The following is a 56,649-nucleotide window of genomic DNA, read 5'->3' on the forward strand; positions in this document are numbered from 1 at the left end:
GCGGCGCCGTACCAGCACGCCGCGATGCCGCCGCCGCCCTGCCAGAAACCGGGCCGCGACAGGTACTGCCCCGGCGAGCCGATGGCCACCGCCGGGGAACGGTCGAATTCCAGCAGCACGCTGGTGGTGGTGGCCATGCCCACCGCCTGCCAACCCTCGGCGATGATCCGCTGGCTCGGGTGCGACAACTCGATGGCCACCAGTTGCGGCTGCTCGTCGGCATCCCAGGCGGTGACCAGGGCGTTGTCGATTTGCAGGGCGCCGGAGCACCAGGCCTTGCGACCTTCGAGGATCACCCGCTCGCCGTCGCGTTCGACAATGCGCGTGCGCGCGTCTGGCGGCTCGGCGGCCCACACGCCCCAGATGCCCGGTCCGACCCGGTGGCTGGCGCCGCACTCGGCGAGGATCGCCAAGGCGTCGGTGTGGCCCTCATAGAGCTTGGCCAGGGCCAGGTCGCAGCCGGCGACCCGCGCCAGGGTCTGCCAGCGTTGCAGGGTGTGGCCCTGGCCGGGCAAGGGCAGCAGGTCGAGGTGGTCCCGTTGCAGCGATTGCATCACCAGCGGCAACTGGGTATCCAGGTGCAGCGCCTGTGGTCGCTCGGTGAAGCTGCGCAGCAGGGTGTCGAGGCTGCCCAGATCGAAATCCTGAATGATGCTCATGAGGTTGACTCCTTGGCACGTGCGGTGTCGGGCGTGTCGTTCTTGCGCAGGCCGCGCAGGTTCATGGCGAACAGGCACGCCTGCAGCACGATCAACGCCCAGGCCTGGGTGTGCCAGCCCCACACGGCCCAGAGCAGGTTGCTGGCGATAAAACAGAAGAAGCCGATGCGCCGCCGGCCGGGTCGCTGCGAGGCGATCCACCAGGCCGCCAGCACCGTGGCCAGCATTGCCGGCCATTGCAGCAGATCGATCCAGTCCATTATTTGCCACCCATTCGCTTGCGCATGCTGGCGCTGATGGATTGGCGGATGCCGGCGTAGTCCTGCCACGGGTCATTGCCCTCGGCGAGGCGTTCGTCGATGTTGGCGAGGTTCCACTGGTTGGCGCCTTTGATCTCGCCCAGTTCCTCGCGCCAGATCGGCACCGAGACCGGCATGCCTTCCCGCGCTCGCAGCGACCAGGCGCAGGCGGTGGTGGCGCCTTTGCCGTTGCGCAGGTAGTCGATGAAGATCCGTCCGACCCGGTTCTTCGGCCCCGACACCGCTGACAGGCGCTCGGGAAACAGCCCGGCCAGGTGATTGACGAGGGCGTGGCTGAAGTCCTTCACCTCGTCCCAGCCGGCCCGTCGCACCAACGGCACGACCACGTGAATGCCCTTGCCGCCGCTGGTCTTGAGAAAGGCGCGCAGGCCCAGTTCATCCAGCAGGGTGAGGGTCAGGGTGGTGGCTTCGACCATGGCTTTCCACGGCAGCGCCGGATCCGGGTCGAGGTCGAGAATGAAGCGGTCGGGCCGCTCGAACTGGCTGTCGGTGGCGTTCCAGGTGTGCAGTTCGAGCATGTTCATCTGCACGGCGCCGAGCAGGGTGTCCTGGCGATTGATGACCATCGCCGCCTGGCCGGCCTGGTCCTTGTCGTAGCTTTTGACCCCTGGCAGATCAAGGTGGGCGACGTGCTTCTGGAAGAACAGCTCGCCGCTCAGGCCGTCCGGCGCCCGCACCAGCGCGACCGGGCGGTCCTTGAGGTGCGGGAGGATCAGTTCCGAGACCTGCGCGTAATACTCCGCCACCTTGAGTTTGGTAGTGCCGCTGCTGGCGTCGATGATGCGCTCGGGGTGGGTCAGGTGCAGGCTGGCGCTTTTTTTCGCGGGCATGGCGCGCTCCAGGTTGATGCCGTTGGCCGGTTTGTCGTCGCGCAGGCCGTGGAACACGGCGTGGCGGACGATGCCGTCGCGGGTCATCTGGGCAAAACTGACTTCCGCCAGCAGCTTCGGTTTCAGCCAGTGCACGCCGCGCACATCGGCGCCGGTGGGTGGTTTTGCCAGCGGCGGGCGCTCGACTTCCAGCGGGCTCAGGCGTTGCAGCAGGCTGTTCAGGGTCGCGGTGCTGAAGCCGGTGCCGACCTTGCCCGCGTAGCGCAATTCGCCGTCGTCGTGCAGGCCGAGCAACAAGGCGCCGAAGGCACTGCGGCTGCCTTTCGGATCGGTGTAGCCGAGCACCACGAATTCCTGGCGCTTCTTGCATTTGAGCTTGATCCAGTCGCTGCTGCGGCGCTCGACGTAGAGGCTGTCCAGGCGCTTGCCGATCAGCCCTTCGAGGTTCAACTGGCAGGCGCTTTCCAGCAGCGAATCCACCGGCTCGGCGAACGCCGCCGAGTAGCGCAGGGCGTCGGGCGCCTTGGCCAGCAGTTTCTCCAGCGCCGCGCGGCGCTCTTGCAGCGGGGATTGGCGCAGGTCGCGGCCGTCGAGAAACAGCAGGTCGAACAGGTAGTAGGTGATGGGCTCGTCGCGCTCGGTATCGAAGGCGTTTTGCAGGGCCTGGAAATCCGCCACGCCGTTTTCGTCGGCGACGACCATCTCGCCGTCGAGCCAGGCCGAGCGGACCTTGAGCTTCTTCAGTGCCGCCACCTGGCGGGGCATTTTCGCCGTCCAGTCATGGCCGTTACGGGTGAACAGGCGCACCTCGCCGGCGTCGATGCGGGCGAGGATGCGGTAGCCGTCGAACTTGATTTCGTAGAGCCAGTCGCCGTCCGGCGCGGCGTCCACCAGGGTCGCCAGTTGTGGCTTGATCTGCGCGGGGAGGGCGCTTTGCGCGGCGGCTTTTTTAGCGGGGCGGGCGGTCTTTTTCGGTGGTACAGCTTTTGCCGTCGCGGGCAGGCTGCGGTCGCTGATGACGCTGTCCGGCTCGGCATCGAGGATGTCGTAGTCGCTGGCGTCGCGGGCCAGCTTGTCGGCGGATTTCACCAGCAGCCACTGTTCTTTCTTGCCCGCGAGGTGGGTACGAAACAACGCCCAGCGACCGCCGAGTTTTTCGCCCTGCAATTCGAAATGCAGGCGGCCGCGGGCGTAGTCCTGCCGCGGGTCGCCTTCGGGAATCCAGACGCCGCGGTCCCAGACGATGACGTCGCCGGCGCCGTAATGGCCCTCGGGGATATGCCCCTCGAAACTGGCGTAGTCCAGCGGGTGGTCTTCGACGTGCACGGCGAGGCGTTTCACGCTCGGGTCGAGCGACGGGCCCTTGGGAATCGCCCAGCTTTTCAGGGTGCCATCCAGCTCCAGGCGGAAGTCGTAGTGCAGGTGGCTGGCATCGTGTTTCTGGATGCAGAACTGCAACGCCTGCGCCGGTTTGCCACGGGCCTGCTTGCCGGCCGGCTCGGGGCTGGCGGCGAAGTCGCGCTTGCGCTGGTACTCCTGCAAGGGCTTGGGCTTGGCCATGGCGGGCTCCGATTGATGGCGAGAGGAATCTGCGTCCTTTCAAGTGGGAGCGGGCGCTGGCGACAGGAGTTCAATCCGCCTGCCGCCGACCGGATGGCGGAAAGTCTGAATCATTGGCGCGGTGGGGGAGTCGACTCCATGAGAGCCCACCTGACACCGAGGCAGTCATGATCGAGAAGAGCGATAAACCCGCAGAAGCCACACCGCATCAGGCCCAGGAAATCGACGATATCCAGGACCGCATGGGTGAAATGCGCGAACTGGACTTCAGCGACCGCAACGACGAGCGCCAGGGCCGTGCCGGGGATGCCCGTCCGGGCCGCGAGGTGGACGAGGAATTTCCCCGTGAGCGCGTCGAGCGCAGCGGCATGAGCGGCGGAGAGACCCTCACCGAAAGCCAGCACGAAGACAACGTCAACTACGACGACTTGAGCCCCGACACGCTGTATGACCAGACCGGCGCCCGTGATGCGTTCGAGCGCGGTGGCGATGGCCCTGCGGACCAGGAATTGCGTCGCGTCGATGGCGCGGAGATTGGCGGTGGTCTTGGCCTTGATGAGGCCGAACTGGCCCGCTCGGCGCCGCTCGACGGCAAGCCCTGGACCGACCGCGTTTCGCCTGCCGAAGGCGATGACGAAGAACAATGAGCGAGGAGGAAATGACCATGTCCGATCATCACTGCGCCTGTCCTGGCTGCACCTGTGAAGTAGGCGCCAATGCCGTAGTTCGTGACGGCCAGTCCTATTGCTGCGAGGCCTGCGCCGGCGGCCATGCCCACGAAGAGCCGTGCAGCATGGGCGAATGCCATTGTGGCGACGGCAAGCCGGAACAGCCGAACGAATCCAATGTGGATAACGCACTGGAAGAGACATTCCCGGCGAGCGACCCGATTTCGCCTTGAGCCGCCCCTGCGATCGAGCGCCGCTCCTACAGTACCGTCACCACGACACCGACCCCTGTAGGAGCGAGCTTGCTCGCGATGAGGCCCGCACGCCGCCCCTCTCTCAAACCTCCCAGACTTCCCCCGGCACCGTCTCCAGCCCACCCGCAAGCTTCAGCCGCTCCAGCAGGTCGCGGGCATCAAACGGCGCACGGACCTTCAGGTCGTTATCGAAATAACAATAAATATCCTTGGCACCCTTCACCGCGTCCCCGCGTGCGCCGGCCAGTTGGGCATCAGCGGGCTGCTGGCCGCGGCTCCAGGTACGGATGCGCTGAGCCCAGCGTTCCAGCGCGGATTCGGTGTAGCCACTGGCGTACAGCTCGGCATCGCCATGCAGGCGCAGATACAGGAAATCGGCGGTCAAGTCTTCCAGGTACGGCCACTTGCCGGCGGTGTCGGCCACCACCAAGGCAACGCCGTGCTTGCGCAGCAGGTCGATGAACTCGGCGTTGCGAAAGCTCTCGTTGCGGATCTCCACCGCATGCCGCAGCGGACCGTCGCCATGGCTGTCGAACGCGCCGTCCTTGTTCATGCGCGCGCTGCACTGCCGGGCGCAGTGCGTGGCGGCATGGCGGTCATGGGGCAGGCGATCGAGGAAATCGGCGAAGCGCTGCGGGTCGAATTTCATGCTCGGCGGAAACTGCCAGAGGATCGGCCCGAGTTTGTCGCCAAGCTGCAGCGGGCCGGAGGCGAAGAAATTGGCCAGCGGTTCGGCGATCTCTTTCAGCCGCCGCACATGGGTGATGTAGCGCGGCGCCTTGACCGCGAACACGAAGCCGTCCGGCGTGTCGTCGCGCCATTCGGCGTAGCGCTGCGGGGTTTGCAAGGCGTAGAACGAGCCATTGATCTCGATACTGCTGACCGCACGCGAGGCGAATGCCAACTCCTTGGCCTGGATCAGACCCTCGGGATAGAACTGCTTGCGCCAAGGGGCGTAGCGCCAGCCGGAAATACCAATATGGATCTCGCTCACCGGGGTGTCCTTTGCGAGGGATCTTATGGCGTGCGACCGGAAGTTTTGGCGATGCGTTCAGGGCGATGGACGAGTGGCGCCGGCAGGTGAGATTGACTGAACTTTGCCCTCGCCAGCCTCTCCACCGAATGTCGAACGGTGTTGTGAGGAGCATCCACATGAAGTTCTCGCGTTTCGCGCAGAAGCTGGCCAACTGGACGGGCCGGCCGATGACGTTTGGTATCGCCTTCGGGCTGGTGGTGGTCTGGGGGCTCAGTGGGCCGTTGTTTCATTTCAGTGATACGTGGCAATTGGTGATCAATACCTCGACCACCATAGTCACCTTCCTGATGGTGTTCCTGATCCAGAACACGCAAAACCGCGACACCGATGAGCTGCACATCAAGATCGACGAACTGCTGCGCACGACCAAGCGCGCGCACAATGCCTTGCTCGGGCTCGACGATCTGGACGAAAAGCAGTTGCACGAGCTGCGCCAGCGCTACCAGCATCTGGGTGAGCTGGCCGAGCACAAGGCACCCGGCAAAAAGGACGCGAAGGCCGACGACGCCTGATCCACGGAAGACGCCGAGGCGCCGTCAGGTCCTCGGCAACCGACCTGATACGAGGTGAGCATGACCAGTCATATCATTCACTTCACCGGACCGATCAATTCCTCCACCTGCGGCAACCTGATCACGACCTGCTCGCGCGCGTTGCAACAAGGCGCCGAACGCCTGCAGTTGAACATCGCCACGATGGGCGGGGAGTGCAGCTACGGTTTCAGCCTGTACAACTTCCTGCGCTCGCTGCCGATCCGGGTGGACACCCACAACCTCGGCACCGTCGAGTCCATGGGCAATATCCTGTTCCTGGCCGGCGAGCACCGCACCGCCTGCGCCTTGAGCAAATTCCTGTTTCATCCCTTCCACTGGAACCTGCACGGCTCGGTGGACCACGCGCGCATGGCGGAATACGCGATGAGTCTGGATTACGACCTGCTGCTCTATGCGCAGATCGTCGCCGAACGCACCGAGGGCGCGGAGCAGGTGCTGGATATTCCGCGCTACCTGATGTCGCACCCGCGCATCGTCACCCCCGATGAGGCCATCCTGTGCGGGCTGATTCAGGCGATCGACGATTCTCCGATGGGTGCGGATGTCACCCAGTGGAGCGTCCACGCCTGAGATTGCCGCTTCCTGGTGCACCGATCACAGTCGGCGTGATCGCGACCCGTCCATAACCCCGGCCGTCAGCCTCGCTTCCCGGCGTAGAGCGGCTTTTGTAATAACGTTATGATGTTTCCGAATATTACAAATAGGCCGGGGGGAACATGCCGCTCAAGGATCTGCTGTTGGCGCTGGTGGTGATCGTCGCCTGGGGCCTGAATTTCGTGGTGATCAAGGTTGGGCTGGATGGCTTGCCGCCGATGCTGCTGGGCGGCCTGCGCTTTGCGCTGGTGGCGATCCCGGCGGTGTTTTTCATTCGCCGGCCGCAGTTGCCATGGCGCTGGCTGCTGGCTTACGGGCTGACCATTTCGTTTGGTCAATTCGCCTTTCTGTTCGAAGCCATGGGCAACGGCATGCCGCCGGGGCTGGCGTCGCTGGTGCTGCAATCGCAGGCGTTTTTCACGATGATTTTCGCCGCGGTCTTTCTCGGCGAGCGGCTACGGGCGGCCAGGGTGCTGGGGTTGCTGGTGGCGGCGGGGGGGCTTGCGCTGATTGGCAGCGAGAATGGCGGCCATGTGCCGTTGCTGGCGCTGGTCCTCACCCTTGGCGGCGGTGCCTGCTGGGCGATGGGCAATATCATTACGCGGCGCTTCGGCAATATCGATTTGATGGCGCTGGTGATCTGGGGCGCGCTGGTGCCGCCGCTGCCGTTCTTCGCCATGTCGTGGTACCTCGAAGGCCCGGCGCTGATCGAGACGTCGCTGCGCAATATCGGCATGAGCTCGATCCTGTCGCTGGTCTACCTGGCGCTGATCGCGACAATGCTTGGCTACGGCTTGTGGAGTCGGCTGCTGTCGCGTTACCCGGCCGGCAAAGTGGCACCGTTTTCGCTTCTGGTTCCGGTGGTGGGGCTGAGTTCGTCGGCGCTGCTGCTGGATGAGCGGTTGAGCGCGATCCAGTGTTGGGGTGGTTTGCTGGTGATGGTCGGGCTGTTGATCAATGTGTTCGGGCCGCGCCTGAAAGCGCGGTTCCTGCCAGCGCGAGCCTGAGATTCGGCAAGGGGCGCGGGCGGAATGATTGCACTGCGCCATTTGTCGGTCTTTTTGCTTTGTGACTGAGCAGTCCGCAAATGTCCGGCTAGTCTCTGAAACATCCAGGTCGATATTTTCAGGTCTCTCGCTGGGGGATCGGTATCGACCGAATTCAGAGGGGAGCCGGTAAATGAAGGATCAATTTCTCGAAGACCTCGGTGACGAATTTCCCGTCAATAGCGTGGTGCGTTGCGGCCAGGCGGCGTTCCGCCTCGGTTTCGCCAACATGACCCTGGACGATGCCCAGGTCACCTGGAAATCCAGGACGCCCTCGCGCATCGAAAGCCGCAGGTTCCTGCCCGCCGCATTGCCAAAACGCTGAAACCCGTGCCCTTCGGGGCATGTTCGGCTTGTGCGCCACGTCTTTTTGATTTTGGTAAGGCACTGCCCGAAAGCGCGGACTGGTACGCGAAATCTGCCAATTCATGCCGCTTTGCTTGATCTTGCTCATTGCGCCGCCCGGCGGCGCTGGAGAGGGAGGGTTATCTGTGCCTTACTAGCGCGGTAAATCCAGTGGAGGACTGTAATGCGCATCAGGGAAGAGAAGTATTGGGAATGGGCGGATGCCCGGTTGCACAGCCGCAGTCATGACGAGGTGTTCAGCGATGGCACCAGTATCGATGTCCAGGTAAGACTTTCGCGTACCGGGGCAACACAACTTTTTCTCGGTGTTTATGCCCGGCAGGGCAAGGCCTTGCTGGAAGAGTATTACCCGTCCCGCCCCGGTGAGAGCATGAGCCGGGCGCTGGTCTGGGGTGTCGATCGGGCCCGGGCGATGGTCGCCGGGCTGCAACCTGAAGAGCCGGTGGCGTTGCTTCGCCAGGCGTGAATGAAACTATTGAAAAAGCCGGCAGGGTTGCCGGCTTTTTTTTGGTTTTTCACGGGGGGGCTTTGGCTTTGGGTTTGGGTGCTCTGGGCTGATCCATTCCGTGTGGCGAGGCTGCCGGCCCCTTCCGCCTCTACGGCGGGTCCATTTTGTCTTGGCAAAATAGACGAAAACCGCTCGCTCCTACATCCGGCCCTACGCTTCGCTCCGGGTCCCCTCCCTCCGGTGTCTTGCGGGGCCACGCGGCCTACGACTTGCTTCGCAAGTCTACATCTCGCGTCTTCGGCTTACGCCGAAGGATGCTGCGCATCTGCCCCTTCAGACACCTCCACTCGGCCTCCTGACGTCGCAATTTGTGTCGTCTGAACTTGCGTGCATGAAGAGCAGAAGCAAGATCAAGAAAAAAAGAGCCAATCGGTGGTTTCACCAGACTCTGATTTCGAAGATCCGTCATCACATACGCCGCCCGTAACTTCGCGACTTCAGGAGGCCGAGCGGAGGTGCCTGTAGGGGCAGGTGCGCAGCACCCTTCGGCGTAAGCCGAAGACGCGAGATGTAGACTTGCTTGCAAGTCGTAGGCCGCGTGGCCCCGAAAGGCGCCGTAGCGAGGGGACCCGGAGCGCAGCGTAGGGCCGTATGTGGGAGCGAGCGGTTTTGCCTACTTTTGCCAAGACAAAAGTCGGCCGCCGTAAAGGCGGAAGGCGCCGGCAGCCTCGCCGCATCGAACGGATAAGTTCGCAAAGCCAAACACTTACAAACAAGGAAGGCATCCCTTCAATGCCCGTGCCGCGCACGGCTGGCCTGGACGATGCGCCCGGCCGGAACCCTCAATTGGGTCAGCAGGTATTCGGCGAACTCCGCTGAGTAGTCCTGGCGAGCGATAGCCTGCTCCATGCAATCCAGCCAGATCCGGGCGTGACCCTCGTCCATCGGCCACTGAGCATGAAAGGACGGAAGGCCGATCGGCCCGTAGCGTTCGGCGAACAGGCGCGGACCACCGAGCCACCCACTGAGAAAACACGTCAGCTTGTCGCGGGACAGGCTCAGGTCGTCGGCATGCATATGCCTGACGGTCTGCGCCGTCGGGTCCTGGTCCATGATGTCGTAGAAGTCATCCACCAGGCGGCGCAGGCCGTCGAAGCCGCCGGCTGCCTGGTAGGACGCGTCCGCGGTGCCGAAAGCGGGGCTGGTCATGCGGGTACTCCGGGGAAAAGCCGCATTTTAGCCAGAATCACGCGATGAACTTTGATGCCGGGCATGAAAAAGCCCGGCCATTGCGGGCCGGGCTCAATTGACGCGGGTGAATCAGCAGAGGCGGTCGATAATCTGCACGCCCTGGGTTTCACGCAGCGTTGGCCACTCTTGTTCCAGGGTCTGCAACACGCGACCGACGTACTGGGTGTCGGCGGCGGCCTTCTTGCCGACGTAGCCCTGGCCGCGGCGGTACATCTTCAGCCGGGCGCGCATGTTCGGCTTGCGCTCTTCGAATTCGTCTTCGGCGGTGTAAGGCGACAGGCTGTCGATATGCACCTCGCCGGCATCGCAAACCCAGAGAATGTGGCTGTCGAGGCTGTCTTTACGCGCTGCGAACAGTTTGGCCAATTCTTCGATGGTCGGTTTTTCGTTCAAGTTCATCATTAAAGCCCCCATTAACCCGTCAGTGGTTTTTGTCTATCTGGCGCTACTCATGTAGCGCACTACCAAGGCTGCTACCGCAGCATTGCAACAGGGGCTTTCTTCACTCTGCCTTTTGGACAGTCCCTCTCCACGGACGACCCGAAAACTGCTCAGACCGTCTGGAACACCCTTGCCAGCACTCCCGATCGGGGAGATGGGCTCATCATGCAGAGGGCGACGAATGGCGTCAACAGGTTTTGTAGTGATTTTTTCTTAGCACTACAAAATACTTTTCCTACGTATGGGGTGTTTATGTAGTGCCCTGTTGGATTGCCCTACAAAACCCGTTGCAGACACCTGCGGCAATGTCGGGCGGGTTTGATCCGGGTCAGTTTTTTTCGGGCAGGTGGAGAGGATCATCAGAATCAGGGGTAAGCGCCGTGCTAGAGCGCTTGCCGGGTTTTCTGCAGTCAGCGAGGCGTTCATGAGCCAGACAAGCACTTCTCCTTCAACCACCGGCGCCAGGCTGGGGCTGCCCGTCGGCTTGCTGGTCGGCATCGTCGCGCTGGTGGCCGTGCTGTTCTTGCCGTTGCCGGCCGACTTGCCGGTAGCGGGGCAGCGGGTGTTGGCGATCCTGGCGTTTGCCGTGGTGATCTGGATCACCGAGGCGGTGTCCTACGAAGCCAGTGCGATCATGATCACCTCGCTGCTGGCGTTTCTCCTCGGCACCGCGCCGACCTTGGCTGACCCCACCGTAACCTACGGCTCGTCGGCGGCGGTGAGCATGGCCCTGACCGGCTTTTCCAATCCGGCGCTGGCACTGGTGGTGGGCGCGCTGTTCCTGGCGGCGGCGATGACCCACACCGGGCTGGACCGGCGCATTGCGTTGGTGACCCTTGACCGCATCGGCGTCAGTACCCGGCGCATTCTGCTTGGTGCCGTGGTGGTGACCATTCTGCTCAGCCTGGTCGTGCCCAGCGCCACCGCGCGCAGTGCCTGTGTGGTGCCGATCATGATGGGGGTGATCGCCGCGTTCGGCGTGGACAAGCGTTCCAACATTGCCGCCGGGATCATGATCATCGTCGCCCAGGGCACCAGCATCTGGAACATCGGCATCCAGACCGCCGCTGCACAGAACCTGCTGACCGTCGGCTTCATGGACAAGATGCTCGGCGCCCGGGTGTCGTGGATCGACTGGCTTATCGCAGGCGCGCCGTGGGCTGTGCTGATGTCGGCCCTGCTGATTGTGCTGGTGCTGAAAATGCTGCCTCCGGAGACCGACAGCATCCCTGGCGGTAAGGCTGCGGTCGCCGAGCAACTGGCGGCGTTGGGGCCGATGAGCGGGGCGCAGAAGCGTCTGCTCGGCGTTTCGCTGGCCCTGCTGCTGGCGTGGGCCACCGAGGGCAAACTGCACGCGTTCGACACCACGTCCACCACCTATGCCGGCCTGGTGCTGCTGTTACTGCCGCGTTTCGGCGTGATGACCTGGAAGGACGTGCAGGCGCGGATTCCATGGGGCACGGTGATCGTCTTCGGCGTGGGCATCAGCCTCGGCACCACCTTGCTCAGCACCCATGCCGGCCAATGGCTGGGCGCGCAGGTGGTCGCCCATACCGGGCTGGATCAACTGGGTACGCTGGGCGTGTTTGCGATTCTCGGGGCGTTCCTGATCGTGATCCACCTGGGCTTCGCCAGCGCCACGGCGTTGACCTCGGCGCTGTTGCCGATCCTGATCGCAGTGCTGCAGACCTTGCCGGGTGATTTCAGTCGGTTGGGCATGACCATGGCCCTGGGCTTCGTGGTCAGCTACGGCTTTATCCTGCCGATCAATGCGCCGCAGAACATGGTGTGCCTTGGCACCGAAACCTTCAACGCACGGCAGTTCGCCCGGGTCGGGTTGGTGGTGACCGTGGCCGGTTATCTGCTGATGCTGGTGTTTGCTGCCACCTGGTGGCACTGGCTGGGCTGGATGTGAACCTGCGGCGGTATCGCGAGAGGCCTCGCGATACCGCCGTGGCGGATCAGAAGTTCGCCGGGGTGTTGGCGCTGATGATCTCGGCCTCATCCTGGCCGATGTTCTTGAAGCTGTGGGGCAGGGTGGTCGGGAAGTAATAACCGTCGCCGGTGTTGAGGATGCTCACCTGACCGTCGACCCGCAGTTCAATGGTGCCCCGGGTGACCAGGCCGCATTCCTCGCCTTCGGCGTGGACGATCAGCTCTTCACCGGAGTCGGCGCCTGGGGCGTACAGCTCGCGCAACATGCGCATCTGCCGGCCTTCGACGCTGGCGCCAACCAGCAGCAGGCGCAGGCCGGAACTGCCCAGGTCGGGCTGTTCGGTGGCGCGGAAGACGAAGCGCTCTTGCCGCGGCGGCTCGTCGAAGCTGAAGAACTCCGCCAGGGACATGGGGATGCCTTCGAGCAGCTTCTTCAGGGAACTGACAGAGGGGCTGACGCGATTCTGTTCGATCTGTGAAATGGTCGAGTTGGTCAGGCCGCTGCGCCGGGCCAGTTCGCGTTGGGAGAGCTTGTTGCGTTCACGCACCAGTCTGAGTCGTGTCCCCGTGTCCATAGCCGCCTTGGTGTCAAAAATAATGGGCGACGCATTAAAGCACACTCGGGCAGCCTGTGCCCGAGCGGCGAACGGCGGATCGTGCGGGTTTCAGACGTGTGCCGGGGCACGTGAGGTCGACCACAGCCCCACCAGCAGCAACAGCACGGCGGCGACCAGGTACGGCAGGCGCGGATCGAGGCTGTAGATCAAGGTTCCGGCCAGCGGACCGATCACCACGCCGAAGCCCTGTACGGCGCCGACGGAGCCGGCGGTGGCGCCTTGTTCAGAGGCGTCCACGGCGTTCGCTGCCAGCGCCGCGAAGGCCGGGAACACCCACCCCATGCCCGCCGCGCTGACGAAGAAACCGAGCGCCAGCACCAGGCTGCTTGTGGCGAAGGCGCTGGCGATAAAGCCCAGGGCCGAGATGCTGGCGCCGACGCGAATCATCCGCAGCGGCGGCCATTGCAGCTTGCGCACCAGCAATTGCGAGCAGATCAGCGCTGCGCCGACCATGGTCAAGGCAATACCGGCGGCCTGTGCGGCGTCGCCCGGTTCCAGGCCCAGGCAATCGAGGGCGAAGAAACCGACGGTGATCTGCGCCAGGGACACGCAGAGCATGGCGACGAAGGCCACCACCAGCGGCCGGCGCAGGCGCGGGTCGGTCATCCGCACGCTGCGCGGGGCCTGGGCCAGGTGCAACTCCTGGCGCTTGAGCTTGAACCGCAGCACCAGCAGGGCCAGCAGCGGCAGGATCGCCATGGCGTACATCGGCAGGCTCAGGCTGTGGCGGGCGAGCAAGGCGGCGAGGGCCGGGCCGAGCACCAGGCCGACGGCGTTGGCGGCGCCGAGGGACGCCATGGCTTTGGCGCGGTTCTGCGGCGCGACGTTATCGGCGATCAGCGCGTTGCTGCCTACCGGCAGGGCGGCGTAGAACGCACCGATGGCGCCACGGCCGATGACCATGCCGGCGAACGCGATCGAGGCGGGCGGCAGCCAGCGCAGGGCGCCGTCGATGAACAGGCATAGCGCCCAGTAGGAGAGGGTGAAACCGCCGGCACCCAGCAGCAGGATCCGGCGGCGGCCATAGCGGTCGCTGGCGCGGCCCCAAGGGCGGGCGAGGAGCATCCAGATCACCCCGGACACCGTCATCGCCGCGCCTGCCTGCCAGGGGGCGAGGTCGAGCACGCGAGCGATCGGGCCGATCAGCGAGACGAAGGCCATCATGGCGATAGTGCAGGCCATGTGGGCGAAGAGCAGGGGACGGATATCGAAGGCGGTGTGCTGCGCAGGAGGGACCTGGGCGGTGGTCATAAGCAGTCCGGGGCTGGTTTCGTGGTGGCACATTGTGCCCCGGCCTGCTGTACATCTTGAAGATAAAACCCGTATTTACGCTTTTTCTTCCCTCACCACAGCGCCACGGTGTAACCGAGGATCAACCGGTTTTCATCGATATCGCTGGTCAATCCGCCGCTGGAACGGAAGGTCGCATTGCGCAGGCGCACGCTGAAATTCTTCAGCGGACCGTCCTGTACCACGTAGGCGATATCGGTGTCGCGTTCCCATTCCTTGCCGCCGCTGACCGTCGCCGTCTCGATGTTCTTGCCGTTGACGTAGCGGGTCATGAAGCTCAGGCCGGGCAGGCCGAAGGCGGCGAAGTTGTAGTCGTAGCGCGCTTGCCAGGCGTCGGTCTCGGCCTTGGTGAAGACGTTCACCGTGACCAGGTTGACCGAGTACGGGTCCAGTCCCGGGTAGGCGAAATCGCCGTCGCCGGAGAGGTTCTGGTAACCCAGGCCGAATTTGTGTGCGCCCACGCCGAGGGTCAGCATGCCGTTGAAGAAGCGGTTGTCGATCTTGCCACCATCGACCCGGGCCGCCGAGCGCAGAGCGTCATGGCCGGTTTCGCGGGTGTCGAAGTAGCGCAGGTCGCTGCGCAGGTTGATGCCGTCGGCCAATGGTAGGTCGTGCACCAGACCGGCGTAGTGCTGGCGGTAGATGTCCTGCATCTGCGCGTAGTAGTAGCTCACCGCCAGGCGCGGGGTCAGGGCGTAGGTGCCGCCGGCCAGGTCCAGGTGGCTGCTCTCGACGCCGGCGTAGCTCATCTCGTCGTTGCTGGAGGAGTCGCGCAGGTTCTGCTTTTCCAGGCGGCCGATGTTGAAGGTCAGGCCGTCGATGTCCTGGGAGGTGACCAAGCCGCCGGTGTAGGTCGAGGGCAGCAGGCGCACGTCGTTGATCGCCGCGACCGGCAGCATCGGTTGCAGGGTGCCGAGCTTGAGGGTGGTCTTGCTGATGCGCGCTTTGGCGGTCAGGCCCAGTTCGCTGAAGTCGTCCACCGGCTCCTGGCTGGCGCCGTAGGGCAGCAGGCCGGTGCCACGGCGGTCACGGCTGGAGTCGAGCTTCACGCCCAGCTCGCCGAGGGCGTCGAGGCCAAAGCCGACAGTGCCTTCGGTAAAGCCTGACTCCATACGCAGAATGAAGCCCTGGGCCCATTCCCGGGCCTGGCTTTGCGGCGCGTTGCTCTGGCGGAAATCGCGGCTGAAATAGAAATTGCGTGCTTCCAGGCTGCCTTTGCTGTCCTTGATGAAATCGGCGTGGGCGAGGTACGGGACGAGCGTGGCGCACAGGCCAGCGCTGGCCGCGGTGAGGCGACGGGGGAGGGACATGGACTTCATACCTTTTGTTTTTGTTTTGGTGCGTTCGTTATGGCGTTGTAAGGCCGGGCCCTGGGTCGCGGGCTTGGCTTATAGTTAACATATTATCTTTCTACCGATAAAGTCCTTTTGCTGCGCTTGCGAATAAAATTAAGATATTAACGTTATACCGCTTCCTTCCCTGATTTCGGAGTCCCGATGACCCACACTGCCAATCCGGCCCGGCTGATCGTCCTGCTCGCCGCGCTGGTGGCGTTCGCGCCGCTGTCCATCGACACCTACCTGCCCAGCCTGCCGATGATCGCCAGCGACCTGGGCGCCGATGCCGCCAGCGTGCAACTGACCATCAGCCTGTTCCTCGCCGGCCTGTGCCTGGGCATGCTGGTTTACGGACCGCTGTCGGACCGCTACGGCCGGCGGCCGCTGCTGCTGGGCGGCATGGTGTTGTACCTGGTGGCGACGGTGGGCTGCATGTTCGCCAGCTCCGTGGAGCAACTGGTGGTCTGGCGCTTTTTCCAGGCCCTCGGCGGCGCGGCGGCCTCGGTGCTGGCGCGGGCCATCGTGCGTGACCTGTTCGCCCTCAGCGAGGCGGCGCGGGTGTTGTCGCTGATGCACCTGGTGACCATGCTTGCCACGCTGGTGGCGCCGTTGCTGGGCAGCCTGCTGATGGAACTCAACGGCTGGCGCACGGTGTTTTTCGGCCTGCTGGTGTTCGGCGCCCTGTGCTTGCTGGCCTCGGCCTGGAAGATCGGCGAAACCCACGCCCCGGACCAACGCGGCGAATCGCTGGCGAAGGTGTTCGCCGCTTACTGGCAGATCGCCCGGCAGCCGGTGGCGCTGGCCTACATCCTCTGCATGGGCCTGGCGTTTGGCGGGATGTTCGCGTTCATCACCGCGTCGCCCTTCGTGTACATGGAGTATTTCGGCGTGTCGCCCAGCGGCTACGCCTGGCTGTTTGGCCTGAACGTGGTGGGGATCATCGTCGTCACCCTGATCAACGCGCGGATGGTCAGCCGCGTCGGGCCGTTGCGGATGCTGTCGGTAGGGGCGGCGCTGGGCGGTGTCGCGGCGCTATGGTTGCTGGCGATCGGCCTCAGCGGCTGGGGCGGGCTGACGGCGATCGTGGCGGGGGTGATCGTCTACGTGAGCATCACCGGTTTGATGGGCGCCAATTGCGTCGCCAGCCTGCTGGCGCTGTACCCGCGTCAGGCCGGCGCGGCGGCGGGGCTGGCGGTGGCTTGCCAGTTCGCCCTCGGCGCGGCGTTCAGTGCCGTGGTCAGTGCCCTGGCTGACGGCACCCCGGCACCGATGTGCCTGGCGCTGGCGGCTGCGGGCTTCGGTTGCCTGGCGTGTTTTGCCGCCATTGCCGTGCGAAGCAAGGCGCAAGCCTTGAAGCAGGCGGCCTGATGGCAGTGTGAAGAAGCCGTGCCCTGTCGTCGGATGCGTCCATACTCAGTGAAGCCGGGCCGTTTGCTACAAGCCCGGCCACCTGTTACAAACAGGTGCGAGACCCGCGCGTGCGGCGTTCACAACAGCGGTGCCACAGTCGTTCGCAGGCACCGAACAGCATGGAATTCAGCATGGCCCAAAGACAGGTAATCAATGCTTCGGTCGCCCCGAAAGGGAGTCTGGAGACGCTTTCCCAACGTGAAGTCCAACAATTGAGCCAGGCCGGCTCGGGCAGTATCTACACCCTTTTCCGCCAGTGCGCCCTGGCCATCCTCAATACCGGCGCCCATGTCGACAATGCCAAGACCATCCTCGATGCCTACAAGGACTTCGAGGTCCGTATTCATCAGCAGGACCGCGGCGTCCGCCTGGAACTGCTCAACGCCCCGGCGGATGCTTTCGTCGATGGCGAAATGATTGCCAGCACCCGCGAGATGCTCTTCTGCGCCCTGCGCGACATCGTCTACACCGAGAGCGAGCTGGACCGCCTGAAGATCGACCTGGAAAACTCCCAGGGCATCACCGACTACGTGTTCCAGTTGCTGCGCAACGCGCGCACCCTGCGTTCGGGCGTCGAGCCCAAGCTGGTGGTGTGCTGGGGTGGTCACTCGATCAGCAGCGAGGAATACCAGTACACCAAGAAGGTCGGCCACGAGCTGGGCCTGCGCAAACTGGACATCTGCACCGGCTGCGGCCCTGGCGTGATGAAGGGGCCGATGAAAGGCGCCACCATCGCCCATGCCAAGCAGCGCATGAGCAGCGGCCGCTACCTGGGCCTGACCGAGCCTGGGATCATCGCCGCCGAGGCGCCGAACCCGATCGTCAATGAGCTGGTGATCCTGCCGGACATCGAGAAACGCCTGGAAGCCTTCGTCCGGGTCGGCCACGGCATCATCATCTTCCCTGGCGGCGCCGGCACAGCCGAGGAATTCCTCTATCTGCTGGGCATCCTGATGCACCCGGACAACCGCGAACTGCCGTTCCCGGTCATCCTCACCGGGCCGCGCAGCGCCGAGCCGTACCTGCAACAGTTGAACGACTTCGTCGGCGCCACCCTCGGCGAAGCGGCGCAGGGGCTGTACCAGATCATCATCGACGACCCGGCGCAGGTCGCCCGGCAGATGACCGAGAGCCTCAAGGCGGTCAAGCTGTTCCGCCGCGAGCGCAACGACGCGTTCCACTTCAACTGGCTGTTGAAAATCGAGGAGGGCTTCCAGCGTCCGTTCGACCCGACCCACGCCAACATGGCCAGCCTGCAACTGCGCCTCGACTTGCCGCCGCATGAGCTGGCGGCCAACCTGCGTCGGGCGTTCTCCGGCATCGTCGCCGGCAACGTCAAGGACAAGGGCATCCGCCTGATCGAAGAGCATGGGCCGTACGAGATTCACGGCGATGCGGCGATCATGCAGCCGCTGGATCGGCTATTGCAGGCGTTTGTCGAGCAGCATCGGATGAAGCTGCCGGGCGGCGCGGCGTATGTGCCGTGTTATCGGGTTGTAGCCTGATCTGCTGAAACCTCATCGCTGGCGGCGTTGCGCCTGCCAGCGATGGCGTTTTTCAAGGATTCAGATGAAGTCCCCGTCAGCCAGCAACAGCAGGCTGCCATCTTCCTGTTCCTTCACCAGCCCGCTGGCCAGCAACAGTGGCTTCAGGCGGACCTGCAGGCGCGCTTCGACGAAGGTCTTGAGGTTCTCGAGATCGAGGCTGCCGCCAGGCAACTCTTCCTTGTGGTACGACAGCCAGGCTTTTTTCAGCACACCCAGCACGTCGGCCGCGGTGGTCGTGGCAAAACGCCGATGCAGCGGAATACCGTTGAACTCGAAGCTGTGGGCGAAGGCGTAGGCGCTTTCGTCGTTCGCGCTTTCCTTGCAGCGGGCGCAGGTGCATTTGCCGTCGCCGAAGGCGTTGTTCAGGTAGGTGTTGAAGTCCACCACGGGCTTCAGGCTCAGGCGTTTGTCGACGTCGAACAGGTCACCGGTCAATTTGGCTTCGGCACTCAAGGTCATCTCCTTACGGCATGCAGTCATTCAGCCCGGCACGATACCAGCGCGGGCAGCGGCGTGCTCGGTTTCGTGATGGCTGGCGATACCGGGGGACCGGCCCGCACGTCGGGATACGGGCTTTTGCGGCCATCCTGGCTTATCCTGTGCGGCCGTTTATTCCGCTCACGGAGCACTTTCAGCATGAAGAAATACACCGCCACCGTAACCATCAGCGCCGAACAGCGCGATGACGTCGAGGCTGTCGAGAACGCCGGCGTGCAAATCTCCCTGGAGGCGGTGACGGAAACGCTGAAGAAGGTGCATTTCAATGGCGCCCTGGCTGCTCCCGAGACCCCGACCCATATCTGCGTGACCCTCGACAACGGCCTGACCTACTACGGCGAGATCGTCAACGGCCACGCCGAGCTGGAATACGGCTGGATCGCCTTCGAGTCGGACATGCTGACCCCCGAGGAATTGGGCCTGTAAGCACGGTCCAGGCGTCACCCGGATAATCGCGGACAGGTTCCGCGATTATTTTTTCATCCGCGTGCATCCAATTGGCGTCCTGCCAGGTAGTTCAGACAGCAGCCTCATGCTGCCTGACCGATCATCCTGACTGGAGTCACGCCTTATGAACCGCCAATCCCGCTTCGCACTGGCCGCCGCCGCTCTCGCCGCGTCCAGCCTCCTGCTTGGTTCCGCCGCTCATGCCACCAGCGCGCTGCCCGACAGCATCAAGGTGCCGGACGGCCACAAGGTCGCGCTGGAAACCGTCGGCGTCGGCGAAATCACCTACGAATGCCGCGACAAGGCCGACAAGCCCGGGCAGACCGAATGGACCTTCGTCGGTCCCAAGGCCGTGCTCAATGACCGCAGCGGCAAGGCGGTTGGCGACTACTTCGGCCCGCCCGCCACCTGGCAGGCGAAGGATGGTTCGAAAGTCACCGGCACCCAGTTGGCGGTGGCACCTTCCAGCCCGGGCAACCTGCCGTACCAACTGGTCAAGGCCAACCCGGCTGAAGGCGCCGGCGCCATGAACGGCGTGACCTATATCCAGCGCGTCGCACTCAAGGGCGGCGTGGCGCCAGGCAGCGCCTGCACCACGGCTGACAAGGGCAAGCAGGAGAAGGTGAATTATCAGGCGGACTATATTTTCTGGACCGCCCGATAAGCCACGGTTGCCCGTTCGACGGTGGTCTACGCTGCTAGCGGTAACCACTCGTCGACGGCAAGCCCTGTGACCTTACCCCTGTCCTCGTTCGACCATGAAGCCCACCTGGCGGCCTGCGCACGCGGCGACCGCCAGGCGCTGCAGCGCTTGTACGAAGAGGAGGGCGCGCGGCTGTTGGGCGTTGCCCGGCGCCTGCTCAAGGACACCGCCCTGGCCGAAGACGTGGTGCACGACGCCTTTATCCGCATCTGGACCCGCGCCGCCACCTTCGATCCGGCACGTGGCAGTGCCCGTGGCTGGATGTTCAGCATCACCCGGCATCTGGCGCTGGACTTTCTGCGTCGCCGGGAGCGCGATGTGCCATTGGGCGATGAGGCCGAGCCGGGCGACAGCGCCGCCGAGGGGGACGGTCCGTTGCGCAGCGGGCGCATGACCACCTGCCTGGAGCAATTGGAACCTGTACGCCGGGCCTGCCTGGTCCACGCGTATGTCGATGGCTTTTCCCACGCCGAGATCGCCCGCACGTTCGGGACGCCGCTGGGCACAGTGAAGGCCTGGATCAAACGCAGCCTGGCTGCCTTGCGCGAGTGCATGGGATGACGACCGGCGACCTCGACGACAGCCGCGAAACAAGCCCCGACGACAGTGATGCGCTGGCCGCTGAATATGTCCTCGGCACGCTGCCGTTCGACCAGCGTCAGGCCGTCGCCCGGCGCCTTGAACACGATGTGTCGCTGCGGGAAGCGGTCGATGCCTGGGAGCACCGTTTGCAGGGGTTGCAGGTGCAGGCGCCGGCGCAGACGCCGTCCGCGTACCTGTGGCAACGCATCGAGCGCAGCGTGGGCGATCTTTCGCCGTCGCTGTCTGCCGCTCGTCCCGAACGCTGGTGGCAGCGTCCGACACCCTGGCGTTGGGCGTCGGTGGCGGGCCTGGCGGCCAGTCTGTTACTGGCGGTGTTGCTGGTGCGCGAACCACCTGCAGCGACGCCGACCTACCTGGTGGTGCTGGTCGCGCCGCAGGATAAATCGCCCGGCTGGGTCGTGCAGGCGAGCAATCACCGCACCGTGCAGTTGATTCCGCTGGGCATGGCCGAAGTGCCCGCGGACAAGGCGCTGGAATTCTGGACCAAGGCTGATGGCTGGAGCGGGCCGGTGTCGCTGGGCCTGATCGCGCCGGGGCAGGCCGTGGAAGTGCCGCTGGATGCCTTGCCGCCGCTGCAGGACAACCAGCTATTCGAGTTGACCCTGGAGAGCCCGACCGGCTCGGCCAGCGGCAAGCCCAGCGGGCCGGTGCAGTTCATCGGTCGTGCGGTCAAAGTGCTGTGAGAAAACGCACTGTTTTGTGACGCTGCAAAAAAAATGCACTGAAACAGCACTTTTTTGAATTTGAGCTGGCGGTCAGATTTCCTCAGACTGCCGGGCAATCTTTCCATCTCCAGGGAAGGAGCCCTTTGCGTATTGCCCCCTCGCGATACAAAGTCCGTCCGCTGTTGGGCGGGCTTCTTTTCTTCAAACAGGTGCCTGGTCCGTCACATGTCTAGCCGTGGTCTCAGTAACTGGTTCGATCGCTTCATTCCAGCCGCTTTGCATATTCCCCCTCAAGAATGGTTCCGCGCCGCGATCGGTGCGCTTCTGGCGCTGGCCGTTGCGGGTAGCGTCTGTAGCTACCTGTTCGGCAGCGCGGCGACACTGCACCTGATGGCGCCATTGGCGGCCTCGACGGTGTTGCTGTTTGCCGTGCATTCCGGCGCGCTGTCGCAGCCCTGGCCGTTTCTCGGCAGTTACGTCTGCGCGGCGGCGGTGGGGATCAGCCTGCATCACTGGATCGGTCCGGGCCTGATGGTGGCGAGCGCGGCGCTGCTGCTGGTGATTCTGCTGATGTGTCTGCTGCGCTGCCTGCACCCGCCGGGTGCGGCGCTGGCGGTGAGTCTGGCGCTGGCCGATCCGTCGCTGGCGGCGATGGGCGTCAAGGTGATCGAGCCGGTGATGCTCAATGCCCTGATCGTGCTGGCGATGGCGGTGCTGTACAACCGCCTGACCGGCGTGCGCTACCCGAAAATCAACGCGCCGCGCAAAGCCACTCATGCCACCGCTGACCAGCCGGCCAGCGAGCGCGTCGGGGTCAGCCCGAGCGATCTGGACCAGGCGCTGGAAGACATTGGCGAGTTCGTCGACGTGACCCGCAACGACCTCGAACGGATCATCCTCGCCACCCAGCGCCACGCGGTGCAGCGCAGTCTCGGCGGGATTACTGCGGCGCAGGTGATGTCCCGCGACGTGCAGTTCGCCACGCCCGACACCACGCTGGAACAGGCTTGGAAACAACTCGCCAGCCATCATCTGAAAAACCTGCCGGTGCTGGATGACAGCGGGAAACTGGCGGGCATCATCAGCCTCAGCGATCTGGTCGCGCCGGCCATGGCCGCGACCCGTTTCAGTTGGCGGGCGCTGTTTGGCAGGCAGAAGCCGGTGCGTCTGGCGCAGATCATGAGCGAGCCGGTGATTACCGTGGACAGCGAGCGTCAGGCCGTCGAACTGATCCCGCTGCTCTGCGACCAGGGCCTGCATTGCCTGCCCGTGCTGGAGAACGGCAAGGTGGTTGGCGTGGTCACCCAGACCGACCTGATCGCCGCGCTGAGCCAGCACCTGCTGGCGCAGGAGCGGCTGGCCGAGGCGGCTTGAGTCAGATCAGCGGATCCCAGCGCTGCGACCAGTCGCTATCACCTGCCACCACCTGGCGCAGCAGTTCGAACGCCTGCTGCAGCGCTTGCGAATCCCGCTCCCGTGGATAGACCAGCCAGGTGGGGTAGGGGAATTCCGGCGCCTGCGGCACCCGTTCCAGTACCCCGCGGTCCAGGTAACTCTGCACCACCCGCGTGCGGAAATAGCCGCTGCCGCCGTGTTCCAGAATGAACTGCAAGGCCAGCGGGCCGAGGTTGAAGCTCAGGGCCGGGCGGGTCAGTTCTGGAAGGGCTTCGTCATGCAGGCGGCGGAAGGTATCGCCCCAGTCGATGTAGACGTAGGGCTCCGGCTTTCTTCGCAGTTGAATGCGGATCAGTTTTTCTTCCAGCAATTGTTCGACTTGCAGGCCGGGGCTGTAGATCGGCTGGTAGAGCAGCGCCGCGTCGAGCGTGCCCATCTCCAGTTTGCGCAGCAGGGCGGCGCTTTCGCCGACTTCGCTGCGGATGGCGTGGCTGGGTAGCTGTTCGTGCAGCACCCGCACCCAGTCAAGCACCAGCGGGTTGCACAGGCTGACTTCCCCACCGATGCGCAGCACCTCGCGGCAACCGTCCGGCAGCGGCAGATCGCGGCGGGCCGATTCCCAGGTTTGCAGCAGTTGATTGGCATAGGGCACGAAGGCCTCGCCATTGCTGGTCAGGCTGGCGCCGTTGCGGCTGCGGATGAAGAGCTGGCAGTCGAGCTGCTGTTCGAGTTTCTGCACTCGCGCGCTGATGGCGGTCTGGGTGACGTGCAGGTGTTCGGCGGCAGCGACGAGGCTGCCGCTGCGCACGATTTCGAGGAAGGTTCGGGCCAGCTCGATGTCCATGGGGCACCAGATTGGGGGCGAGCTGGCCATTCTAGAGCGTGTGCGGCGCAATCAGTAGCGAATCATCACCGACTTCAGCTCGGTGTAATCCTCGATGAACGCCCCACCGAATTCACGGCCGACACCCGAGGCCTTGATCCCGCCAAACGGCACCGCCGGGTCCAGCAGGGTGTGCATGTTTACCCACAAGGTGCCGGCCTGGACCCTTGGAATCAGGCGCATCGCCTTGCCCAGGTCGTTGGTCCAGAGGCTGGCACTGAGGCCGTAGGGGCTGTCGTTCATCAGCGCGACCAACTCCTCTTCGTCGTCGTAGGCGAGGAAGGTCGCCACCGGGCCGAAGGTTTCCTCGGTCATCAGGCTGTCCTTCGCCGAGTTGGCGAGGATCACGGTCGGCTCGACATAGCAGCCCGGGCCGTCGATCAGCTTGCCGCCATGCAGAATGGTGCTGCCTTCGGCGCGGGCCTTGGCGAACAGCTGGCCGAGCTTGGCCTGGTGCTGCTTGTTGGTCACCGGGCCGAACTCGCTGGCTTCATCCAGCGGCGAGCCGATCTTCAACTGGCTCAGGCGCTCGCTCAGGCGGCGGGTGACCGCGTCGATCTGCGAGCGGTGCACGTAGAAGCGCTCGGCGGCGGCGCAGATCTGCCCGGAGTGCAGGAAGCCCGCTTCGATGATGCCGTTGACCGCGGTTTCCACATCCACATCCGGCAGGAAGCCCGCTGCGTTCTTGCCGCCCAGTTCCAGGGTGGCGCGGGTCAGGTTGGCGGCCATGGCGGTCTGGCCCACGGCGAGGCCGGTGGGTACCGAGCCGGTAAAGGAGACTTTGTCGGTGTGCGGGTGCTCGATCAGCGCCTTGCCGACACCGCCGGCACCGGTCACCACGTTGAGCACGCCTGCCGGCAGGCCGGCGTCGATCGCCAGTTCAGCGATGCGCAGGATGGTCAGCGGGGTGAATTCGCTGGGCTTGATGATCACGCTGCAGCCGGTGACCAGCGCCGAGGCCAGTTTCCAGATGGCGATCATGGTGGAGAAGTTCCACGGCACGATGCCCACCACCACGCCGATCGGCTCGCGCAGGGTGAAGGCGGTGTAGCGCTCGCCGTTGAACGAAGGCAACGACGGGGTGATGGTCTGGCCGCTGATCTTGGTCGCCCAGCCAGCGTAGTAGCGCAGGAAGTGCGCAGCCTGGGCGACTTCGAAGTGGCGCGAAATCTGGATCAGTTTGCCGGACTGGCAGGTTTCGATCTGGGCCAGCTCTTCGGCGTTCTGTTCGATCAGGTCGGCCAGTTTCAGCAGCACGCTGCCGCGCACTGCCGGTGCGGCCTGCGACCACTGGGCGAAGCCCGCGCGGGAGGAGGCCACGGCGCTGTCGATGTCGTGCTGGTTGGCTTCGCTGACGCGGCTGATGACTTCGCCGCTGGCCGGGTCGATCACGTCCAGGTGACGACCGCTGCCGGAGGCCTGCGCGCGGCCGTCGATGAACAGGCCGTGGTCACGCTGGAAGAACGCCTGGACGGCAGGCAGGAGAGAAATGGTCATGAGGTGTACCTGTGCAAATAGGCAAAGCCGGCACCCTAGCGCAGGCCCGCGCGGGTGACTTGACTGAGCCTGCCAGCCCTACATGACCGGGTCTGCCAGCGCGTTCGGCGGTTGTCCGACGGCGGGGCGGGGTTGGCCATGGAAAGTACAATTTTGTCTCTGGAAGGTGCATTTTCAGCGTGGCGGACGCCTCCCATACTGGCCCCGAATCCGCAGCGGCCTGTGTAGTCACCAGGCCCGATGGACATCCAATAATAAGCAGGGCCACTCATGAAAAAGCCAAACCCGCTGCTCGAAGACCTCAAGTCGGTACTGCCGACCATAGCCGCCAATGCCGCCCGTGCCGAAAAAGAACGCATGGTTCCCGCCGAGAACATCGCCCTGCTCAAGGGGATCGGCCTGCACCGCGCCTTCCTGCCCAAGCCTTATGGCGGCATGGAAATCTCCCTGCCGGAGTTCACCGATTGCATCGCGCTGCTGGCCGGCGCATGCGCCAGCACCGCCTGGGCCATGAGCCTGCTGTGCACCCATAACCACCAACTGGCGATGTTCCCGGCCAAGTTGCAGGAAGAAATCTGGGGCGTGAACCCGGACCACACCGCCAGCAGCAGCATCGCGCCGTTCGGTCGTGTCGAAGAGGTTGAAGGCGGCCTGCTGTTCAGCGGCGAAATGGGCTGGAGCAGCGGTTGCGATCACGCCGAGTGGGCCATCGTCGGCTGCCGTCGCGCTAACGCCGAAGGCACCCAGGACTACTGCTTCGCCGTGCTGCCGCGCAGCGACTACGAAATCCGTGACGACTGGTTCGCCGCCGGCATGAAAGGCAGCGGCACCAAGACCCTGATCATCGACAAGGCCTTCGTCCCCGAGCACCGTATCCAGAAAGCCAAGGACATGATGGAAGGCAAGTCCGCGGGCTTTGGTCTGTATCCGGACAGCAAGATTTTCTACTCCCCGTACCGTCCGTACTTTGCCGTGGGCTTCGCCACCATCAGCCTGGGCATCGCCGAGCGCATGCTCGAAGCCTTCCGCGAGAAGACCAAGAACCGCGTGCGCGCCTACACCGGTGCCAGCGTCGGTGCCGCGACCCCGGCGCTGATGCGCCTGGCCGAATCGACCCACCAGGTCGCCGCCGCCCGTGCCTTCCTCGAAAAGACCTGGCAGGACCACGCCGACCACGGCGCCCGCAAGGAATACCCGGACCGCGAGACCCTGGCGTTCTGGCGTACCAATCAGGCTTACGCGGTGAAGATGTGCATCCAGGCCGTGGACCGTCTGTACGAAGCTGCCGGCGGCACCTCGTGGTTCGAGAGCAACGAGCTGCAGCGCCTGTGGCGTGACTCGCACATGACCGGTGCGCATGCCTACACCGACTACGACGTCTGCGCGCAGATTCTGGGTCGCGAGTTGATGGGCCTCGAGCCTGATCCGAGCATGGTCTGACGCTCGATCTTCTCTCTCTCACATAAAAACAAATCACGGTTGCCCGTTGCGGGCAGCCGGGGAGTCTTGCATGTCCAATGAAACCGTTGCGGCCTTCGACAGCCGTGCCTTCCGCCGCGCCCTGGGCAACTTCGCCACCGGCGTTACCGTGGTCACCGCCGATGATGGCGCAGGCAACAAGGTCGGCGTTACTGCCAACAGCTTCAACTCGGTGTCCCTCGATCCGGCGCTGATCCTCTGGAGCCTCGACAAGCGCTCCACGAGCCTTGCGACCTTCGAGGCGGCCAGCCATTTCGCGGTGAATATTCTCGCCGCCGACCAGATCGACCTGTCCAACAACTTCGCCAAGCCGCGGGATGACCGTTTCGCCGGCATTGCGCACGAAGCGGGTGCGGGCGGGGCGCCGATCCTGCTGGACTGCTCGGCCAACTTCCAGTGCGAGAAGTACCAGATCCTCGACGGTGGTGATCACTGGATCATGATCGGCAAGGTGGTGGCGTTCGAAGACTGCGGGCGGTCGCCGTTGCTGTATCACCAGGGCGCGTATTCCATGGTCCTGCCGCACACCCGCATGACCCGCCGCGAAGAAGGTCAGCCACCGAGCAGCAACTTCCAGGGGCGCCTGAGCCACAACCTGTATTACCTGATGACCCAGGCCCTGCGGGCTTATCAAACCAGCTACCAGCCGCGGCAACTGTCCAGTGGCCTGCGCACCAGCGAAGCGCGGATGCTAATGGTGCTGGAGAACGATGCCGGGTTGAGCCTCACCGACCTGCAACGCGAAGTGGCAATGCCCGCGCGGGAAATCGATGAAGCCGTGGCCAACCTGACCCGCAAGGGCCTGGTCAGCGGTAGCGAGGAGGGCGGCAATGTGCGCCTCACCGTAGGTGGCATCGACCAGACCGAAGCGCTGTGGACCATCGCTCGTGAGCAGCAGGACACGGTGTTTGGCGAGTTCAGCGAAGAGCAGATCGAGACGTTCAAGACGGTACTCAAGGCTGTGATTCGCGGTTGAATCTTGAGGGTCTTATCGCTGTTTTCCCCAGCGATAAGACCCTCAAGTGAGTTACTGAAACCCAATCCCCCACAAACCCGATGGTGTCATTCTGCTCCTGAATTGTTATGTTATTACATCAAAAATTCAGGAGCCCCCATGAACTACCCCACTGGAAGGTTGTACCTCGGCCTGTCTGCCGGCCTGCTGAGCCTGCCCGCGACGGCGCAGGACACGGTGTTGCTCGATGCCGTCAGCGTCACCGAGCGCCGTATCGAAGAGCGCGCCGATGGTCCGGTGCAGGGCTATCGCGCTACCCGCTCTGCTACCGCGACCAAAACCGACACCGATATCCGCGACACCCCGCAAGCCATCAGCGTGGTGCCGGCGCAGGTACTCGAAGACCTCAACAGCACCCGCATCGACCGCGCCCTGGATTTTGCCGGCGGCGTGTCGCGGCAGAACAACTTCGGCGGCCTGACCTTCCTCAACTACAGCGTGCGCGGCTTCACCACGGGCGAGTTGTACAAGAACGGCTTCGCCATCAACCGCGGCAGCTACAGCGCGCCAGACACCTCGACCATCGAGCGCATCGAAGTGCTCAAGGGCCCGGCCGCCAGTCTCTACGGCCGTGGCGATCCGGGCGGGCTGGTGAATATCGTCAGCAAGAAACCCCAGGTCGATGCGTTCACCACGTTCAAGGCCAGCGCCGGCAGTTGGGATCGCTACCGCAGCAGTCTAGACGTGAACACCCCGCTGAGCGACGACGGCAGCCTGCTGTCGCGGGTCAACCTGGCGGTCGAAGACAACAGCAGCTTCCGTGACCACGTGGACGGTCGCCGCAAGATCGTCAGCCCGTCGCTGAGCTGGCAACTGAGCCCCGACACCCTGTTGTCCCTCGACAGCGAATTCTCCCGCACCGAATCGGTGTTCGACCGTGGCATTCCGGCGGTGAACAACGAGTTGGGCCCGGTCGCCCGTTCCACCTTCATCGGCGAACCCAACGACGGCCGCATCCGCAACGACAACCAGACCCTCGACCTGGCGCTGGAACATCACCTCAACGACAGTTGGAAACTGCGTCTGGCCAACCACTACACCCAGGGCACGCTGCGCGGAAACAGCTCGGAGCCGTCGCGGGTGGTGGGCAGCCAGATCAGCCGCTTCTACCGCGAACGCAATTTCGAGTGGAACGACAACATCACCCAGGCCGAGCTTCACGGCCAGTTCGACCTGGCCGGCTGGCAGCACCAGAGCCTGATCGGCCTGGAGTACGAGAACTACCGCAACAGCCAGAAATACCCGCAGAGCGTCACCGGCTTCGGCTACGGCCTGGATATTTTCAATCCTGTCTACGGCCAGCCGAAGCCGGCACTGGTCAACCCCAACGACTTCTTCGAACGCACTGAAAGCTACGCGTTGAACCTGCAAGACCAGATCACCTTCACCGAACGCCTGCGCGGGCTGGTGGGCGTGCGTCTGGAGCGGATCGAGCAGACCGCGCAGAACCGCGCCACCGGGGTCAGCAATAGCCAGGAAAAGGATGTTGCCACGCCGCGCCTGGGCCTGCTCTACCAACTCACGCCCGAGGTCGGCGTATTCGCCAACGCCTCCACTTCGTTCAAGCCCAACAGCATGGGCACTCGGGGCCAGGTCTACAAACCGGAGAAGGGCATCGGCTACGAGACCGGGCTCAAGCTGGATCTGTTCGACAGCCGGCTCGGCGCCACGCTGGCGCTGTTCCATATCGATAAGGAAAACGTCATCACCACCGACGCTTTCGGCGACAGCATCGCCGCCGGCAAGGCCCGCAGCCAAGGTGTGGATCTGCAGTTCAGCGGCCAGCTCAGCGACGCCGTGCGGGTGATCGGCGCCTACGCCTACATCGATGCCGAAGTGACCAAGGGTGACGCGGCCCTGCCCAAGGGCAGCGACCTGCTCGGCATTCCTCAGCACAGCGGCAGCCTGATGGCGGTGTATGAGTTCCAGGACGGGGCGCTGCGGGGTTCGAACTTTGGCGCTTCGGCCAACTATGTCGGCGAACGTTCAGGACAGGCCGGCAGCAGCTTCCGTTTACCGGCCTATAGCACGGTTGATCTGTTGGCCCACTACAAGGCGAGCGAGCAGCTCACCCTGGGCCTGAACCTGAACAACCTGTTTGACCGCAAGTATTACGAGCGGGGGTATAACGCGGCGTGGAACATGCCCGGGGATCCGCGGAACCTCAGCCTGAGCCTGGCGCTCAGTCTTTGAGGTGAGGCTGAGGGCCTGATCGCCGCGGTTCGGCGCCCCGACAAGCCGGCTCCTACAGGTTCTGCGTCATGCCTGTGACCTGTGAGATGTGTAAATGCCTACGCAGCGATAGGGCCCGCGCAGTCACCCCACCGGCGTACACAACTCCACCAGAATCCCCGCCGGACAACGCACCCAGGACACAGTCTGGCCCCACGGCTTGGTCTGCGGTGCCTTCAACTCCACGGCCCCGGCAGCCAACGCCCTGGCGTGCGCCGCCGCCACCTCATCGGTCACCAGGCCGATCTCCATGCCCAGTGGCCGCTGGCTTTCGCTGGCGGCGAGCACGCCGCCTTCGAAATTCGCCTCGCCCAGTTCCAGCGACGCAAACGCCAGGGTGGTCGCCCCGGTGTCCAGTTCGCCGTAGTCACCGCCTTCATGCAGAAAGCGCCGGGTCAGGCCGAAGGCGTTTTCGAAGAAGGCCAGCGAGGCCGGGACGTCCGCGACGTAGGCGATGGTGTAGCCGAGTTTCATGAGGATCTTCCTTGAGTCGGTAAGAGAGGATCAGGCCTTTTTCGCCCGAGGTTTTCGTGGCCGCTTGGTCGTTGCGGCAGTGCTGCTGCTCTTGCGCTTCTTCTTCCACGGCGAACCGCCACGCCCCGCCGGCGTCGCCGGGCCGGAGATGGTCAGGCTCATGCCGGCACAACGTTCCACCTGCTTGCTCATCCACGCCGACTGTTTGGCGACGAAGGTTTCCAGGGTCATTTCACCGCTCTGCACCATGTCCAGCGCCTGTTCCCAGATTGCCGTGGTGCCGGGGTCGGCGATGGCCCGGGGCACCGCGTCGATCAGGCTGAAGGCGGCCGGCGTGGCGTTCAGTGCCTTGCCGTTTTTCACCATATAGCCACGGTCCAGCAGGCCCTGGATGATCCCGGCACGGGTGGCTTCGGTGCCGATGCCGGTGGTGTCCTTGAGTTTCTGCTTGAGCCGCGGATCGTCCACCAGCTTGGCGACGTTCTTCATCGCCTTGATCAGGTCGCCTTCGGTGAAGGGCTTGGGCGGTTGGGTCCAGAGGTCTTTCAGGTTGACCTCGCGCACCTCGCACCATTGCCCCTTGTTCAACGTCGGCAACACCTGCGGCGCTGGCGCCTCGCGGCCTTTGGGCGGGGTCAGGGCTTCAGGCAGGGCACGACGCCAGCCCGGCTCGACGATCTGCTTGCCCACCGCCCGCAGGGCCTGGCCGCCACAATCGAAGTCGGCCTGGGTGCGGTCGTATTCATGGTTGGGCAGGAACTGCGCCAGGTAGCGGGCGCGGATCAATGTATAGACCGCCTTGTGTTTGCCCGGCAGACGGTTCGGATCGATGGCCGCAGCGGTGGGGATGATGCCGTGGTGGGCGCTGACTTTCGCGTCGTTCCAGGCCCGGGAACGGCGTTGCGGCTCCAGGTACGGCTGCAGCGGCGCCAGCGATGAATCGGCGCGAGTCAGGGCGGCGAGGATTGCCGGAGCTTCGCTGTGCTGACTCAGGGGCAGGTAGCCGCAATCGCTGCGCGGGTAGGTGATGACCTTGTGGGTTTCATAAAGCGCCTGGGCGATGTCCAGGGTTTCCTGGGCGCCGAGGCCGAGTTTCTTCGAGCAGACTTCCTGCAGGGTGCCAAGGTCGAAGGCCAGCGGCGCAGCTTCGCGCACGCGCTCGGTTTTGATTGCCACCACCTGCGCCGAACCCGCGCCATTGATTGCGGCGGCGGCCTGTTGCGCGAGTTCCTGCTTAAGACAGCGACCCTGGTCGTCGCAGGCATCGTCCGGTGCGCGCCACTGCGCGGTGAAGACGGTACCGGCGCTGTCCAGTTGCACATCGATGGCCCAGAACGGCACCGGCACGAAGTCGGCGATGCTGCGATCGCGGTCCACCACCAGGCGCAGGGTCGGGGTCTGCACCCGGCCCACAGGCAATACGCCTTGGTAGCCGGACTGGCGGCCGAGCAGGGTGAACAGCCGGCTCATGTTCATGCCGATCAGCCAGTCGGCGCGCGAGCGACCGAGGGCTGAGTGGTACAGGCTGAAGGTTTCGGCGCCGGGCTTGAGGCTGGCCAGAGCCTTGCGGATCGAGGCGTCGTCCAGCGCCGACAGCCACAAGCGGCGGATTGGTCCGCGGTAGCGGCAGTGTTCCACCAGTTCGCGGGCGATCATCTCGCCTTCACGGTCGGCGTCGGTGGCGATCACCAGTTCCGCGGCCTCGCCCAGCAGGCGCTTGACTGCCTTGTACTGGCTGGCGGTCTTGGGTTTGACCTGCATTTTCCACTGGCTCGGGACGATCGGCAGGTCTGCCAGCACCCAGCGTTTGTAGCGGGCGTCGTAGGCGTCGGGCGGGGCGGTTTCCAGGAGGTGGCCGATGCACCAGGTCACGGTCACGCCGGTGCCGACCCAGCAGCCATCGCCGCGGCGGTTGGCGCCGAGGACCTTGGCAATATCCTTGGCCTGGGAAGGCTTTTCGCAGAGGAACAGGCGCATGTGCCGGGGCGGAGTCCTGGGGGAAAGAAGGCCCTAGGATGCTCAGGAAGTGCGGTTGAGGCAAGTTTTATCTGTATGGATGTACAGCCATCGCTGGCAGCCCAGCTCCCACAGGGGAGCTGGGTTTGCGGACGATAATGCTTCAGGGCGCCGCGCTCACCGTCGCATTGCGCCACGCATTTTGCAGTTTCTGCTCCAGCTCGGCGCTGACGGTCTTGCCCTTCTGCGCCTGCAAGGCCAGCTTCAGCCCGTTCAGCGAACGCCCGCTCAAGCGGTTTTCACTGAGGTCTTCGGTGAACACTTTTTCCGCGTTCGCCGCCTGGCCTTGAGCCAGATACGCATAGCCGAGGGATTCGCGCACGGTGTAGTACCAGTCCGGCGGCTCGTTGTACCAAAGCCCGTCCTGCACTTCGACCGCCTTTTTCCAGGCCGTGATGATCGCGGCCTTGCTGTCGTCTTCCAGCGTGGCGAAGTCGTCGGCCAGCAGTTTGCCGTTTTTGCCGACGGCCTTGGCGCTCGCGTCCCGGACGTCCTTGAGCACCAGCTTGCCAGCGGTACTTTCCTGGGCCTTGGTAAACAGGATCAGGTTGGCCAGGCGCAGCAACTGGATGGCGTCGTTGTTGCCGTACTTGAGCGTGGCGTTGTCCTGCAGAACGCTGCCCGCTGTGCTCCAGAAGCCGTTCATGGCCTCGACGGCCTTGCCGCTGTCGAGCGTGTCGCCGAGCTTCTGGTACGCCGTCGCATAGCTTTCCATGATCCGTGTGTACGGCATGGTCAGCGCCACCCAGTTCTGATCGGCCTTGGCGCAGGTCTCGTTGATCTTCGCCAGGCCGCTGCTGATGTTCGGCTTGATCCGCTCCAGCGCATCCCAGTCCTGGAAACGCACGGCGTAGTAGTAGGGCACCGCGTAGAAGTAGTCGGACTTGGTTTTCAGCTCCTGCGGGTACTGCTTGCAGAGGAATTCCGACGAGGCATTCAGCGTGGTGTTGTCCACCAGTTCGCTGGCCATGTTCATGGCTTCGTTCTTGCGCCCTTCGATGGACAGGGTCCAGGTCAGGAAGTGGATGTTGTGCCCCAGGTAGTGCAGCAGGTACGGGCTCTGCGGCTGAACCTGGTTGGCGTAGGCCCGGTCCACCGACACCGCCGCGTAGTTGGTGGCGCTGGACAGCGCGTTGTTGCCGGTGCGCTGGTAGATGTGCGAGGCCATGTGGATCAGGTGACCCACCGCCGGGTTGAGCGTGCGGAAGCGATCGGCCATGGGCAGGCCGCTGTCGGGGAACGGCGATTCCTCGATGGCGTGGATGTAGAAGTGGTTGGCGCCGGAGTGGTTTTCGTCCGCCACGAGGATGCGGTTCAGCACTTGCAGCGCCTCGTAGGCTTCGTTGGTCGGGTCGACCTTGTCGGAGGTCGCCTCGACGCCTTTCCACCATTTCCACGGGGCGATGTTGAGCAGGGCGTCGGCGTACAGGGCGGCGGCATCGAGGTCGTCGAAGTATTTCTCGGACAACGCTTTCATCTTCGCCGCGTAGCGCTTCTTGCCGTCGAGGGACAGGCCGATCTGGTCACCTTTCTCGTCGTACTGGCTGAGGAACGCTTCGGCATAGGCCACTTCGCGATCCAATTGCGCGGTGCTGAATCCGGCGGGCGGTTTGGCCTGGCGGTTTTGCGCGTTCTGCAATGCCAGCCGGGCGGTCAGGTTGGCCAGTTGGTCGCAGCCCTGGGTGGCGTCGGTGTTGATGTTGGAACTGGCCGACAGCGCCACGCCCCACAGCGGCATCGCCGAGCCGTTATCGAGTTGGTAGGCCTGGTAGAAGGCGCGGATGGCTTCGCCGAAGTTGAAGCCGTATTGCAAGGCCATGCCCTGGCTGTAGAAGGCTTGCACCTGTTCGGCGTCCTTCACGGCGACCAGGTCATAACGGGCGCCGCCGAGGCCGGAGAGCAGATGGTCCTTGTCGGTGTCCGCGGCGCTGACGCATTGCTGCAGGGCTTGCTTGAGGTCGGTGTCGATGGGCAGTTTGCGGAAGAACACTTCTTCTGCCTCGGACTGGCTGTCGTTGCCGTGCATGCCGTGACCCTGGGCATTGAGCGGCAACGCAGCCAGCAGTGCGCAGGCGATCGCCGTGCGCACGCTGGTGTTTCGATCCATGAAACGAACTCCTTACTTGCTCGGTTTTTTTGGCGGCCTTGCCAGCCGGTCGATCTGGATGGCGAGGTCTTTCTCGCTGATTTTCACTTCCACGAGGGCCGGGCGGTCCTTCAGCGCCAGCAGGTGCGGCAGCAACTCCTGCAACTGGGCGACGGTCTCGATGCGGTAACCCAGCGCGCCATAGCCTTCGGCCAGCGCCGGGTAGTTCAGGCTCGGCAGGGTATCGAACGGGGCGAACTGGCCCTCCGGGTCGAACGCGTCGATATCGACGAAGGCCTGCTCGATGGCATATACCTGGTTGCTCATGACGAACACCAGCGCGTTGACCTTGTTGCGCGCCAGCGCCGCCAGCGACTGGGTGACCATCATGAAGCCGCCGTCGCCGGCCACTACGATCGGCCGCCGTCCGCTGCCCAGCGCCACGCCCAGCGCGCAGCCGGTTTCATGGCCGAGGGAGCCCCAGATGGCGTCGGAGAGGAAGCTGTCGCGGGGCATGCCCTGGATGTTGCTGGACACGTACAGCGACGAGCTTTCACCGAGGATCAGCGTGCTGCTTTCCCAGACGCGGTGTTCCTGGGCGAATTCCACCAAGGTGTCGAAGAAGTTCGCGTAGCTCAGCGCGGCGTCAGCATCGGCATTGCTGGCGCGCAACAGCGCTTGCGGGGCGCCCAGGGGAACATCGTGGCGCGGGAAGCGCCCGTCCAGGTCCAGCGCCTTGAGCAGCGCGTCGACGTAGTCCGGCAGGCGCACGTTGGGGTAGTAGTCCGGGCCGGTGCGGGCCAGGTCGCAGTTGACCTGGATGATGCTGTCGAAGCGGGTGTTGAGCAGGTCGAGGTAGTCGTCGGTGAAGATCACCCCGATCGCCAGGATGCAGTCGCACTCGTCCACCGCCTTCGAGGTTTCCAGGCGCGAGGCCGGGCCGGCGAAGGTGCCGATGAAGGCGTGCTGGCTTTCGTCGAGCACGGTCTTGGCGTCCAGGGTGCTGCTGAACGGCAGGCCGAGGCCGTCGATCAGCCATTGCACCTGGCCTTGCAGGTCATAGCGCATGACTTCCACGCCCAGCAGCACCAACGGCTTTTTCGCCTGGCCCAGGCGCTGCACGGTGTTGGCCACCAATGCCTGCAAGGCGTCGTGGTTGGAGGGCCGCGGTTCCGGGCTCAGTTGGCCGTGGGGACGGGCGCATTCCAGGCTCCAGACGTCCTGCCAGGCTTCCAGGTAGACCGGCTGGCGATGGGTGATGGCGGCGATCAGCGCGCTGTCGATCTGCCAGGGCGCCTGGCGGGCGTCGGAGAGGATCTCGCAGGCCACGGTGACCTGTTCCAGCACATTGCGGTCGGCTTCGAAGTTGCCGGTGGAGTGGTGGAACAGCACGTTCTGGGTTTTCGCCTGTTCGCGGTTTTTGGTCGACGGGCTGGCGGAAATCACCACCACCGGGTTGCGCTCGACGAAGGCACCGGCGATGGCGTTGACCGCGCTGAAGGTGCCCACGCCGTATTGCAGCGACACCGCGCCGAGGCCGTGAACCCGCGCGTAGCCATCGGCGGCATAGCCGGCGCCCATTTCGAAGACCTCGCCCACCGCATCGATGCCGTCGAAGGCTTCGAGGGCATCCATGAAGCCGGACACGTAGTCACCCGGCACCTGAAACACCTTGGTCAGGCCCAGTTCCTTGAGCCGGGTCAGCAGGTAGTCGGCAACGCTGAACTCGACGCTCATGGTTTGATCCCCGTGTAGGCGAACTCGGTGACGGCTTCCAGGGTGCTCGCGCAGTCTTTGCATGGCAGCGCCGCCGGGTCGACGATATCGGTCGGGCCGGGTTCCGGCAGCAGTTGATAAGCCGCTGGCAGCCAGCTTGGCCGGGCCAGGCCGAAGAAGTCCTGCAGGGTCGATTCGGCGGTGGTCAGCGCGCCTTCGACCCAGCCCTGGCCGTAGGAATAGGCTTCACCGACGATGTACACCGCCTGCTCCTGCACCGGATGGCGCATGTTCTGGATGATCAGGTCGAGGCGGAAGTTGGCTTTCCACTCGTGCCAGCCGCCGCCGTACGGATCGGTGTCCCAGGCGTGGTAGACGGCGGAGTAAGGCGCCGGCAGCTCGACCTGATCGTGCAGCGAGGTGACCTGGCGCTGGGCGATACGGACCATCTCGTCGCTGACCTGGTTCTGGGTTTTCGGCACGATCTCGTTGGCATCGACGCGGCCCAGCAGGCTCTTGGGCTGGTAGCCCTCGAACGGCAGGCCGCCTTCGAGGCCCTTCCAGAACGGCACGGTGCCGATGTCGTTGTAGGAAGCCATCAGCAGCGAATTGAGGCTCGGCTCACCACCATCCTGCTCGCACTCGGTGCCCATGTAGTAGCACTGGCGGATCGGCAGGTCGGTGACCGAGCGGCCAGCCACCAGGCCGAGGCTGCGCCACCAGGGTTGTTCGTAGGCGAGGAATAGTTTGAACGCCGATTGCACCAGCACTGATCCGAGGTTTTTTTTCAGCCACGGGTCCTGGAACAGCGGCGACTCGATCAGCTCCAGCGAACGCCGTGGCATGGCCAGGATTACCTGGCGGGCGTGGACGATCTGTTCCGGGACGTCGAGGTCGGTGGTGGTGCCGTCGATCGTCTGGGTCGGCTGGAAGTGCAGGCGGTACGGGTATTCGGTGTCATCGCTGTATTGCAGCGACGCCAGGCGGCGGTTCAACTGCACGCGCTGTTCGCCAGGAACCAGGCCGCCGGGCACGGCCTTGAAGCGTTCGTTGAGGGTCAGCGGCAGGGTCTGGAAGCCGGTTTTCAGGGTCAGGAACTTGGTGTCGTCGCTGTATTCGGTGGCGGGCAACTGGGTCACGGCGCTGGCGTTGGCGACGTTGGCCTCGTAGCCACCGGCGTCCTTCATGAACTGATAGCCCTCGTTGCTCAGCACGCGGTAGAGCAGGTCCCAGAAGCCATAGCGCCAGATTTCCTTGCCGAACACCTTGACCTGCATCTGGTCGGCCAGGCTGAGCTGGTCGAAGCCGGGGTAGATGCTGTTCATCACCTTGACTTGCAGGTCCTCGGGGCCGAAACCGCGCTCGGACCAGGCCAGGTTGTAGGGGATCTTGTCCGGTGACTCGGTGAAGTCACGGAAGCGGAAGCGCTGGCCACGCAGGTAGAACAGGTTGTTCTTGGCGCCGACCGGATGGTCTTCGGGCTGCTCGTTGCCCATCGGAAAATCTTTCTTGGGCAGTTCGAGGAAATCCACCAGCTTGTCGACCATGACGTGGCCACCGGTGTCGTCCTCGGTGGCCGGCATCCAGCGCATGCCGCCGACTTCAGCGACGACATTGGGCAGACCGGGGAGGGTGATGCTGAAGAGCCGGCCACCGATGCGGTCGCCGTATTCGAACAACTGGATTCGCTGATGATCGCCTTGCGCCTCTTGCAGGCGCCACGCGCTGTAGGTTCCCGATACACCGCCGCCGATGATGGCGACATCCAATGGCTGGGTCTGACTCATCGCCTATATCCCTATGTTGTGTGGGCAAGGATTTCCATGCGGGAGGCAGTATTGACGAGCTTGGTGACAATGCCAATCTGCTATCACTGATTTTTTTGCAGGTGATCGCGGACGTGGCGAAGGCTAATGAAACCGGGGCTTTGGCGGGAAACTTGGTATGTGCGCAAGGTAACGCGGGCGGGCCGCTCAAGCTCGCGCCCGCCGTGATTATTGGGAGGGGCGCAGCCTGGGGTCGCGAAGGCTTACAGGCGGCTGGCGTCGAGGGCCTGTTGCAGATCCGCGATGATGTCGTCGCTGTGTTCGATGCCGATGGACAGCCGCACCATGTCACGCGGTACGCCGGCCTTTTCCAGTTCTTCGTCGTTCAACTGGCGGTGGGTGGTGGAGGCCGGATGGCAGGCCAGGGACTTGGCGTCGCCGATGTTGACCAGGCGCACCACCAGTTTCAGCGCATCGATAAAGCGTGCGCCGGCTTCCTGGCCGCCCTTGATGCCGAACGACAGGATCGACGCGGGCTTGCCCTCGGTGTAGCGCTTGGCCAGTTCGTGTTCCGGATGGTCCGGCAGGCCGGCGTATTTCACCCAGGCAACTTGATCGTGCTGTTGCAGGTAATGGGCGACTTTCAGCGCGTTCTCGGTGTGGCGTTCCATGCGCAGGGCCAGGGTTTCCAGGCCTTGCAGGATGAGGAAGGCGTTGAACGGCGAGAGCGCGGCGCCGGTGTTGCGCAGCGGCACCACGCGGCAGCGGCCGATGAACGCGGCGGGGCCGAAGGCTTCGGTGTAGGTCACGCCGTGGTAGGAGGCGTCCGGGGTGTTGAGCAGGGCGAAGCGCTGCTTGTGATCGGCCCAGGGGAATTTGCCCGAGTCGATGACGATGCCGCCGATGCTGGTGCCGTGGCCGCCGATGTACTTGGTCAGCGAGTGCACGACGATATCGGCGCCGTGTTCGAACGGCCGGCAGAGGATCGGCGTGGCCACGGTGTTGTCGACGATCAGCGGCACGCCGTGCCGGTGCGCGGCGTCGGCCAGGGCCTGGAGGTCGACGATATTGCCCGCCGGGTTGCCGATGGACTCGCAGAACACCGCCTTGGTGCGCTCGTCGATCAGCGCTTCGAGGGCGGCGATGTCGTCGTGCGGGGCGAAGCGGGTTTGGATGCCGATCCGTGGCAGGGTATGGGCCAGCAGGTTGTAGGTGCCGCCGTAGAGCTTGGCGACCGAGACGATGTTGTCACCGACTTCGGCCACGGTCTGGATCGCATAAGTGATGGCGGCCATGCCCGACGCCACCGCCAGCGCGCCGACCCCGCCTTCGAGGGCGGCCATGCGCTGCTCCAGCACATCGTTGGTGGGGTTCATGATCCGCGAATAGATATTGCCGGCCACCTTCAGGTCGAACAGATCGGCGCCGTGCTGGGTGTCGTCGAAGGCGAAGGAGGTGGTCTGGTAGATCGGGACGGCGACGGCCTTCGTGGTCGGGTCCGGGCTGAAACCCGCGTGGATGGCCAGTGTTTCCAGCTTCATTGCAGTCATTCCTTGAGCGTGGGTGGAGCGGGCGAGCATGGGGTGGCGGATTTGAATGGTCAATAGCCGCAGGCGGTGTAGGGGATTGAGTGGCGCCTGCAGGGTTCGCGGCGCTGTTGTGAATCCGGTAAGCTCGCCAGCGCTTTTTCCTCGCCTCACCCCACGGAATCCCCGATGTCTCAAACACACCCCAAATCCCGGGCCCTGCGCGTGCGCAGTGATGTCCTGGCCGGCCTGACCACTTCTTTTGCGCTGGTGCCCGAGTGCATCGCCTTTGCCCTGGTCGCCCACCTCAATCCGCTGATGGGCCTGTACGGCGCGTTCATCATCTGCACCCTGACCGCGCTGTTCGGCGGCCGCCCGGGCATGGTCTCGGGGGCGGCCGGCTCGATGGCGGTGGTGATCGTCGCGCTGGTGGTGAAGCAGGGCGTGCAGTACCTGCTGGCGACGGTGTTGCTGGGCGGACTGTTGATGATCGCCTTCGGCCTGTTGCGCCTGGGCAAGCTGGTGCGGCTGGTGCCGTATCCGGTGATGCTCGGCTTCGTCAACGGCCTGGCGATTGTCATTGCCATGGCTCAACTGGAGCACTTCAAGAGCGGTGACACCTGGCTGCAAGGGCCGTCGTTGTGGCTGATGCTCGGCCTGGTCGGGCTGACCATGGCAGTGGTGTACGTGCTGCCGCGCCTGACCCGCGCGGTGCCGCCGGCACTGGTGGCGATCCTCGGCGTCGGCATGCTGGTCTACCTGTTCGACCTGCCGACCCGCACTCTCGGCGACATGGCCCACATCGCCGGCGGCCTGCCGTCGCTGGCGCTGCCACAGGTGCCGTGGAACCTGGAGACGCTGCGGATCATCGCGCCTTACGCGGTGCTGATGGCCCTGGTCGGCCTGCTGGAAACCCTGCTGACGCTGAACCTCACCGATGAAATCACCGAAAGCCGCGGCCACCCGGACCGCGAATGCGTGGCCCTCGGCGCCGCCAATATCGCCTCGGGGCTGTGCGGTGGAATGGGCGGCTGCGCGATGATCGGGCAGACCGTGATCAACCTCAGTTCCGGTGGTCGTGGTCGGCTGTCCGGGGTGGTGGCGGGGGTGATGATCCTGTTGTTCGTGCTGTTCCTCTCGCCGCTGATCGAGCGCATTCCGCTGGCGGCGCTGGTGGGGGTGATGTTCGTGGTGGCCCAGCAGACCTTTGCCTGGGCCTCGTTGCGGGTGCTGCACAAAGTGCCGCTGAGCGATGTGCTGGCGATCATCGCGGTGACGGTGGTCACGGTGTTCACCGATCTGGCCACGGCGGTGCTGTTCGGCATCGTTATCGCGGCGATCAACTTCGCCTGGCAGCAGGCTCGGGAGTTGTATGCCGACAGCCATCTGGAAGCCGACGGCAGCAAGCTGTACCGGATTCACGGGACGCTGTTTTTCGCTTCCAGCACGCCGTTCCTCAACCAGTTCGACCCGGCCAATGATCCGGCACAGGTGACGCTGGATTGTCAGCATTTGAGCGTTGTCGATTATTCGGCGATCGCCGCGTTGAAGACCTTGCGCGAGCGCTACGCCAAGGCGGGGAAGCATCTGCGGGTGGTGCATTTGTCGGAGCGGTGCAAGCAACTGTTGAAGCGGGCGGGGGCGGATCACTGAGTTTCTCTAACGGGCCTCATCGCTGGCTTGTCGGCGCGCCGAACTGCAGCGATGAGGCCCCGGAAAACTACCCCTGCTTCTTGATAATCACATCGGCAATGCTCGCCGGCGCCTCCGCGTAGCGGACGAATTCCATCGAATAACTGGCCCTGCCCTGGGTCATCGAGCGCATGTCGGTGGAATAGCCGAACATTTCGCCCAACGGCACTTCAGCCCGTATCACCTTACCCGCTGGGGTGTCTTCGTTGTCCTGGATATGCCCGCGGCGGCGGCTCAGGTCGCCCATGATGTCGCCCATGTATTCCTCCGGCGTCACCACTTCCACTTTCATCACCGGCTCCAGCAGCACCGCGCCGCCTTTCTGCGCCAGTTGCTTGGTGGCCATGGAGGCGGCGACCTTGAAGGCCATTTCGTTGGAGTCGACGTCATGGTACGAGCCGTCGAACACCGCGGCTTTCAGGCTGATCAGCGGATAGCCCGCGACGACGCCGTTCTGCATCTGTTCCTCGATCCCTTTCTGGATCGCCGGGATGTATTCCCGCGGGACCACGCCGCCGACCACTTCGTTGACGAACTCCAGCCCTTCCTTGCCGTCCTCGCCGGGGGCGAAGCGGATCCAGCAATGACCGTACTGGCCACGCCCGCCGGACTGGCGGACGAACTTGCCTTCGATTTCGCAGGTGTTGCGGATCTTCTCGCGGTAGGCCACCTGCGGCTTGCCGATATTGGCCTCGACCCCGAATTCGCGGCGCATGCGGTCGACGATGATGTCCAGGTGCAACTCGCCCATGCCGGAAATGATGGTCTGTGCGGTTTCCTCATCGGTCTTGACCCGAAACGACGGGTCTTCCTGGGCCAGCTTGCCCAGGGCGACGCCCATTTTTTCCTGGTCGGCCTTGGTCTTCGGTTCCACCGCCACGGAGATCACCGGGTCGGGAAAGTCCATGCGTTCGAGGATGATCGGGTGCTTGATATCGCACAGGGTGTCGCCGGTGGTGACGTCCTTCATGCCGATCAGCGCGGCGATATCGCCGGCGCACACCGCCTTGATCTCGGCGCGCTGGTTGGCGTGCATCTGCACCATGCGGCCGACCCGCTCCTTCTTGCCCTTGACCGAGTTGAGCACCGCGTCGCCGGAACTGAGCACGCCGGAATAGACCCGGGCAAAGGTCAGTGTGCCGACGAAGGGGTCGGTGGCGATCTTGAAGGCCAGGGCCGAAAACGGCTCATTGTCGTCGGCGTGGCGTTCCAGGTGCTTGTCTTCGTGGTCCGGGTCGGTGCCGTTGATCGCCGGGATTTCCGAGGGCGCCGGCAGGTAGTCGATCACCGCGTCGAGCATCAGTGGCACACCCTTGTTCTTGAATGACGAGCCGAGGATCGCCGGGACGATTTCGTTGGCCAGGGTGCGCTGGCGCAGGCCGGCCTTGATCTGTTCGTTGCTCAGTTCGATGCCGTCGAGGTAGAGGGTCATGAACTCGTCATTGGCCTCGGCGGCGGCTTCGATCATGTGCGCGCGCCATTCGTTGGCCAGCGCCTGCAACTCGGCGGGGATGGCTTCCTCGCGGTAGCTGGTGCCCTGGTCGTCCTCGTTCCAGTAGATGGCTTTCATCTTCACCAGGTCGATCTGGCCGAGGAAGTGTTCCTCGGCGCCGATGGCCAACTGGATCGGCACCGGGTGGTGGCCCAGGCGCTGGTCGATCTGCTTCACCACGCGCAGGAAGTCGGCGCCCTGGCGGTCCATCTTGTTCACGTAGGCCAGGCGCGGCACATGGTATTTGTTGGCCTGGCGCCAGACCGTCTCGGACTGCGGCTCGACGCCGTCGGCGCCGCTGAACACCACCACCGCGCCGTCCAGCACGCGCAGCGAGCGCTCCACCTCGATGGTGAAATCGACGTGGCCGGGGGTGTCGATGATGTTGAAGCGGAACTTGTCCGGAAACTGCTTGGTCGAGCCCTGCCAGAATGCCGTGGTTGCCGCGGAGGTGATGGTGATGCCGCGCTCCTGCTCCTGGGCCATCCAGTCCATGGTCGCGGCGCCGTCATGCACCTCGCCCATTTTGTGGTTGACCCCGGTGTAGAAGAGGATGCGTTCGGTGGTGGTGGTCTTGCCCGCGTCGACGTGGGCAACGATGCCGATATTGCGGTAAAGCTCGATGGGAGTGGTGCGCGCCATGATGGGTCACCCGTGCTTCATGCAGGTAGGAAAGAGCGGGCCGAGAGATGTGGCCCGGGTCTTTCCACGGTAGCAGAGGCTGGGGGTTGTGTTTGGGCGGGCGCCGGGTGGTGGTGTCATCAGCGCCCTGCGTTCTCGATGGACTTGGGGAACCGCGGCTCGTAGCATAGCAGCAGTGACAGCCAGTGGCCGATGGCGTGGATCGGGATGGTGGGCCATAACAACAACTCGAGCGGCCCCGATCCCCTGAATGTCGAGGCCGCCTTGAGTGAGAGCAAGGGTGAAGGGAATTTGCTGATGAGTTTCTGCGGCGCTGGGGCGGCGTTGGGGCTGACCTCCATATAACGCCGAATGTATTCCCAGAACGCCATCAACTCGCCAGCGTTGCTCGCGCGCTTGCCGACAAAGGTTAACTCGATGTTGTCAGTGGGTGAGCCTTGCAAATCTGTGCCATCGCCCTTATTCCAGGCTAGAACGACAAAGCCTCCTGACTCGTCCAGGTCAATCAGGCTCTTGTCAACGATCATCTGGGTTTTGTCCCAGTTCATTATGCGGATACCACCCAGATGCTCGGGACGCAGCAGATAAACCTTGCGAGTAATACGGTTGAAGCGAACGATGACGCGACGGGCGGTGAAAGACTCCAGGCGAAGAAAGCGGAAGGTGTACTTCAAAATGAGTAAGAGCACAGTCGAACAGAGCAGTACATAGAAAATTAGAGTGAAATACTCAGTTGTTGATAGTGGAGTGTTTTCGCGGCTGGTCCCGCTGATCAGTTGCCCCACCCAAGCGGTATAAATATCAGAAAGCACCAAGATACTTATCCAGTAGAGGAAACCAAATCCGAGAGTTAGCGCGCCTCTTTTTTCATCGCTAGGCGTGCGGAGGTCAATATAGGTGTCGTTATGCGCGTAAAGCGATGAGTTATCGTGTATGTGGTCCGACGCTGACTCGTTCACTCCTTCCGGTGCATAGAATCCTGGCTGTCGCTGTTGCTGTTTTTGCTGCTCGAGCTCCGCTATGACCTCTTCTTGACTGTTTATTTTTTTTAGCCACTGGAAGCCGCGCTCTAAAAAATACATCAGAGAAACCTCTCTATTTTTGACTGCATAATTGTGATTTCCTTTTTCGGTCTAGACTTTGTTCATTGCGAAGTTTCAGGTGGGCAGATAAAACAGCAGGCGCTTGGATATCAAACTTCCAGTCAGCGCGCCGTATGACAGCTCTATTCGAGGGGCTGCTATCGTGCATTCCAATCGGAAATATCAGCGCCCGCATCTTCGATGCTTTTTGGGAACCGTGGCTCATAGCACAGCAACAAAGATAACCAGTGGCCTGTGGCGTGAATCAGGATGACGGGCCATAGCAGCAGGTTGAGCAGTACGAAAATGCGCAGTTCGCGTTGGCGCAAGAAGCTGGTGTCCAGTCCCCAGGCAGCTTTGAGCGAGAGCCATGGCCAGGGGAACTTGCAGATGAGTTTTTCCGGTGCTGGCGCGGCGGCGGGGCCGTCTTCCATGTAGCGGCGGATGTATTCCCAGAAGGCCAGCAGTTCGCTGGCGTTGCGGGTGGGTTTGCCGATGAAGGTCAGCTCGATGTTGTCGGTCGGAGTGCCCTGCAAATCCACGCCATCACCCTTTTCCCAGCCCAGGATGACATAGCCGCCGGTGCCATCCAGTTCGCTCATGTTCTTGTCGACGATAACCTCGGTCTTGTCCCAGTCCATGATGCAGATGCCGCCCAGGTGCTTGGGGCGGAGTAGGTAGACCTTACGAGTGATACGGTTGAAACGGATGATGATGCGGCGGGCGGTGAAGGACTCCAAGCGAATAAAACGAAGTGTATATTTCAAAAAGATAACGAGCACTAGCAGCCAAAATATTGGAAATGTCACAAGGAAAAAGTAGTCAGCAGTTTCTAGCAGTTCACCGTTATGGCGGTGGCCAGAAAATATTCTTTTTGCTGCCAAGTATAAGGTGCCAATAAGACCTTGAAATATCACGCCGTATATGCCCAGAGAAAATATACTAACTATTCCCCGTTTCTCGTCATTTGGTGTTCGAAGATCAATATATGTATCGTTGTGTGCGTACAAAGATGAGTTGTCGTAGGCCAAGTCTGAAACCGACTCGCCCACTCCGTCTGGCGCATTAAGCTCTTCTTGTCCCGGTTGGCGCTTTTGATTAAGAGCACTTTTCGTGGCCTCTTCATAAGTGATAAGCGTTTTGGACCATTCAAAGCCTCGTTCCAAAAAATACATCAGAGTGTGCCCTCTGTTGAGCGCTGCATGGATTCAATTTCTTTTTCTTCGGTATCGACAGTCAATATTCGAAAAGTGACTTCGCTTATGCGGATCAGCGGCCGGCCTCCTCGATGACCTTCGGAAAGCGTGGCTCGTAGCACAACAACAAAGATAACCAGTGGCCAGTGGCGTGGATCAGAATGACGGGCAATAGCAGCAGATTGAGCAGTAAGAAAACGCGCAATTCGCGTTGGCGCAGGAAGCTGGTGTCCAATCCCCAGGCTGCCTTGAGCGAGAGCCATGGCCAGGGAAATTTACAGATGAGTTTTTCCGGTGCAGGTGCGGCGGCGGGGCCGTCTTCCATGTAGCGGCGAATGTATTCCCAGAAGGCCAACAGTTCGCTGGCGTTGCGGGTGGGTTTGCCGATGAAGGTCAGCTCGATATTTTCGGTGGGAGTACCGTGCAAGTCCATGCCATCCCCCTTTTCCCAGCCGAGGATGACATAGCCGCCCGTGCCATCCAGTTCGCTCATGTTCTTGTCGACGATGACCTCGGTTTTGTCCCAGTCCATGATGCGGATGCCGCCTAAGTGCTTGGGGCGGAGCAGATAGACCTTACGAGTGATACGGTTGAAACGGATGATGATGCGGCGGGCGGTGAAAGACTCCAGGCGAACGAATCGGAGGGTGTACTTCAAGAAAACACCAAGCACTACTGGCCAAAACAACGGAAATAACGTGAGGATGAAATAATCTGCGATGGTTAATGATTTTCCGTCGTGGCCGTAACCAGGAATTATTTTTTCAGCGGAAATGATCGCCATTGCAAAAAACATATAGGTTATGAATCCGTATATCCATCCAAGAAATATAGTAATTATTCCTCTTTTTTCGTCGTTGGGTGTGCGAAGGTCAATGTATGCGTCGGTATATTTATAAAGAGATGAGTTCTCGTAGGTTAACTCTGAAGTCGACTCCCTTACTCCCTCTGGTAAATTAAACTCTTCCTGTCCCGGTTGGCGCTTTTGATTAAGGGCACTTTCCGTGGTCTCTTCATAAGTGATAAGCGTCTTGGACCATTCAAAACCTCGCTCTAAAAAATACATTAAAGTGTATCCTTTACCGCGTTCTGCATGGTTTTGATTTCCTTTTCTTCGGTTTCGGCAGTTTTATTGGTGCGTTCCTTGCGAAAGGTACAATGGTCAAAGTAGCGCTGCAGTGAGTTGGGGAGTAGGAAAGTTTCAATCAACATCAATGCTAGGAACACTATATTTATACGGAAGAACAGGCGAAGCATCAGTGCCATGCGTGCAGCCAGGGCAGACGAGCCCTGCAAACCAAAGCTGACAGCCTTTCCAAAAAATGTCTGGGTTCCGTATTTCTTGAGTAGGTATTCAAAAAATGGCTTCGCGTACGCTAAACCGACAGTAATCGACAGGGTTGCAGCGCCTAGTTGAGTAACTGCGCGTAAGAAAAACATGGCCGCACTCGAGTATCTACCGAGGCCAAGGTTGTCGTAGCCATCCTGGACGTCATACCAAGCCCCCACCACTCCAGCCGCTCCTGCCAGAATCCCAGCCCCCAACCGCAACTTCCCCCCAAACACCTTCGCTCCCTGCCGAAGCGCGGCATTCTCACTACGCGCACCAAACGCCACCGCAGCAGCAGCTATTTCCAGCCCTGCAGCTGTGAGGGCCACCACCGCCGACACCGCTTCAATGTACTGCCTGCTGCCCTTGTCCTCGACAGACAGCCGGTTGTATAGATTCCACAATTCCAGCACCGTCAGGACACTGCCCAAGCGCATTTCTGTCATGGGCCCACGGCTTCCGCCGCGCAGTGCATCGTCGAAGCTGCGGGTCGCGGCGCGGTCGATGCGCGCCGCTGCGCCTCGGCTCAGGGGCTTGCCACCGCGTGTCTCAAAATGGATTTTTTTGGCGTAGCGCCCCATCTGGGCATGCAGGAGCGTCATCGCGACCCGGTTGGCCGCCTTGTCCAGCACGGTCGCGGGCTTGTTCTGGAACAACGAGTTGCCCAGGGTGTTGATCAGCATCGCGCCGCCCACCAGGTAACTGGAGGGCGGCCCGCCAGTCCCTTCGGCCAGTGCGTCCATCAGGGCATGACCCCTGTCGTAGAGCACGGCGAGCTTTTTCATCCGGTCCTGCAGCGCCGCGGAGTCGAGGTCTTCGAGGAGGCCGCGCTCGTTGAACAGGGTACCGACCTCGGCTTCGGCCGCCTGCTGGTTCTGCGCCAGCGACCGCCAGTACAGGTTTTCTCGGGATACGTCCGCTTCGCGCCAGCGCTCGAGCAGGGCCTGGCCGGCCTCGGTGCCGTTCATTCCGGTCATGGCCTTGCCCATCTGGTCTTCGAACAGCAGAGCCTGTTCCGTGTCGTTGCGGTCGAAGAGGTCGAGGGCTTGAAGCAATTGCTCACTTTGCAGCCAGAGCAGGTGATCCTCGGTGCGGGCATCGCGAGCCGTATCGGCCTTGTCGACCTCGGCTCGGTAGCGCTTCAGGAAGTCCTGACGCATGTGCTCGTCAATGTAGGGGGCGTACTTGTCCCAGCTCTCGGCGCGCTGGCTCTTGAGTTCGGTTTTGTATACCTCTTGCTGGTGCACGGGATTACGGAAGGTCCGGTAGTTGCCCGATGACTGCACCACCACGTGGCGATTGCCCGCCTGATACTCAGGGTCCGTGTAACGCACACCGATGTGCTTCTGGAGCTTCTGATTCTCGTGGTAAGTGACCTCGGCCTCGTCTTCCAGCAGCTTCCTGATGTTGTCGATGGCGAAGGCGATGGTGAATTTGCGGTGGTTGTCGACCTTTTCTTCGTCCTCCTGCGCCATGAAGGCTTCGAGCGAATCGCTGCTCGCGTTGCGCCAGGCATTGAGTTCCTGGACGACACCGAGCGCGTCGTTCAAGACGACGGCCACTCCGCGCTGTGCCTTGCGATCGGCATCGGGCCGCATTTCAGCGAGCAACGCCTGGCGTGGCGGTGGAAACAGGGGGGCGAAGGCTTGGGACTTCAGGTGTTCCTTGAGGGCCGGCTTGCTGTCGGAGGCATATTCCGCGATGAGTTCGAGCGCGTCATGGGTGAGCACGTTGTCCATACGCGGCGGCTCTGCTGATATCAGCTCGGCGACGTCCACCGAGGTCATGGTGCTGCGGTACTTTTGCTGTTGCCGGTATTTGTCGCGCACATTTTTGGTCAGCGGCACAGGGCTGTAGAGAAAGCGCAGGTCTTCGATGCTGTCCATGTCCTGGATCCGCAGCATCCAGCTCAGCCCTTTGACGCCACCGTCCCCGGTAAAGGGCGGTTTAGCCGGTCCCCAGGGGTGGTCGGCATCGATGAATTCGAGGCTGGCGAGGTCGGACACGCGGTACTGGCTATGCCAAGCGTAGTTGGCCTCCTTGCGCCTGATGAGGACGTACAGAAAGCCTTCGCGCAGGGGGCGCAGGGCATAGGCGGCCTCGCTGAGCCGGCCGACCTTTGACGGTTGGCTGAAATACGCCGACAGGAATGGCAGTTGTCCTCTCTGGTTGGCAGTACCTCCTACTGCGCCATAGCGCAGGGGCAGGAAAGAAAAGGTTCGGGTGCAGGAGACGACCGGGCCGGGGTTCAGGTTCGCCACAAACGTGTTGCTTTTGTCGCAGAGTTCGAAGGTTTCCTTCCAGCTGTACATGATGAGACCCACTCAGGAATGTTGGAAAAGGCGTTGTTTGAGCGCTTGCGCGAGGGGCTTGGCATCGTCCCGAGCGTCTGTCAGGGCGGCTTGCCACGCAGCGTTTGTGCGCAGGTCCGAGCCATGCCGGGTCAGGAAGATGACGTAGTCCTTCTGGTCTGCCGGTCGGTGCAAACCGCACTGCCGTGCCTCGGCCAGCAGCTGCTGCACCCGTGCCAGCCGGATTGCGTGGCCGTTTTCAGTCTTCCCAGGGGTCCTCTCTTGCTGAAGCAGATCGCACAACTGAAAGCGCAGCGGACTTCCCGTCAACGCATCCCAACAGGCTTGGTCCAGCCGGATCGGTGGGATGCCGTAATGGTCCGGTCGGTTGTGGCCCTCGTAGTGCCGCCAGGCATTGCGTTCATCGTGAGGTTCCAATGCCCACCATGAATGGATGGGCGCCAGCAATTCGGCGATACCGGGCAGGTCATGGCGGGCCTGTAGCATGGGAAATGCTTGCTCGCTGTAAAAGCGCAACAGGAATGAAGCGCCATCCGGTCCTCGGGCAGTGGCGGCCTGGCCGAGATGATTGGCGAGCCTGGACGGCTCCAGGGCGCTCACCAGCCAGGCGCAGGGCACATCGCCTGCGATTTCGACCAAGGTACAGTGGAAGTCGTACTGGCTATCGAGGCTCAGGTGTTCACCGGAGGAGAACAACCAAGGGCCGATATCCCGAAGATTGGCAAAGCACTGCTGGTAGAGGATCGGGTAGGCCGTTTGCGCGAATCGCTCGATCAAGCGTTGACGCGCAGGAAGCGGCACGCGAGCCATTTCCACGATGGCCGTCAAGCGAAGGTTCGGTGCTTTATGGAGCTGGCCCATCAATTCTTCTGCAAAAGGCGACATCAGGCGGTCTCTCCGTCCATGGGAATCAGGCTGCGCCCCTCGGCCATAGCCTTGAGCAGACATCCCACGCAGACAGGTTCGCCCGTCACAGGAACACCGGCCATGACGATACTGTTGCTGCTCCCGGCTGCACTCATCGTCATGGGGGCAAGCTCGCGGATCGAGATGCCATCGATGGTTATGCCCGCGCCATCGATACGCAGCGTGCCGCCCGGGGCCTTGATGATCACGGCTTCGGACGCATGGATTTCGTGCACCTTGGTGTGCTGCGTAATGCTCTGGCCAGCCTGCACCCTGACGTCCCCTTGCACCTGCTGGTCCAGATGCCCGCCGATCTCCACCCGCTGATTGGCAGCGGTCTTGTCCAGGCGGTTATTGCCGACCTGTTCGGTACGGTCCTGGGCGGTGGTGATGGTGTGATGGCGGCCAATGCTCAGCTCGTCGTCCTGGCCGATCTGATGCCGCCGGTTCACGCCGATGACCACTTGCTCGTGATTGCCCACCGTGTCCTTGCGGTCGTGGCCGATGGTCAGGGTTTCGTCGTTCTCGACCTGCTCGCTGCGGTCATGGCCGACGAAGGTGGTTTCGTCGTTCTTGACGACGTTGTTCTGGTCCCTCTGGGCATGAATGAACACCTCTTCCTGCCCGGCCTCGTCCTCGAAACGCAGCTCGTTGAAGCCATTGCCCTTGTGGGTCTGGCTCTTGAGGGTCATGCGCGTCTTGTGCGCCGGTAGTTCGTAGGGCGGCCGCTGCAGGGCATTGAAGCCTCGGCCGGTGATGACAGGTTGGTCCGGGTCGCCGTCGAAGTTGCTGACGATCACCTCCTGGCCAATACGTGGAATCGCCATATGACCCCAGAGCGCACCGGCGATGTTCTGCGAGACGCGGATCCAGCAGGAGCTGTGCTCGTCCTCGTTACCCTCGCGGTCCCACGGGAACTGCACCTTCACCCGGCCGAATTCGTCGCAGTAGATTTCCTCGCCCGGTGGACCGACTACCTTCGCCGGCTGCGGGCCGTCGATGCGCGGTTTGGGCAAGGCCTCGGCACGCCATTCGGCATCGTCCGGCACCAGGATGGCGACGCAGTTGTAGTGGGTGCCCTGGGCAGCGTCGGCGCTGTCTTCGCCCTGGCTGACGTATTGCTTGCCGTGGTGTTCCAGGCGGATTGGGCGCCAGCCGCGGTTCAGGTCTTCGCGCGGGTGGCCGACGAGGTCGAAATAGATGCCCGGCACCAGCCGCGCGTCGTCACCCTCGGTGATGACCTGGCAGGCCTCGCCGCGCAGTCCACGCAGGCGGTCGCGGGTGAAGGCTTCGCCAGATTCGCCTTTGTAACGGCCGGGATAGTCGTAACGCTCGTAGTTCTTGGCCTGGTGCGCCAGGTCGGTGGCTTCGCGCCGGGTCTGCTGGTTGTACAACGGGTTCTTGAAGCTGTAGTCGCGCTGGGTCTGGCGGGCGCTGCGCACGTTTTCGGTGTAGGTAAAGTTGTGCAGCGCCGGATCCGGACGATCGCCGCCGGGTTTGGGGTTGTATTCCACCGGCGGGCCGGGCTGCTTGCCGAAGATCCACAGGCGGTCGCAATGGACCAGGCGATGGCCTTCGGCGCTGTGCAGGAAACCGTAGAAAAAACCTTCCTCGCGCATGATGCGTTCGACGAAGTGGTAGTCGGTGTCGCCGGCCTGCACGCAGTATTCCCGCGTTTCATGAGCGTTGGTGATGCGTTGTTCGTAGTCCAGATTGAGGGCGTGTTTCTTCAGCATCGCGGTGGCGATGTCGGGCACGGTGAGGGTCTGGAAAATGCGCCAGTCCGAGGCCAGTCGCAGGCGGGCCAGACGCGGCTCGACGACAGCGCGGTAGCGGGTGCGGCGAAAGCCGGTCGCGCCTTGCTGGAACGAGCTGACCGATCCGTGCACATAGCGCACGGGCTGGCCGCCTTGCCAGAGGGTGAGCAGCGCCGGACGGTCGAGGACCTGGCCGAAGTCGACGGCGGGGTTGGCGCAGCTCAGGTCTACGTCGAGGCGGAAGGTCTCGGAAAGACCTTCGGTGAGGTGGAATTCGACGACCTCGAAGTCGTCGGTACCGGCAGTAAAGGTGAAGCGCAGGTCGGATTGGGCGGGCATGCAGTGCTCCCTGCAACTACGCACCCATCGCGAGAATCAGCGCCGGGTCGCATGTGGATGAGGTATCCACCAGGGCGCCAGCCAGGTACTTGCTGGCCGCTGACCGCAGGGGATTGCCTGAGGAATGAATTCCGCAGAAATCCTGAATGCCGGTCAGCGGCGGGTATATAGGAAAAATCCCAATTAAATGGATGAAATAGCTGCGCTTTGGAAAAGCGACCGGCATTGCGGGTCAGCGGCAGAAACAATCCTCGCGCAACACTCAGGCGACCTCAGTCCAGCGCCCCTCCGCCCGATCCGACTTCACGCAGGCATCGATAAAGCTCATCCCGCGCAATCCATCCTCGGCCGTCGGGCACAGCAGCGACTGCGCGCTCGGCGCCCGTTGCTCGCGACGGGCGCGAATGCGCTCGGCCGCTTCGCTGTAGATATTGGCGAACGCCTCCAGCAAGCCCTCGGGCTGGCCCGCCTTGATCCGCGTCGACAACCGCGCCGATTCGCTCAGCCAGGCTTCGCCACGGCGCAGTATCTGGTGCGGCTGGTCCTGGTAGCGCACTTCCAGGCGCTCCGGGTCTTCCTGGTGCCAGTACAGCGACCCCTTGGAGCCGAACACCCGCAGTTGCAGGCCATGGCGATGCCCGGCCGCGACGAAGCTGGCCCAGAGCATGCCGCGCGCGCCGTTGCCCAGGCGCAGTTTGACGTGGGCGTTGTCGTCGCTGACGCGGCCCGGTACCAGGGTGCTCAGTTCCGCCGACACTTCGCTGATTTCCTCGCCGGTGACGAAGCGCAGCAGTTGATGGGCGTGGACGCCGACGTCGGCCAGCACCGAAGACGCGCCGGACTGCGCCGGGTCGGTGCGCCACATCAGGGCCTTGGCGCCTTGCTGTTCCAGCGGGTGGGTGCCGAAGGCGCTGGCGTGTTCCACCTGCACCAGGCGCACGTCGCCGATCGCCCCGCTGGCGATCAGTTCGCGGGCTTCGCGGATCAGCGGATAGCCGCTGTAGTTGTGGGTCAGCAGGTGCAGTGCCGGGCCACGGCGGACCCGCTCCAGCAGGGTCTCGGCTTCAGCGAGGTTGGCCGCCAGCGGCTTGTCGCTGATGACGTCGATGCCCTGGTCGAGGAAGGCCAGGCTGGCCGGTACGTGCACTGCGTTCGGCGCCATGATCGCTACCGCGTGGACGCCGTCTTCGCGGGCTGCTTCGGCCACGGCCATGCTCTGGAAGTCCGGGTAGATGCGGTCTTCGGCAATGCCGTAGGCCTCGGCGGCGGCGCGGTTGCGTGCCGGGTCGCGGGCGAAGACGCCGGCCACCAGTTCGAACTGCCCGTCCAGGTGCGCGGCGTAGCGGTGGGTGGAACCGATGGACGATTCCAGTCCACCACCGACGAAGCCCAGGCGCAGGCGTTGAGTGGGATTGCCGAGGGTTTTCATGCTTGGCTTCCTTGCAGTTGACGGGCGAAATGGGTGATGGCCAGCGCGTAGCCGTGGGTGCCGAAACCGGCCAGCACCGACTGCGCCACCAGCGACACATACGAGTGATGACGGAACGACTCGCGGCGGTGCACGTTGGAGATGTGCACTTCGATCACCGGCACTTCGGCGGCGATCAGCGCGTCATGGATCGCCACCGAGGTGTGGGTCCAGGCGCCGGGGTTGATGACGATGCCGGCGACACGGCCGCGGGCCTGGTGGATCCAGTCGATCATCTGGCCTTCATGGTTGGTCTGCTGGAACTCGATGTTCAGGTCGTGGCTGGCGCCGGTGGCGCGGCACAGCGCTTCGACATCGGCGAGGGTTTCGCGGCCGTAGACCTCGGGCTGGCGCAGGCCGAGCATGTTCAGGTTGGGGCCATTGAGTACGAGTAGGGTTTGCATGGGGAGAGCTTCCGGTCAGGGGGTGGTGCGCAGGGCCTGGGCCCGCTGCGCGTCATAAGTGGTTTTGTCGAGGGCCACGGCGTCGTGCTTGCCGAGTTGGTCGAGCGGCGTGCGGAAGGTTTCCGGCGCGCTCCAGGCGGCGATGGCCGAGATGGCGGTGACCACGCAGGTGATGGCGCCGATCAGCAGCGGCACGTTGTCCGAACCCGGCGGTGCCACGGCGGTGAACAGCGCCGGGAGCAGGGCGGTGATCATGTAGCCGATGTTCTGCGCCACGGCCATGGCCGACACGCGGTAGTGGGTCTGGAACTGCTCGGGGAAGAAGCTCGGGAAGATCGCGTTGTAGCCCTGGTAGATCGTGCCCCACATCAACAGCGACGCGGCGAAGGCCAGCGGCACGCTGTGGATGCTGATGGCGTACAGGTAGACGAAGGACATCAGGCCGCAACCGATGGCCGCGCCGATGATCAGCGGACGCCGGCCGATGCGGTCGGAGAGGTTGCCGACGAAGGGAATCACCAGCACCGCGAGGATGTTGCCGACCACCGGGATCCACAGGTACACGCTCTTGTCGAAGCCGACACCGTAGGCCGGCTGCACCGCATAGGCGGCGCCGAAGATGGTGGTCACCACCGGGATCACGTTCATCAGCGACACGCCGAACACCACCAGCATGCCGTGCCAACTGTATTTGAAGGCTTCACGGATCGGCGAGCGGGTGCGGGCGACGTTTTCCACTTTCTGCACGAAGGCTTCCGGCTCCTTGACCTCGCGGCGAATGATGAACGCGGCGATCAGCACGGCGGCGCTGAGCAGGAACGGAATCCGCCAGCCCCAGCTATTGAAGGCTTCTTCGGGCATGAAGTAGGCCAGCGGCAGGAAGATCGCCGCCGCCAGCACCTGGCCGGCCTGGACGCCTTGCAGGGTGAAGCTGGCGAAGAATCCTCGGCGTCCGGGCGGCGCGTGTTCCAGGATCATCGAACTGGCGCCGGCGATCTCGCCGGCCACCGCGAAGCCCTGGATCAGCCGCAGCACCACCAGCAGCGCCGGTGCCCAGTAGCCGATCTGGTTGAAGGTGGGCAGCAGGCCGACGGCGAAGGTGGCGATGCCCATCAGGAACATGCACAGCAGCAGGACATTCTTGCGCCCGCGGGTGTCGCCCCAGTGGCCGAGCACGAAGGCGCCCACCGGGCGCGCCAGGTAGCCGACGCCGTAGGTGGCGAGCGAGGCGATGATCGCCAGTTTTGGATCGCCGGCGGGGAAGAATATCTGCGGGAAAATCAGCGCCGCAGCCTGGGCGTAGATGAAGAAGTCGTAGTACTCCAGGGCGGAGCCGACCCAGCCGCTGGCGGTGGCTTTCTTGGTTTGGTGGGTGTTGTGGGCCATTTGGGGTCCCTTTCTTGTTGTTATTAGATGGTCTTCAGGGCCTCATCACTGGCAAGCCAGCGATGAGGTCTCCAAGTTGTTACAACTGCTCGGTTGAAACAATCTGCCCCGTCCGCGCCGCTTCACTGATCGCATCGACAATCTGCAGATTACGCAAACCATCCCGCACGCCCACCAGCGGCTCGGCTTCGCCACGGATCACCTGGCAGAAATGCGCCAACTGACGCTCCAGTGGATCCGCTTCATCCAGGCTCGCGACAGCCGTCTCGAACGGCTTCCACCACGAGCGGTCTTCGCGTTTGTCGTAGTACTTCAGGCGCATGGTCGGGATCGACAGCGAGCCCTGGGTGCCGGCCAGCACGTAGCAGTCTTCGTCGTCGTAGCTCGGGTAGTCGCGGTTTTCCCGCGAGGTCTGTTCCCAACTGCGGGCGCAGCCGGCGGTGTCGGAGAGCATGAAGGTGCCGAGGGCGCCGCTGGCGAAGCGCAGGCTGATGGACACCGTGTCTTCCACCGGGAAACCCCGGGTGGCGCTGGAGGCCTGGGCCTGCACGGCGACGATCTCGCCGCACAGCGAACGCAGGTTGCCGATCTCGTGAATCATGTTGATCAACACCGGGCCGCCACCCGCCTGGCGGCGCCAGGGCGCGGCGTCGAAGTAGTCGTCGGGCTTGTAGAACAGCGCGCTGCCCATCACCGCCACCAGATTGCCAAGCACGCCTTCGGCGATCACTTCACGGGCCTTCTGCAGGATTGCGCTGTGGGCGCGGTGATGGCCGACCAGCAGTTTCGCCCCGGCCTGCTCGGCAATGGCCAGCAGGCGCTTGCCTTCTTCCAGGGTGTGCGCCACCGGTTTTTCGATCAGCGCGGGAATGCCGTGGGCGACGCAGGTCAGGGCGCCTTCGACGTGCAATTGATTGGGGGTGGCGAGGATCACGCCGTCCGGGCGTTGCGCGGTCAGCAGGCTGTCGAGGTCGCTGTACAGCGGCACGCCGAGGCTGTTGGCGAAGGTCGCCGTGGCGGGCAGCGGATCGACGATCGCGGCCAGTTCGCAGTCGTTGCTGGCCTGGATCAGTTCGATATGACGGCGGCCGATCAGGCCGGCGCCGGCGACGGCAATGCGAATCTTCTTCATAGGTCTCTCTTGTTGTTCTGGCTTGTGCGACAAGGCAGGTTTTGTGAGAGGCTAAATAAAAAGTCCCAGGAGATAATCGGGCGTAATGAAGAATCAGAATGTGCTCACAGCGAATAATGAACCGCTGCTGCGGGACTTGCAGTTGTTCTGCGAAGTGGCCCGGCGCTCCAGTTTTATCGCCGCCGCCAGCGAGACCGGGTTGTCGCCGGCCCATGTCAGCAAGCGCATCGCCACGCTGGAGGAGCAACTCGGGGTCAAGCTGTTCAACCGCACCACGCGGCGGGTCAACATCACCAGCGATGGCGAGGCGGCGTTCGTCTGGGCGCAGAAGATTCTCGAGGACGTCG

48 protein-coding genes and 1 pseudogene (1 of these 49 only partly in view) are annotated in these 56,649 nt (G+C 63.2%); 20 read left to right on the forward strand and 29 right to left on the reverse strand.

Annotated elements, in window-relative coordinates:
* The 3 genes and pseudogenes from NTD82_RS03255 to ligD form a co-directional block, all read right to left on the reverse strand.
* Nucleotides 1–659: pseudogene (locus NTD82_RS03255) on the reverse strand (acyl-CoA dehydrogenase); the annotation flags it as partial.
* Nucleotides 656–919 (reverse strand): hypothetical protein, encoded by a 264-nt coding sequence (locus NTD82_RS03260; protein WP_262127722.1) that lies wholly within the window; start codon nt 917–919, stop codon nt 656–658. The gene NTD82_RS03260 and the pseudogene NTD82_RS03255, both read right to left, overlap by 4 nt.
* Nucleotides 919–3,369, reverse strand: a complete 2,451-nt coding sequence (ligD, locus tag NTD82_RS03265; RefSeq protein WP_262127723.1) for a DNA ligase D — start codon at nt 3,367–3,369, stop codon at nt 919–921. The genes NTD82_RS03260 and ligD overlap by 1 nt, the downstream gene beginning before the upstream one ends.
* 167 nt (nt 3,370–3,536) lie before the next feature.
* Here ligD and NTD82_RS03270 point away from each other — a divergent pair, with 167 nt between their 5' ends.
* Nucleotides 3,537–4,016 carry a phosphotransferase system, HPr-related protein gene (locus tag NTD82_RS03270; protein WP_110970914.1) on the forward strand — a complete coding sequence of 160 codons (480 nt, stop codon included), beginning with the start codon at nt 3,537–3,539 and terminating at the stop codon, nt 4,014–4,016.
* Between the two features lie 17 nt (nt 4,017–4,033).
* On the forward strand, nt 4,034–4,270 hold the full coding sequence (locus NTD82_RS03275) for a metallothionein (RefSeq protein WP_262127724.1): 237 nt from the start codon (nt 4,034–4,036) through the stop codon (nt 4,268–4,270).
* A gap of 103 nt (nt 4,271–4,373) precedes the next feature.
* Here the strand turns inward: NTD82_RS03275 and NTD82_RS03280 are convergent, their stop codons facing one another.
* Nucleotides 4,374–5,285 carry a DUF72 domain-containing protein gene (locus NTD82_RS03280; protein ID WP_262127725.1) on the reverse strand — a complete coding sequence of 304 codons (912 nt, stop codon included), beginning with the start codon at nt 5,283–5,285 and terminating at the stop codon, nt 4,374–4,376.
* Between the two features lie 158 nt (nt 5,286–5,443).
* Between NTD82_RS03280 and NTD82_RS03285 the strand changes: the two genes are divergently transcribed.
* From NTD82_RS03285 to NTD82_RS03305, 5 genes are all read left to right on the forward strand, one after another.
* Nucleotides 5,444–5,839, forward strand: coding sequence for a low affinity iron permease family protein (locus NTD82_RS03285; RefSeq protein ID WP_262127726.1), 396 nt, complete (start codon nt 5,444–5,446; stop codon nt 5,837–5,839).
* 60 nt (nt 5,840–5,899) lie between these two features.
* Nucleotides 5,900–6,451 carry an ATP-dependent Clp protease proteolytic subunit gene (locus tag NTD82_RS03290; protein WP_095159844.1) on the forward strand — a complete coding sequence of 184 codons (552 nt, stop codon included), beginning with the start codon at nt 5,900–5,902 and terminating at the stop codon, nt 6,449–6,451.
* Between the two features lie 146 nt (nt 6,452–6,597).
* On the forward strand, nt 6,598–7,482 hold the full coding sequence (locus tag NTD82_RS03295) for an EamA family transporter (protein ID WP_262127727.1): 885 nt from the start codon (nt 6,598–6,600) through the stop codon (nt 7,480–7,482).
* A gap of 172 nt (nt 7,483–7,654) precedes the next feature.
* Nucleotides 7,655–7,846, forward strand: a complete 192-nt coding sequence (locus NTD82_RS03300; RefSeq protein ID WP_095159842.1) for a hypothetical protein — start codon at nt 7,655–7,657, stop codon at nt 7,844–7,846.
* 204 nt (nt 7,847–8,050) lie between these two features.
* Nucleotides 8,051–8,353, forward strand: a complete 303-nt coding sequence (locus tag NTD82_RS03305; RefSeq protein WP_262127728.1) for a hypothetical protein — start codon at nt 8,051–8,053, stop codon at nt 8,351–8,353.
* 771 nt (nt 8,354–9,124) lie between these two features.
* On the opposite strand, the gene NTD82_RS03310 is transcribed toward NTD82_RS03305, so the two are convergent.
* Nucleotides 9,125–9,544, reverse strand: a complete 420-nt coding sequence (locus NTD82_RS03310) for a group II truncated hemoglobin (protein WP_262127729.1) — start codon at nt 9,542–9,544, stop codon at nt 9,125–9,127.
* 111 nt (nt 9,545–9,655) lie between these two features.
* A complete protein-coding gene (locus NTD82_RS03315) occupies nt 9,656–9,988 on the reverse strand; it encodes a hypothetical protein (protein WP_095159839.1) in 333 nt (110 codons plus the stop codon).
* 463 nt (nt 9,989–10,451) lie between these two features.
* On the opposite strand from NTD82_RS03315, the gene NTD82_RS03320 reads away from it, so the two are divergent.
* The gene (locus tag NTD82_RS03320; RefSeq protein ID WP_262127730.1) at nt 10,452–11,942 is read left to right on the forward strand and encodes an anion permease; all 1,491 of its coding nucleotides are present in this window, start codon (nt 10,452–10,454) and stop codon (nt 11,940–11,942) included.
* A gap of 46 nt (nt 11,943–11,988) precedes the next feature.
* On the opposite strand, the gene NTD82_RS03325 is transcribed toward NTD82_RS03320, so the two are convergent.
* From NTD82_RS03325 to NTD82_RS03335, 3 genes are all read right to left on the reverse strand, one after another.
* Nucleotides 11,989–12,537: a cupin domain-containing protein gene (locus NTD82_RS03325; RefSeq protein ID WP_095159837.1), complete on the reverse strand. Its 549-nt coding sequence runs from the start codon at nt 12,535–12,537 to the stop codon at nt 11,989–11,991.
* 90 nt (nt 12,538–12,627) lie between these two features.
* Nucleotides 12,628–13,830, reverse strand: coding sequence for an MFS transporter (locus NTD82_RS03330; protein ID WP_095159836.1), 1,203 nt, complete (start codon nt 13,828–13,830; stop codon nt 12,628–12,630).
* A gap of 92 nt (nt 13,831–13,922) precedes the next feature.
* Nucleotides 13,923–15,179: an OprD family porin gene (locus NTD82_RS03335; RefSeq protein WP_262127731.1), complete on the reverse strand. Its 1,257-nt coding sequence runs from the start codon at nt 15,177–15,179 to the stop codon at nt 13,923–13,925.
* 186 nt (nt 15,180–15,365) lie between these two features.
* Here NTD82_RS03335 and NTD82_RS03340 point away from each other — a divergent pair, with 186 nt between their 5' ends.
* Nucleotides 15,366–16,574 (forward strand): Bcr/CflA family multidrug efflux MFS transporter, encoded by a 1,209-nt coding sequence (locus tag NTD82_RS03340; RefSeq protein WP_262127732.1) that lies wholly within the window; start codon nt 15,366–15,368, stop codon nt 16,572–16,574.
* 173 nt (nt 16,575–16,747) lie between these two features.
* Nucleotides 16,748–18,121 carry a nucleotide 5'-monophosphate nucleosidase PpnN gene (gene ppnN / locus NTD82_RS03345; RefSeq protein ID WP_095159848.1) on the forward strand — a complete coding sequence of 458 codons (1,374 nt, stop codon included), beginning with the start codon at nt 16,748–16,750 and terminating at the stop codon, nt 18,119–18,121.
* 60 nt (nt 18,122–18,181) lie between these two features.
* Here the strand turns inward: ppnN and NTD82_RS03350 are convergent, their stop codons facing one another.
* On the reverse strand, nt 18,182–18,622 hold the full coding sequence (locus tag NTD82_RS03350; RefSeq protein ID WP_410017021.1) for a hypothetical protein: 441 nt from the start codon (nt 18,620–18,622) through the stop codon (nt 18,182–18,184).
* 177 nt (nt 18,623–18,799) lie between these two features.
* Here NTD82_RS03350 and NTD82_RS03355 point away from each other — a divergent pair, with 177 nt between their 5' ends.
* From NTD82_RS03355 to NTD82_RS03375, 5 genes are all read left to right on the forward strand, one after another.
* On the forward strand, nt 18,800–19,087 hold the full coding sequence (locus NTD82_RS03355) for a hypothetical protein (RefSeq protein ID WP_262127734.1): 288 nt from the start codon (nt 18,800–18,802) through the stop codon (nt 19,085–19,087).
* Between the two features lie 145 nt (nt 19,088–19,232).
* The gene (locus NTD82_RS03360; protein WP_095159832.1) at nt 19,233–19,772 is read left to right on the forward strand and encodes a DUF3455 domain-containing protein; all 540 of its coding nucleotides are present in this window, start codon (nt 19,233–19,235) and stop codon (nt 19,770–19,772) included.
* 66 nt (nt 19,773–19,838) lie between these two features.
* Nucleotides 19,839–20,372, forward strand: coding sequence for a sigma-70 family RNA polymerase sigma factor (locus NTD82_RS03365; protein WP_095159831.1), 534 nt, complete (start codon nt 19,839–19,841; stop codon nt 20,370–20,372).
* Complete coding sequence (locus NTD82_RS03370; protein WP_262127735.1) at nt 20,369–21,097, forward strand: anti-sigma factor domain-containing protein; 729 nt, start codon at nt 20,369–20,371, stop codon at nt 21,095–21,097. Before NTD82_RS03365 ends, NTD82_RS03370 begins: the two co-directional genes overlap by 4 nt.
* 207 nt (nt 21,098–21,304) lie before the next feature.
* A complete protein-coding gene (locus NTD82_RS03375; protein ID WP_262127736.1) occupies nt 21,305–22,453 on the forward strand; it encodes an HPP family protein in 1,149 nt (382 codons plus the stop codon).
* Nucleotide 22,454: 1 nt separating this feature from the next.
* On the opposite strand, the gene NTD82_RS03380 is transcribed toward NTD82_RS03375, so the two are convergent.
* Entirely contained in the window at nt 22,455–23,318 is an 864-nt protein-coding gene (locus tag NTD82_RS03380) for a LysR family transcriptional regulator (RefSeq protein WP_095159828.1), read from the reverse strand.
* A 51-nt stretch (nt 23,319–23,369) separates the two neighbouring features.
* Complete coding sequence (locus NTD82_RS03385; protein ID WP_262127737.1) at nt 23,370–24,854, reverse strand: aldehyde dehydrogenase family protein; 1,485 nt, start codon at nt 24,852–24,854, stop codon at nt 23,370–23,372.
* A 270-nt stretch (nt 24,855–25,124) separates the two neighbouring features.
* On the opposite strand from NTD82_RS03385, the gene NTD82_RS03390 reads away from it, so the two are divergent.
* The 3 genes from NTD82_RS03390 (at nt 25,125) to NTD82_RS03400 (ending at nt 29,541) form a co-directional block, all read left to right on the forward strand.
* Nucleotides 25,125–26,294 (forward strand): p-hydroxyphenylacetate 3-hydroxylase oxygenase component, encoded by a 1,170-nt coding sequence (locus NTD82_RS03390; protein WP_262127738.1) that lies wholly within the window; start codon nt 25,125–25,127, stop codon nt 26,292–26,294.
* A 70-nt stretch (nt 26,295–26,364) separates the two neighbouring features.
* Nucleotides 26,365–27,309: a p-hydroxyphenylacetate 3-hydroxylase reductase component gene (locus NTD82_RS03395; protein ID WP_262127739.1), complete on the forward strand. Its 945-nt coding sequence runs from the start codon at nt 26,365–26,367 to the stop codon at nt 27,307–27,309.
* A gap of 138 nt (nt 27,310–27,447) precedes the next feature.
* The gene (locus NTD82_RS03400) at nt 27,448–29,541 is read left to right on the forward strand and encodes a TonB-dependent siderophore receptor (RefSeq protein WP_262127740.1); all 2,094 of its coding nucleotides are present in this window, start codon (nt 27,448–27,450) and stop codon (nt 29,539–29,541) included.
* Nucleotides 29,542–29,664: 123 nt separating this feature from the next.
* On the opposite strand, the gene NTD82_RS03405 is transcribed toward NTD82_RS03400, so the two are convergent.
* The 6 genes from NTD82_RS03405 to NTD82_RS03430 all read right to left on the reverse strand — a co-directional run bounded on the left by NTD82_RS03405 (nt 29,665) and on the right by NTD82_RS03430 (nt 39,179).
* Nucleotides 29,665–30,054, reverse strand: coding sequence for a VOC family protein (locus NTD82_RS03405; RefSeq protein ID WP_262127741.1), 390 nt, complete (start codon nt 30,052–30,054; stop codon nt 29,665–29,667).
* A 30-nt stretch (nt 30,055–30,084) separates the two neighbouring features.
* Nucleotides 30,085–32,031 carry a DNA topoisomerase III gene (locus tag NTD82_RS03410; protein ID WP_262127742.1) on the reverse strand — a complete coding sequence of 649 codons (1,947 nt, stop codon included), beginning with the start codon at nt 32,029–32,031 and terminating at the stop codon, nt 30,085–30,087.
* A gap of 142 nt (nt 32,032–32,173) precedes the next feature.
* On the reverse strand, nt 32,174–34,177 hold the full coding sequence (locus tag NTD82_RS03415; protein WP_262127743.1) for a hypothetical protein: 2,004 nt from the start codon (nt 34,175–34,177) through the stop codon (nt 32,174–32,176).
* Nucleotides 34,178–34,189: 12 nt separating this feature from the next.
* Nucleotides 34,190–35,893 (reverse strand): alpha-keto acid decarboxylase family protein, encoded by a 1,704-nt coding sequence (locus NTD82_RS03420; protein WP_262127744.1) that lies wholly within the window; start codon nt 35,891–35,893, stop codon nt 34,190–34,192.
* Nucleotides 35,890–37,659: a flavin monoamine oxidase family protein gene (locus tag NTD82_RS03425; protein WP_262127745.1), complete on the reverse strand. Its 1,770-nt coding sequence runs from the start codon at nt 37,657–37,659 to the stop codon at nt 35,890–35,892. Before NTD82_RS03425 ends, NTD82_RS03420 begins: the two co-directional genes overlap by 4 nt.
* Nucleotides 37,660–37,901: 242 nt before the next feature.
* Nucleotides 37,902–39,179, reverse strand: coding sequence for a bifunctional O-acetylhomoserine aminocarboxypropyltransferase/cysteine synthase (locus tag NTD82_RS03430; protein ID WP_095159821.1), 1,278 nt, complete (start codon nt 39,177–39,179; stop codon nt 37,902–37,904).
* Nucleotides 39,180–39,353: 174 nt separating this feature from the next.
* On the opposite strand from NTD82_RS03430, the gene NTD82_RS03435 reads away from it, so the two are divergent.
* Nucleotides 39,354–40,817, forward strand: a complete 1,464-nt coding sequence (locus NTD82_RS03435; RefSeq protein WP_262127746.1) for a SulP family inorganic anion transporter — start codon at nt 39,354–39,356, stop codon at nt 40,815–40,817.
* 67 nt (nt 40,818–40,884) lie between these two features.
* Here the strand turns inward: NTD82_RS03435 and fusA are convergent, their stop codons facing one another.
* The 11 genes from fusA to NTD82_RS03490 all read right to left on the reverse strand — a co-directional run bounded on the left by fusA (nt 40,885) and on the right by NTD82_RS03490 (nt 56,302).
* Nucleotides 40,885–42,990: an elongation factor G gene (gene fusA / locus NTD82_RS03440; protein ID WP_262127747.1), complete on the reverse strand. Its 2,106-nt coding sequence runs from the start codon at nt 42,988–42,990 to the stop codon at nt 40,885–40,887.
* A 119-nt stretch (nt 42,991–43,109) separates the two neighbouring features.
* A complete protein-coding gene (locus NTD82_RS03445; RefSeq protein WP_262127748.1) occupies nt 43,110–44,072 on the reverse strand; it encodes a DUF6708 domain-containing protein in 963 nt (320 codons plus the stop codon).
* A 158-nt stretch (nt 44,073–44,230) separates the two neighbouring features.
* A complete protein-coding gene (locus tag NTD82_RS03450) occupies nt 44,231–45,247 on the reverse strand; it encodes a DUF6708 domain-containing protein (RefSeq protein ID WP_262127749.1) in 1,017 nt (338 codons plus the stop codon).
* A gap of 94 nt (nt 45,248–45,341) precedes the next feature.
* A complete protein-coding gene (locus NTD82_RS03455) occupies nt 45,342–46,334 on the reverse strand; it encodes a DUF6708 domain-containing protein (RefSeq protein WP_262127750.1) in 993 nt (330 codons plus the stop codon).
* On the reverse strand, nt 46,334–48,910 hold the full coding sequence (locus tag NTD82_RS03460; protein WP_262127751.1) for a T6SS effector BTH_I2691 family protein: 2,577 nt from the start codon (nt 48,908–48,910) through the stop codon (nt 46,334–46,336). Before NTD82_RS03460 ends, NTD82_RS03455 begins: the two co-directional genes overlap by 1 nt.
* A gap of 12 nt (nt 48,911–48,922) precedes the next feature.
* Nucleotides 48,923–49,795 carry a DUF4123 domain-containing protein gene (locus NTD82_RS03465; RefSeq protein ID WP_262127752.1) on the reverse strand — a complete coding sequence of 291 codons (873 nt, stop codon included), beginning with the start codon at nt 49,793–49,795 and terminating at the stop codon, nt 48,923–48,925.
* On the reverse strand, nt 49,795–51,912 hold the full coding sequence (locus tag NTD82_RS03470; protein ID WP_262127753.1) for a type VI secretion system Vgr family protein: 2,118 nt from the start codon (nt 51,910–51,912) through the stop codon (nt 49,795–49,797). The genes NTD82_RS03465 and NTD82_RS03470 overlap by 1 nt, the downstream gene beginning before the upstream one ends.
* A gap of 262 nt (nt 51,913–52,174) precedes the next feature.
* A complete protein-coding gene (locus NTD82_RS03475; protein WP_262127754.1) occupies nt 52,175–53,341 on the reverse strand; it encodes a Gfo/Idh/MocA family protein in 1,167 nt (388 codons plus the stop codon).
* Nucleotides 53,338–53,784 (reverse strand): type II 3-dehydroquinate dehydratase, encoded by a 447-nt coding sequence (gene aroQ, locus NTD82_RS03480; protein ID WP_095159812.1) that lies wholly within the window; start codon nt 53,782–53,784, stop codon nt 53,338–53,340. The genes NTD82_RS03475 and aroQ overlap by 4 nt, the downstream gene beginning before the upstream one ends.
* Nucleotides 53,785–53,799: 15 nt before the next feature.
* Complete coding sequence (locus NTD82_RS03485; protein WP_095159811.1) at nt 53,800–55,170, reverse strand: MFS transporter; 1,371 nt, start codon at nt 55,168–55,170, stop codon at nt 53,800–53,802.
* Between the two features lie 79 nt (nt 55,171–55,249).
* A complete protein-coding gene (locus tag NTD82_RS03490) occupies nt 55,250–56,302 on the reverse strand; it encodes a Gfo/Idh/MocA family protein (protein ID WP_095159810.1) in 1,053 nt (350 codons plus the stop codon).
* Nucleotides 56,303–56,387: 85 nt separating this feature from the next.
* Between NTD82_RS03490 and NTD82_RS03495 the strand changes: the two genes are divergently transcribed.
* Nucleotides 56,388–56,649, forward strand: partial view of a LysR family transcriptional regulator gene (locus tag NTD82_RS03495; protein ID WP_095159809.1) — the 5' portion only. Its footprint extends 680 nt past the window's final position; 262 of the gene's 942 nt are visible here — the first part of the coding sequence; its start codon is at nt 56,388–56,390; the stop codon falls past the right edge of the window.

Source organism: Pseudomonas sp. 5P_5.1_Bac1 (assembly GCF_025466015.1).
Taxonomy (GTDB): Bacteria; Pseudomonadota; Gammaproteobacteria; order Pseudomonadales; family Pseudomonadaceae; genus Aquipseudomonas.

What these genes read in the sequence shown, in the direction of transcription:
- NTD82_RS03260 (WP_262127722.1), bottom strand. Translation starts at nt 919, where the DNA reads ATGGACTGGATCGATCTGCTGCAATGGCCGGCAATGCTGGCCACGGTG.
- ligD (WP_262127723.1), bottom strand. Translation starts at nt 3,369, where the DNA reads ATGGCCAAGCCCAAGCCCTTGCAGGAGTACCAGCGCAAGCGCGACTTC.
- NTD82_RS03270 (WP_110970914.1), top strand. Translation starts at nt 3,537, where the DNA reads ATGATCGAGAAGAGCGATAAACCCGCAGAAGCCACACCGCATCAGGCC.
- NTD82_RS03275 (WP_262127724.1), top strand. Translation starts at nt 4,034, where the DNA reads ATGTCCGATCATCACTGCGCCTGTCCTGGCTGCACCTGTGAAGTAGGC.
- NTD82_RS03285 (WP_262127726.1), top strand. Translation starts at nt 5,444, where the DNA reads ATGAAGTTCTCGCGTTTCGCGCAGAAGCTGGCCAACTGGACGGGCCGG.
- NTD82_RS03290 (WP_095159844.1), top strand. Translation starts at nt 5,900, where the DNA reads ATGACCAGTCATATCATTCACTTCACCGGACCGATCAATTCCTCCACC.
- NTD82_RS03295 (WP_262127727.1), top strand. Translation starts at nt 6,598, where the DNA reads ATGCCGCTCAAGGATCTGCTGTTGGCGCTGGTGGTGATCGTCGCCTGG.
- NTD82_RS03300 (WP_095159842.1), top strand. Translation starts at nt 7,655, where the DNA reads ATGAAGGATCAATTTCTCGAAGACCTCGGTGACGAATTTCCCGTCAAT.
- NTD82_RS03305 (WP_262127728.1), top strand. Translation starts at nt 8,051, where the DNA reads ATGCGCATCAGGGAAGAGAAGTATTGGGAATGGGCGGATGCCCGGTTG.
- NTD82_RS03310 (WP_262127729.1), bottom strand. Translation starts at nt 9,544, where the DNA reads ATGACCAGCCCCGCTTTCGGCACCGCGGACGCGTCCTACCAGGCAGCC.
- NTD82_RS03315 (WP_095159839.1), bottom strand. Translation starts at nt 9,988, where the DNA reads ATGATGAACTTGAACGAAAAACCGACCATCGAAGAATTGGCCAAACTG.
- NTD82_RS03320 (WP_262127730.1), top strand. Translation starts at nt 10,452, where the DNA reads ATGAGCCAGACAAGCACTTCTCCTTCAACCACCGGCGCCAGGCTGGGG.
- NTD82_RS03325 (WP_095159837.1), bottom strand. Translation starts at nt 12,537, where the DNA reads ATGGACACGGGGACACGACTCAGACTGGTGCGTGAACGCAACAAGCTC.
- NTD82_RS03330 (WP_095159836.1), bottom strand. Translation starts at nt 13,830, where the DNA reads ATGACCACCGCCCAGGTCCCTCCTGCGCAGCACACCGCCTTCGATATC.
- NTD82_RS03335 (WP_262127731.1), bottom strand. Translation starts at nt 15,179, where the DNA reads ATGTCCCTCCCCCGTCGCCTCACCGCGGCCAGCGCTGGCCTGTGCGCC.
- NTD82_RS03340 (WP_262127732.1), top strand. Translation starts at nt 15,366, where the DNA reads ATGACCCACACTGCCAATCCGGCCCGGCTGATCGTCCTGCTCGCCGCG.
- ppnN (WP_095159848.1), top strand. Translation starts at nt 16,748, where the DNA reads ATGGCCCAAAGACAGGTAATCAATGCTTCGGTCGCCCCGAAAGGGAGT.
- NTD82_RS03350 (WP_410017021.1), bottom strand. Translation starts at nt 18,622, where the DNA reads ATGACCTTGAGTGCCGAAGCCAAATTGACCGGTGACCTGTTCGACGTC.
- NTD82_RS03355 (WP_262127734.1), top strand. Translation starts at nt 18,800, where the DNA reads ATGAAGAAATACACCGCCACCGTAACCATCAGCGCCGAACAGCGCGAT.
- NTD82_RS03360 (WP_095159832.1), top strand. Translation starts at nt 19,233, where the DNA reads ATGAACCGCCAATCCCGCTTCGCACTGGCCGCCGCCGCTCTCGCCGCG.
- NTD82_RS03370 (WP_262127735.1), top strand. Translation starts at nt 20,369, where the DNA reads ATGACGACCGGCGACCTCGACGACAGCCGCGAAACAAGCCCCGACGAC.
- NTD82_RS03375 (WP_262127736.1), top strand. Translation starts at nt 21,305, where the DNA reads ATGTCTAGCCGTGGTCTCAGTAACTGGTTCGATCGCTTCATTCCAGCC.
- NTD82_RS03380 (WP_095159828.1), bottom strand. Translation starts at nt 23,318, where the DNA reads ATGGACATCGAGCTGGCCCGAACCTTCCTCGAAATCGTGCGCAGCGGC.
- NTD82_RS03385 (WP_262127737.1), bottom strand. Translation starts at nt 24,854, where the DNA reads ATGACCATTTCTCTCCTGCCTGCCGTCCAGGCGTTCTTCCAGCGTGAC.
- NTD82_RS03390 (WP_262127738.1), top strand. Translation starts at nt 25,125, where the DNA reads ATGAAAAAGCCAAACCCGCTGCTCGAAGACCTCAAGTCGGTACTGCCG.
- NTD82_RS03395 (WP_262127739.1), top strand. Translation starts at nt 26,365, where the DNA reads ATGTCCAATGAAACCGTTGCGGCCTTCGACAGCCGTGCCTTCCGCCGC.
- NTD82_RS03400 (WP_262127740.1), top strand. Translation starts at nt 27,448, where the DNA reads ATGAACTACCCCACTGGAAGGTTGTACCTCGGCCTGTCTGCCGGCCTG.
- NTD82_RS03405 (WP_262127741.1), bottom strand. Translation starts at nt 30,054, where the DNA reads ATGAAACTCGGCTACACCATCGCCTACGTCGCGGACGTCCCGGCCTCG.
- NTD82_RS03410 (WP_262127742.1), bottom strand. Translation starts at nt 32,031, where the DNA reads ATGCGCCTGTTCCTCTGCGAAAAGCCTTCCCAGGCCAAGGATATTGCC.
- NTD82_RS03415 (WP_262127743.1), bottom strand. Translation starts at nt 34,177, where the DNA reads ATGGATCGAAACACCAGCGTGCGCACGGCGATCGCCTGCGCACTGCTG.
- NTD82_RS03420 (WP_262127744.1), bottom strand. Translation starts at nt 35,893, where the DNA reads ATGAGCGTCGAGTTCAGCGTTGCCGACTACCTGCTGACCCGGCTCAAG.
- NTD82_RS03425 (WP_262127745.1), bottom strand. Translation starts at nt 37,659, where the DNA reads ATGAGTCAGACCCAGCCATTGGATGTCGCCATCATCGGCGGCGGTGTA.
- NTD82_RS03430 (WP_095159821.1), bottom strand. Translation starts at nt 39,179, where the DNA reads ATGAAGCTGGAAACACTGGCCATCCACGCGGGTTTCAGCCCGGACCCG.
- NTD82_RS03435 (WP_262127746.1), top strand. Translation starts at nt 39,354, where the DNA reads ATGTCTCAAACACACCCCAAATCCCGGGCCCTGCGCGTGCGCAGTGAT.
- fusA (WP_262127747.1), bottom strand. Translation starts at nt 42,990, where the DNA reads ATGGCGCGCACCACTCCCATCGAGCTTTACCGCAATATCGGCATCGTT.
- NTD82_RS03445 (WP_262127748.1), bottom strand. Translation starts at nt 44,072, where the DNA reads ATGTATTTTTTAGAGCGCGGCTTCCAGTGGCTAAAAAAAATAAACAGT.
- NTD82_RS03450 (WP_262127749.1), bottom strand. Translation starts at nt 45,247, where the DNA reads ATGTATTTTTTGGAACGAGGCTTTGAATGGTCCAAAACGCTTATCACT.
- NTD82_RS03455 (WP_262127750.1), bottom strand. Translation starts at nt 46,334, where the DNA reads ATGTATTTTTTAGAGCGAGGTTTTGAATGGTCCAAGACGCTTATCACT.
- NTD82_RS03460 (WP_262127751.1), bottom strand. Translation starts at nt 48,910, where the DNA reads ATGTACAGCTGGAAGGAAACCTTCGAACTCTGCGACAAAAGCAACACG.
- NTD82_RS03465 (WP_262127752.1), bottom strand. Translation starts at nt 49,795, where the DNA reads ATGTCGCCTTTTGCAGAAGAATTGATGGGCCAGCTCCATAAAGCACCG.
- NTD82_RS03470 (WP_262127753.1), bottom strand. Translation starts at nt 51,912, where the DNA reads ATGCCCGCCCAATCCGACCTGCGCTTCACCTTTACTGCCGGTACCGAC.
- NTD82_RS03475 (WP_262127754.1), bottom strand. Translation starts at nt 53,341, where the DNA reads ATGAAAACCCTCGGCAATCCCACTCAACGCCTGCGCCTGGGCTTCGTC.
- aroQ (WP_095159812.1), bottom strand. Translation starts at nt 53,784, where the DNA reads ATGCAAACCCTACTCGTACTCAATGGCCCCAACCTGAACATGCTCGGC.
- NTD82_RS03485 (WP_095159811.1), bottom strand. Translation starts at nt 55,170, where the DNA reads ATGGCCCACAACACCCACCAAACCAAGAAAGCCACCGCCAGCGGCTGG.
- NTD82_RS03490 (WP_095159810.1), bottom strand. Translation starts at nt 56,302, where the DNA reads ATGAAGAAGATTCGCATTGCCGTCGCCGGCGCCGGCCTGATCGGCCGC.